Here is a 57671-nt window from a genome sequence, read left to right as displayed (position 1 = left end):
TGAAAGAGAAAAACGACCCAAATTTGCGGTTGTGATGCCGATAAGTGTCCAATTGCCGCTCTTGCAACCTCCTGGCTGCATCATAAACGCAAATTTCCGGCATAAAAGAGGGTCGAAACGTGCACGGTGCGCGCAACGCGCAGCACACGAGCGCTGGATTGCTGAACCTGCCTGGGGTTTCGCGCGCGGCGATGGCGGTGGGGCGGAAGTTCCTATGGCGCGTGGCCGATGCGAGGGCTTGGCAGGGCGCGCGGGTTCCTATAATGGGCAGACCATGAAACGAGGTTGAGAACAGCAAAGGAGCCCCTCATGACCGAGCGCATTGGAACCACCTGCGTGCAAGGCGGCTGGCGTCCCGGCGACGGCGAGCCCCGCCAGGTGCCCATCTATCAGAACACCACATGGAAGTATGACACGAGCGAGCACATGGGCCGCCTGTTCGATCTGGAGGAGGCTGGCTACTTCTACACGCGCCTGGCGAACCCCACCTGCGACGCGGTGGCCGCGAAGATCGCTGAGCTGGAGGGCGGCACGGCGGCCATGCTCACCTCGTCGGGCCAGGCGGCGAACTTCTTCGCGGTGTTCAACATCGCCGGCGCGGGCGATCATGTGGTGGCGTCGTCGGCCATCTACGGCGGCACCTACAACCTGCTCGCCCACACCATGCGCCGCATGGGGCTGGAATGCACCTTCGTGGACCCGCACTGCACCGACGAGGAACTGGCGGCGGCCTTCCGCCCGAACACGAAGTGCGTCTTCGGCGAGACCATCGCGAACCCGGCCCTTGCGGTGCTCGATATCGAGCGCTTCGCCGCGGCGGCCCATGCCCACGGCGTGCCGCTCATCGTGGATAACACCTTCCCCACGCCGGTGCTGTGCCGGCCCATCGAGTGGGGCGCCGATATCGTGACCCACTCCACCACCAAGTACATGGACGGCCACGGTGCTTCCGTGGGCGGCGTCATCGTGGATTCCGGCCGCTTCGACTGGACGGCCCGCGCCGACAAGTTCCCGGGCCTCACCGAGCCCGACGAGAGCTACCATGGCGTGGTGTACACCGAGCGCTTCGGCTTGGAAGGCGCCTACATCACCAAGGCGACGGCCCAGCTCATGCGCGATTTGGGATGCGCCCAGTCGCCGCAGAACGCCTTCCTCATCAACCTGGGCCTGGAGAGCCTGCATCTGCGCATGGCGCGCCATGCGGCCAACGGGCGTGCTGTGGCCGAACATTTGGCGGCCCACCCGAAGGTGGCCTGGGTGCGCCATCCCTCGCTCGCGGGTGATGCGGAAGAGGCGTTGGCGGCGAAGTACCTGCCCGAGGGGTCGTGCGGCGTGGTGAGCTTCGGCGTGGCCGGCGGCCGAGCTGCGGCCGAGACGTTCATGGCGAACCTGCGCCTGGCCCAGATTGCCACCCATGTGGCCGACGCGCGCACCTGCGTGCTGCATCCGGCCAACGCGACGCACCGCCAGATGAACGATGCCGAGCTTGAGGCCGCAGGTATCACGCCCGACCTCATCCGCTTGTCTTGCGGCATCGAGGACGCCGCCGACCTCATCGCCGACATCGACCAGGCCCTGGCCGCCGTCGAGTAGCTGCGGCGTCGCTGAAAGGAACAATCCATGCCCATTCGCATTCCCGATGCCCTGCCCGCCACCGCGGCGCTTGAGAGCGAGAACATCTTCGTCATGACGGAGCATCGCGCCATGCACCAGGACATTCGTCCGCTGCGGGTGCTGCTGCTGAACCTCATGCCCACCAAGATCACCACTGAGACGCAGATTCTGCGCAAGCTTTCCAACACGCCCATCCAGGTGGAGGTGGAGCTTCTGCAGACGGTGAGCCACGATGCGAAGAACACGGCCGCCGAGCACCTGGAGGCCTTCTACACCACCTTCGACGACGTGCGTGACCGGCACTTCGACGGCCTTATCATCACCGGGGCGCCGGTGGAGAAGCTCGACTTCGAGGAGGTGGACTACTGGCCCGAGCTCTGCGAGATTATGGAATGGTCGAAGACCCACGTGCATTCCACGTTCCACATCTGCTGGGGCGCCCAGGCCGGTATCTACTACCATTACGGGGTGCCGAAGCACGCGCTGTCCGAGAAGATGTTCGGCGTGTTTCCGCACACGCTGGCCAAGCGCACCTCGCCGCTCGTGCGCGGGTTCGACGACGAGTTCTGGGCGCCGCACTCGCGCTTCACCGAGGTGCGGGCCGCCGACATCGAGGCCCATCCCGACCTGGAGCTGATCGCCGTGTCCGACGAGGCCGGCGTGTACGTGGCGAAGTCCACCGACTCGCAGAACTTCTTCGTGTTCGGTCACCCCGAGTACGACCGCGAGACGCTTGCGGCCGAGTACGAGCGCGACGTGGCGCGCGGCATGGCCATGGCGTTGCCGGCCCACTATTACCCGGACGACGATCCGACGTGCGAGCCGGTTTCCACGTGGTTCTCGCATGCGCAGTTGCTGTACACCAACTGGCTGAACTACTATGTGTACCAGACGACTCCCTACGACATCAGCCGCGCCGGCGAGCGTGTGGGGGAGTAGGAGTCGAAAGCTCGAGCGAGGAAAAGGAGGGGTCGTGGCCATCGATCCGACGCGCGACCCACATGCGCGCATTGTGGTGAAGCCGCTGCCGAGCCAGGTGGCGGCCGCGAAGGCGAAGGCCTGCGCCGCTGGTGCAGGGGTCGTGGCCGGCGGTGCGCCCAGGGGCGTGGCCGGCGGTGCGCCCAGGGGCGTGGCCGGCGGTGCGCCCAGGGGCGTGGCTGGCGGCATCGGTGCCGAGGGCGCAGCCGACATCGCGGCGACCGCCGGTGCCGCGCCCGATCCCTTCCTGCGCGCGGCGAACGAGGACGACGACGGCTACGACCCCTATTCCGATCGCCCTGCTCCGTGCGAGCCCCTTTTCCAGGAAGACCCTTGGGCTTAAGACCCCCAACTCGCCTCGGGCTGCTCGGCGGTCTTTCCGCCGTATCGCCCGTCTTCGGTGTTTCGCCGCCTCTTTACGGAAATTGTGCAACCTGTCAAAATCACGCCTAACGAACGAGGCGTGGCGGCAGGAGAGGGATTATGGGCGAGAACACGGATAGCAACGCGGCGAAGGACGTCAAGGGGGCGAACGATCGGGCGCTGAACGAGGTGCCGCCTGTCAGTCCCGGGAAGAACCACGTGGTGCGCGGCATTGTGTTCGCGGCGCTCGGCGGCATCTGCTGGGGCTTCTCGGGCAACTGCGCCCAAATGCTCACGGCCGAGCTGGGCGTGCCGGTGCTGTGGATCACCGCGGTGCGCCTCACGGTGGCGGCCCTCATCTTCCTGACGATCTGCCTGGTGCGCGAGCCACGCAATCTTCTTGCCGCCCTGCGTGACGGGCGCAGTCTCGCCTACATCGCAGGCTTCGCCATTTTGGGCGTGCTGCTCACCCAGGTCAGCTATCTCTCGGCCATCGCCTACACCAACGCCGGCACGGGCACCGTGCTCGAGCGCACGGGACTCGTGCTCATCATGGGCTACGTGTGCCTGCGCACCCGTCGTCTGCCGCGTCCGCGTGAGGCCGCGGGGCTCGTGCTCGCCATCGGCGGCACGGTGCTTATCGCCACCCAGGGTGATCTGTCGCGGCTGGCCATCGCGCCGGCGGGACTCGGCTGGGGGCTCGTGTCGGCCGTGGCGCTGGCCTTCTACACGTTGATGCCGGGCAAGCCCCTGGCGAAATGGGGCAGCTTCATCGTGACGGGCCTGGCCATGGCCATGGGCGGCACCGTGTCCATGGTCGGCGTGCAGCCGTGGACCATGGGTGTGACGGTGACGCCTGCGGTGGTGGGGGTCATGGCGCTCATGGTGCTGGTGGGCACGTTTGCGGCCTACCTGTTCTACCTGCAGGGCATCGCCGATGCGGGTCCCGTGCGCGCCGGTCTCGTCGGCTGCGTGGAGCCGGTGTCGGCCACCATCATCTCGGCTCTCTGGCTCGGTACCACCGTCACACCGATGGACGTGCTCGGCTGCGCCATGATCGTGGTGATGGTGTTCCTCGTCACCGATCGGGGCGGGGAAGGAGATGCCGATCAGGCTGCGGAAGGCGGCAAAGGCGCTGCGCCCAGCCACTACGACGGCGCGCGTGGCAACGTGCCCGTGTTCCAGGGCCGGGCCAGCGAGCTTGGCTACTACGCGGCCCGAGTGGCTACGCGCGATGACATGCCCCGCCTGCAGGCGCTTCTGGCCGACGGGCGGCATACCATGGCGAAGCTAGGCGTGAAGGAGGGCACGAAGCGGTTCCCCTCGTCGCGCCGCCTTTTGCGTGCGGTGGATGCCGGCAGCGTGTACGTGGTGGTGAGCAATCCCTCGTGGATTGGCGTGGACGCGGGGGCGACGGCCGCGGATGCGCCCGAAGCGGACGAGACGGCGGCGCCGCAAACTGCGGCTGACGGAGCCGTACCGGCGCAGGGCTCGGATACCCCCGCCCTCGAACCTTCAGCCGAAAGCCGCATCATCGGCATGTTCGATGTGGATGTGGAAGGCGACGAAGCCTACGAGGAAGGCCGCGGCCTCACCTGGATCACCGAGGGTGACGGCAACTACGGCGCGCTGCACTGGGTGAACGTGGATCCGTCGGCGCGTCGGTGCGGCGTGGGTGCCTACATTTTGGGAACCGCCCAGCGCATCGCTCGCGATGCCGGCTGCCACAACCTGTGCTGCGACGTGTACGAGGCCAACGGCCCCATGCGCGACCTGCTCGCCCGCGAGGGATGGACCGTCGCCGGCACCATCGCCCTACGCGATTGGCACGGCCACGAGACCCACCGTCTCATCTACGAGAAGCTCTACTGGTAGGGCGTACCCCGTCAAGGCGCTTGCTCCGAGAGCGCGATCGCGCTGATCCTGTTCGGACTGCCCATGTTAAAGGGGGGCTAGCGAGCCGTTCTTTAGAAGAAGATCATGAACATGCCCAAGGCCAGACCGACCATGACGGCGAAGGCGGGCAGCTTGCTGCGGTAGATGAGGTAGCTCTCAGGCATGATCTCTCCGAACACCACGTACAGCATGGCGCCCGAGGCGAAGCCGAGCGACAGGGTGAGGCCCAAAGGTCCGATATCGCCGAGCCAGAAGCCGAGCCACGCGCCGAGTAGCGTTGGCAGGCCGCAGGCCGCCGTGATGAGCGTGGCACGCGCGCGCCCGGTGCCGCCGGAGATGAGCGGCACGGCCACGGCCATGCCCTCGGGAATGTTATGCAGGCCGATGAGCACGGCCATGATCATGCCGGTACCCCACATGAGGTTGTCGGACACGGCGAAGCTCGCGCCGATGGTCATGCCCTCGGGAATGTTGTGCAGGGCGATGGCGCAGGCCATGACGACGCCAGCCACGAACAGCGACAGCTTGGAATCGTTGTGACGCTTGTGCATGTTCAGGTGGTCGGCGTGCACCAGCTCGTCGATGTCGTCGTGGGTGTCGGGGTGCGCCGCGTCGGCGGTGTGCGACACCTCCTTCCGCGTCTTGCGGTCGATAAGGTGGTTCAGCAGGTACACCACGGCAACGCCCAGGGCCACGGCGAGGATGACCAGCAGCACGCCGTGCTCGTACACTTGGTTGGCGGCTTCTTCGGCCTCAGCGAGCAGGTCGAAGCACACCATGGCGGTCATGACGCCGCCGGCGAACGCCAGAAGCAGGCTGATGGTGCGGTTACTCTCGCTCTTGAACAGCGCGCCGATAAGGCCACCGAGTCCCGTGCCGCCGGCACCGGAGATGAGCGTGACCAACGTAATGAACGCGAACGGCGATAGAGCTTCCATAATCTGCAGGTTTCCTTACACCCCAGGGTTTCACACAGCGCCGCCTATTGTGCGCCAACCCCGGTGCGCAAAATGGCGCTGGCCGTGCAAACGTTAGTCGAAGGTAACATTTCCCACGGCAACGGCGCACCCACGAATGGTCCGCCGGCGAGGGGCTGAAGTCGCCAAGGGACACAATCGACGATAAGAAGCCCATTCCGAGGGTGCTCGATAAGGGAAGGTGGTTGGCCATGAACGAGAGGAAATCGGAGCGGAGAGGTCTTCTGCGGTGGATCGAACGCGAGAATACCAATGAGTTCTGGAGTGCGAGAAACCCATGGATTGTCATCGCGGCTGCTGCGACCGTGATCATTGTACTCTGCATGATCGCGATGTATTTCTGGGGTCTGCCTCGCGCGGTGGGAAATGCGACGGTAAATGTGGTCTTCTACGGCTATATGGCTGCGCTCTTTGCCTGTGAGGTGAAGGCTGGGCGCCGTGTTGCAGCTCTCGGCGTTGCGGTTATCGCGGTGCTCAACCTCCTCCTCTGGCGGGTGTGAGCCCTCAGAGGTTGTCGGTGTCCAGGCAGAGGGTGAAGGGGCCGCGGTTTACCAGCTCCACGTCCATCATGGCGCCGAAGATACCCGTGCCCACCTGCGGCACATCGCGCCGCGCGAGGGAGACGAAGTACTCGTAGAGCCGCTTTGCCTCGGCAGGCGCGGCAGCATCGGTGAACGAGGGGCGGTTACCCTTCTTGCAGTTGGCGAACAGGGTGAACTGGCTGACCACCAGCACCTCGCCCTCCACGTCGGCCAGGCTCAGGTTGGTTTTGCCGTTCTCGTCGTCGAACACGCGCATCTTGCGAATCTTCTCCCACAGCCGCTCCGCCTGCGCCTCGCCATCGCCGTGTCCCACGCCCAAAAGAATCAGGTACCCGCGCCCGATCTGCCCCACAACAGCATCATCGACGCTCACACTGGCTCTACTTACACATTGAACAACGGCTCGCATAATGCCTTCCTTTCTGGCTTAGCAATAATCTCGAAGGGAAATCTGTCATGTAGGCTGACTGCACGCCAAATACTAGGTAAGCTTCTCGATTAAGCGGTTAAGCTTTTTGTCGAAGGTGAGCACGGGCGTGCCCTCTATGACGGAGCGGGCCGCTAGGATGCAATCGGCGAAATCGAGGGAATTGTCTCGGTAAAGCTCAAGCGCGTAGCGCATGGCTTGCTCGTGCTCGCAGGCGATGTCGTCGAGAAGCGCTGTCACGGTGTTGGACACATCGACTCTGTCGAAACCGTAAACCGATCCACCCAGCACGTAAACGCATTCGGCCAAAAACTCAGGCGAGGTGCAAGCGCCTTCTTCCACATGCTGCCGCACGGTCTCGAATTGTTCTTCGACATCGGCAAGCAGGTAGCGAAGCAGGCAATTCGTATCAAGGAAGATCGACATACTTCGCCTCCAGCGCTTCCCGATAGGCCGCTTTCTCCGTCTCGCGCGATGCCGTCGGGCGCTTTCCCGCAAGCGCGCCGGCGGCCTTGAGCTTCCGGGGCGCGGGCTTTGGAACGGGGACAATCATGGCGCAAGGCCGGTTCCTTACGGTCACGACGAACTCGGCCCCCGTCTCGTCGACGCGCCGAATGACAGAAGAGAGATGTGCTTTCGCCTCTGCTAAAGCAATGCTTGCTGACATGGAAGTTCCTTTCCGAGCAAATTCCTGTCCACATTTTAAACCATACATGACTATCTGACTAGTTAGATAGTCATGTAAGAAACGGCCGTTGCCGAACGGTGAATACACCGGGCCAACACGTTTCAGGTCATCGAGGCAAGGAGCCTCTCATCGGGAAAGTTTTGACGATTGTGGGTATTCGGCGAGTAATTCCGTTGACATATACGCGCGTGCGGGTGAAAATGCAAAAGTTCGCTTTCAAAAGCCCCGTAAACGCATTGGCTTGAGGAAACGCATCCGCCGCGGGTTGTCCAGGCCCAAGGCACCGCGTGCTGGCGTAGGAAACCGGCGTCCGAGGGTCGTGCACTTTTGAAAACAAACACCTCTGGAAGACGGTTCCGCGCTTCCAGGCAGCGCGGCTGCACGCTGCGCGGCTCGGGAGAAGCGGAGGCTTCACCCGTCGGACAGAACCTGCAAGTTAATGGAGGAAACAGTGAAGACGTATCATGCAAAGCCCGGTGAGGTTGAGCGCGAGTGGGTCATCATCGACGCCGAGGACCAGGTTCTCGGCCGTGTGGCGACCCGTGCCGCTCAGATTCTGAAGGGCAAGCACAAGCCGCAGTACACGCCCCACGTGGACACGGGCGACTTTGTCATCATCATCAATGCTGACAAGATCAAGGTCACCGGTACCAAGGCTGCCACCAAGACCTACTACCGTCACAGCGGGTTCCCGGGTGGGCTCAAGCAGGAGACGTTCACCGAGGCCATGGCCAAGCACCCCGAGCGCGTGATCGAGCATGCCGTGAAGGGCATGTTGCCGAAGAACACGCTGGGCCGCGCGATGGGCAAGAAGCTGAAGGTGTACGTTGGCTCTGAGCATCCCCATGCGGCTCAGAAGCCCCGCAAGATTGAGTTGGAGGGTTAATCATGGCAGATGAGGCTTTGTACTACGGCACCGGCCGCCGCAAGAACGCGGTGGCGCGCGTCCGTCTCGTTCCCGGCACCGGCAAGGTGACCATCAACGGCCGCGACGGCCAGGAGTACTTCGGTCGTGAGGCGCTGTTCAACTACGCGATGACTCCCTTCAAGGTGACCGACACTGCCGGCCACTTCGACGTGAAGGCCCGCATCGACGGCGGTGGCGTGTCCGGCCAGGCCGGCGCCCTGCGTCACGGCATCTCCCGCGCGCTGCTGGAGGCTGGCGACTACCGCGCCGAGCTGAAGAAGGCCGGCTTCCTGACCCGCGACGCCCGTATGGTGGAGCGCAAGAAGTACGGTCTGAAGAAGGCCCGCAAGCGCCCGCAGTTCTCCAAGCGCTAAGCCGCAGCGAGATGCAGCCTGCAGAAAGCCCGCTCTTTGGAGCGGGCTTTTTTTTTTGTGGGTTGAGGGCGAGAAGTGGTGACGCATCGGCTCCTTCAGGAGGCTGAACAGCCAAAAGGAGCGTTGCAGCAACTTTGGTGGTCACAAAAGGCGGGATGTATAAGGGGTTTCAACCTCAAGGCGGGGGAATTGGCCAGAAACCGGGGATTTATATGGCTCTGACCGCTTGTTTGTGGCGATTACCCTGGTGTCGGATGTCCCGACCAGGCGAAACGTCGGCCAGCATATGGCAGCTTCGTTCGCAATCGCCCTAGAGTGCCCTCCGATTCTTATACATCGTAGTTTTTCTGACCAGAAATAACCAGACATGGTGAAAAGTTCGTAGACATCTCTGTATTTGTGGCCGCCGGCTTACATATCGTCGCGTTTGCGACCATCGCAGGGTGCTATTCCTCACCTATGGAATCATTGTTGTTGATTTGTTACAGGCGCGCACCTCTTTCGTCGTGCGCCCCTGGGGAATGTCTGCAACTGGTACACTGTGCCGCGCATTGTTTCCGAGTAGATGTTTCCCCTGGTAAAAGGTAAGGAACATCATCATAGATAGGAATGAGGCATGGCGCAGCAAGCGCAAGAGGCGCGTACCGACTGCTATGCGGCGGTGGACATCGGAGCTTCATCGGGGCGCGTAGTGGTGGGCTACGTGGAGGATGGTCTTATCCGTTTGGAAGAGGTGCATCGGTTCGACAACCGCCAGGTGCGTCGCAACGGCCACGACTGCTGGGATGTGGAACTGCTCTCTAGCGAGCTCGTGCGCGGGCTCGCCCGCTGTAAGGAGGAGGGTTTCGCGCCCAAATCGGTGGGCATCGACACCTGGGGCGTCGACTTCGTGCTGCTGGATGCCGGCGACAACCTGGTGGGCGACGCGGTAGCCTATCGCGATGCGCGCACCAACGGCATGTACGAGGTGGCCGACGCCATCATGGCGCCCGAGGAGCATTACCGCCGCTGCGGTCTGCAAAGGCAGCCTTTCAACACCATCTATCAGTTCCTGGCCCTGCAGCGCGAGCACCCCGAGCAGCTGGAGGCAGCCGATGCGTTCCTGATGATTCCCGACTACCTGAACTTCCTGCTCACAGGCGTGAAGGCTGTGGAATACACCAACGCGTCCACTACGGGGCTGTTGAACGCGGAAACCGGCGCCTGGGACGAGACGGTGATGGAGGCCTTCGGCATCCCGCGGCGGCTGTTCCCGAACGTGACCCACGCCGGCGCGTGCCTGGGTCCCGTGCGGCCCGAGGTGGCCCAGGCCATCGGGTACGACACCCGCGTGGTGTTGCCGGCCACCCACGACACCGGCAGTGCATATCTGGCCGTGCCCGCGTGCGAGCCGCCGGCGGTGTTCCTGTCGTCGGGCACATGGAGCCTGCTGGGCGTCGAGAACCGCAGCCCCATCTGCTCGGAAGGCGCCTTCCGAGCGAACTTCACCAACGAGGGCGGCTACCATTTCCGCTATCGGTTCCTGAAGAACATCATGGGCCTGTGGATGATCCAGTCCATCCGCCGCGAGCTGAACGGCATCACCTACGTGGTGGACGAGAAGGCCATCCGCAAGGGGCGTCTGCACCAGTACATGCGCGTGGAGGGCCTGGGGCACGAGATCGGTTTCCCCGACCTCATCAAAGCCGCCGACGAGGCCGAGGCCGCCGGGGTGGTGGCCTCTATCGTGAACGTGAACGACGACCGCTTTCTGGCGCCCGATTCCATGATCGAGGAGATCTGCGCGGCGTGCGAGGAATCGGGTCAGCCGGTGCCCGGGACGCTGGGCGAGCTGATGCTCTGCGTGTACGAGAGCTTGGTGCGCTGCTACCGCGATGCCGTGGCGGAGCTGGCGGCTCTGGCCGGTCACGAGTACGCTTCCATCAACATCGTCGGGGGCGGCTGTCGCGATGGCCATCTGAACCGCCGTACCGCCGAACTGTGCGGGCTGCCGGTGTACGCCGGCCCCGTGGAGGGCACGGCGCTGGGCAATCTTGCGGTGCAGATGCTCGCCGACGGCGTGTTCCCGCATTTGAAGGCCGTGCGCGCCGCCATTGCGGAATCCTTCGACGTGCAGAAGGTGGAGCCGTGATGCGATTCCCTGCATCCGACATGCTCGCGCGTGGCGGCTTGCGCTTGATCGGTGACAGAAAGTGATGTTGAAATGCAGAAAAGTCGAGATATATAGACAAAGGAGGACGCGAAAGAATGCGGAAAAGCCTATATAAGTCGAGAAATATGCAGGAACGTTCAGCGAATGTCTATATATCTCGACTTTTCTGCACGAACGAGTAGTTTCTTGGCACAGCAACCGAATTAATGGAGCCAACCCGACAGAACGAACCAAGCAACGGAAGCAACAGAAAGGAAGCCTGATGACTACTATGTACGATTTGGCCCGCGAGGAGTACGCCGCCCTCGGTATCGACACCGAGGCGGTGATGGCCAAGCTGGTGGAGAAGCCCATCTCGGTGCACTGCTGGCAGGGCGACGACGTGCTCGGCTTCGACCAGGAGGGCGGCCTTTCCGGCGGCATCCAGACCACGGGCAACTACCCGGGCCGCGCCCGCACCTTCGAGGAACTGACCGCAGACTTCGAGGCTGCCATGGCGCTGGTGCCCGGCGCCAAGCGCATCAACCTGCACGCCTCTTACGCCGTGTTCACTGACGAGAATCCCTGGGTCGACCGCGACGCGCTGGAGTTCAAGCACTTCGCGCCCTGGGTGGCGTGGGCCCGCGAACACGGCTTCGGCATCGACTTCAACCCCACCATCTTCGGCCATCCCATGATGAACAACGAGCTTTCGCTGTCCTCGCCCGATAAGGCCACGCGCGACTTCTGGATCCGCCACTGCAAGGCGTGCCGCAAGATCTCCCAGCAGATCGCCGAGGCGCTTGACGACGAGACGCTTTGCAACATTTGGATTCCCGACGGCCTGAAGGACGTGCCCGGCGACCGCTATGGCCTGCGCGAGCGTCTGCGCGACTCGCTCGACGAGATTTACGCTGAGAAGTACGATCGCGTGATCGACTCTTGCGAGTCGAAGGTGTTCGGCATCGGCCTGGAGTCGATGACTGTGGGCTCCAACGAGTTCTACCTGGCCTACGCCGCCACGCACCCCGGCGTGTACGACCTGCTGGACATGGGGCACTTCCATCCCACCGAGAACGTGGCCGACAAGCTGAGCGCGCTGTTGCTGTTCTTCGACAAGGTGCCGCTGCACGTGACGCGCGCCCTGCGCTGGGACTCCGACCACGTGGTGCTCTTCGACGACGCGGTGAAGGAGATGGCCATGGAGGTGGCCCACTGCCCCGGCGCTTGGGAGAAGGTTATCATCGGGCTCGATTTCTTCGACGCCTCCATCAACCGCGTGGGCGCCTGGGCCATCGGCACGCGCGCCATGGAGAAGTCGCTGCTGTACGCGCTGCTGCAGCCGGCCGCCCAGTTGAAGGAGATGCAGGATACCTACCGCTTCACCGAGAAGATGGCGCTGTCGGAGCAGGCGAAGAGCATGCCGTTCGGCGCTGTGTGGGACGAGTACTGCCGCCGCGCGGGCTGCCCGCTCGACGGCGAGGTGTACCCGATGGTGGCCGCCTACGAGGCGAAGGTGCTGCCCCAGCGCGTGTAATCTGTTCGCCCGGCGCGAGGTGCGGGGCGCATCCCCGTGCTCAAGCAATGGCTCGCTCGGCGGAACAGTCCACCGGACTGTTCCGTTCGTTGCGCAACCTGCGCGCGGGGACACGCCCCGCCCCTCGCGCCTGCGCAACCTGCGCGCGGGGACACACCCCGCCCCTCGCGCCTGCTCAACCATGGTTGGGCGGAAGAGCGCCTGGAAGCGTTTGGAGTGACGGGCGGCCTGAAGGCCGCCCCTACGAAAGAGTTCGGCGGGGTGCCACCTGGTCGCTTTTGATCTACCGGGAGCTGCCTCTTCGGTAGGGGCGGCCTTCAGGCCGCCCGATGGGAAGTCGCCAATGATAAGTAAGGAGTGAACATGGCATTTATCGATCAGGCACAGGATTTGTTCGCGAAGGGGGCCAGTGCGGCCCGCGGGGCGGTGTCGGGCGTGGCGGTGGAGCAGCTCGGCTTCGTGCGCGGTTTCGTGCGCCTGTGCGACGACGGCTGGGGCCAGGGCTGGCACGAGCGCAACGGCGGCAACCTCACTTACCGCATGCGCGACGAAGACGTGGCGGCCGCCCGTCCCTTCTTCAACCCCGAGCCCGGTCCGTGGACGCCCATGGGGGTGCAGGCGGCTGACCTGGGCGGGGCTTTCTTCCTGACCACCGGCTCGGGCCGCTACATGCGTAACGTGGCGGGCGACCCGGCCCACAACATCGGCATCGTGGAGATCAACCCCGAAGGCGACGCCTGGCGCATCGTGTGGGGCCTCACCGATGGCGGCAAGCCCACCTCCGAGTTCCCGAGCCACTTCATGTGCCACGCCGTGCGCATGCGCGCCACCGACGGCGCATCGCGGGTGCTCTATCACGCGCATCCCAACAACGTCATCGCCATGACCTTCGTGTTGCCGCTGGAATCGCGCGTCTTCACCCGGGCGCTGTGGAAGGCCATGACCGAGTGCGTGGTGGTGTTCCCGGCCGGCGTGGGCGTGGTGCCCTGGATGGTGCCGGGCGGCGCCGACATCGCGCGTGAGACGGCGGCCATGATGGAGACCTTCGACGCCGTCATCTGGGCGCAGCACGGCCTGTTCGCGGCCGGCCCCGATTTCGACACCACCTTCGGGCTCATGCACACCGTGGAGAAGGCCGCCGACATCTACGTGCGCGCCCGCGCCATCAACGGCGGCTCCGACGAGTTTTTGAACACTATCACCGACGAGGGTCTGCGCGCCATCGGCCGCGAGTTCGGCATCAAGGTGAACGAGGCCATGCTCGGCTTCCCCGTGGCTTTGGAAAACGATTAGGGACGGTTTGCGGGCGGGCTGAAGACCGCCCCTACGGGAACGAGTCTCGATGGGAACCACCTGCTGGATTGATGGGCGGGCTTCAGACCGCCCGCGCAAGGTAGCAACCAAGAAAGGTAACCAAGGGTTATGGCACTGTCACAAGAGAAAAAGGGAACCATTGCGGTCTCCCTCACCAACTTCCTTGACTCGGGCTGCATTGTGGCCTCGTCGGTGGCGCTGGCCGCATGGGCCATCGCCTTCAACTTCAGCAATGTGTGGGTGTCCATCTTGGGCGCTGTGGGCGCGAACGCCTTCGGCGCGGCGGTGGGCGCGCTCATCGGCGGCTTTCTGGCCGACCGCTTCGGGCGCAAGTTCATCTACACCTACAACCTGCTCGTGTACGCTACCGGCGTGTTCCTTATCATGTGCGCGGTGAACCTGCCTATGCTGTGCGTGGGCATCGTCATCTCGGGCCTGTCGGTGGGCGCCGGCGTGCCGTCGTCGTGGAGCTACATCTCGGAGATGTCGTCCTCCACGAGCCGCGCCTCGAACATCGGCATCAGCCAGTTCGCCTGGTCCTGCGGGCCGGCGGTCATCTTCCTCATCGCGCTGCTGTTCTCGTTCGTGTTCCCCACCTTCGGGGCGGACGGCGCGCTTCTGCCCGCGGGCACCTACGGGCCCTTCGACGGCCTGTTCGGCATGAGGCTGCTGTTCCTCATCCTGTTCGTGGTGGCGCTGGTGGCGTGGAACTTGCAGCGCAAGCTGGAGGAGTCGAAGGACTGGACGGAAAAGCAGCAGGCCGGCGCGCCGCGCGACACGTTCGTCCAGATGATGCGCCGTGCGCTTACGAACTCCGTGAACGTGAAGTCCATCGTGTTCCTGGTGGCGGTGTACCTGACCTGGAACATCGTGGCCGGCACCATGGGCCAGTTCATGCCCTACATGTACGCGGCGGCCGGGCATTTGGACGACACCACCATCTCGCTTCTGCAGGCGGTCATGTGGGTGCTCACGGCGGTGGGCTCGCTCGCCATCTTCTCGAAGTTCGGCGACAAGATTCCGCACCGCATTCTTTTCGCGGCCACGGCCGTGATGGCGCTCGCGGCCTGGGTGGTCATGGTGTTCTTCGGCATGCAGCTTAAGGCCGGCACGGCCGATAGCTGGGGTTGGCTTCTGTGGGTGTTCGTGGCGCTGTGGGGCATCTCGGCCGGCTTCTCGGCCCAGTGCTTCTACGCGCTGTGGTCTACGGAGCTGTTCCCCACGCTGTACCGCGGCGGCGTGCAAGGCATCATGTTCTTCCTGGTACGCGGCGTGCTCGGCATCTGGTCGCTTGTGGCAGTGGCGGGCCTCGGCGTGGAAACGCCCGCGGGCTTCGTGACAGCTGGCATCATCATGTGCGGCTTCCTTTTGGTGTCGCTCGTGGTGGGCGTGGTGTGGTGCCCCAACACCCAGGGCCGCACCTTAGACGAGATCACCGAGGAGCGCTACGGCAAGCATATCGACTAGCGCTGCTGCGCGATTGGCGGTTCTTTCTTCATCGATGGCCCCTGCTTCGGCGGGGGCCGTTTCCGTTTCTCTGCCTGCCGTTCCTCTTTTTCGCGTGCCGGAAACCTTCCCGACACAATGCGCCTTTAATTTGGTAAACGCCCGATCATCGGCGGAGAAGCGGGTGCGTCGTGGTATCTTATTCCGATCATCGGCCCGAGTGAGGAGCGAAGCCGTTATGTCGAAAGTGACCGATATCTACGGATCTATGGTGTTCAACGAGCACACGATGCAGGAGCGCCTGCCATCTGCCACCTACAAGCAGCTCATGCGCACCATCAAGGGCGGCGAGCCGCTCGACATCGACGTGGCCAACGTGGTGGCGCACGCCATGAAGGAGTGGGCCATCGAGAAGGGCGCCACGCACTTCACGCACTGGTTCCAGCCGCTGACGGGCATCACCTCCGAGAAGCACGACAGCTTCATCGACCCCACGCCCGACGGCCGCGCCATCATGACCTTCTCGGGCAAGGAGCTCATCCAGGGCGAGCCCGACGCCTCCAGCTTCCCCTCCGGCGGCCTGCGCGCCACCTTCGAGGCCCGCGGCTACACGGCGTGGGACCCCACCTCCTACGCCTTCATCAAGGACGAGGTGCTGTGCATTCCCACCGCCTTCTGCAGCTACACCGGCGAGGCGCTGGACAAGAAGACCCCGCTTCTGCGGTCCATGAAGGCCATCGAGCGCCAGGCAAAGCGCGTGCTGGCCCTGTTCGGCGAGACCGGCGAGCGCGTGACCACCACGCTCGGCGCCGAGCAGGAGTACTTCCTCATCTCCGAGAAGGACTACGAGCAGCGCCTCGACCTCATGCTCACCGGTCGCACGCTCTTCGGCTATTCCCCCTGCAAGGGCCAGGAATTGGAAGAGCACTACTTCGGTGCCATCCGCCCGTCGGTGAACGAGTTCATGAAGGAGCTCGACGACGAGCTGTGGGCGCTCGGCGTGTCGGCCCGCACGAAGCACAACGAGGTGGCCCCGGCCCAGCACGAGCTGGCGCCCATCTTCGCGGAAACGAACCGCGGCGTGGACGAGAACCTGCTCACCATGGAGAAGATGAAGCTTCTGGCCAGCCACTACGGCCTGGTGTGCCTGCAGCACGAGAAGCCCTTCGAGTTCATCAACGGCTCGGGCAAGCACAACAACTGGTCCATTTCCGCCGACGGCAAGAACCTGTTCGACCCGGGCGAGAACCCCATGCAGAACCTGCGCTTTCTGGTGTTCCTCACCTGCGTGATCGAGGCGGTGGACGAGTACCAGGAGCTTTTGCGCATGTCGGCCGCCAGCGCCGGCAACGACCATCGCCTGGGCGCCAACGAGGCCCCGCCGGCCATCGTGTCCATGTTCCTGGGCGATGAGCTGGGCGCCATCGTGGAAGCGCTCGTGGATGAGCACGACTACGCCTCGGCCGAGCGCGTGTCCATGGACCTCGGCGTGGACGTGCTGCCCAACTTCATCAAGGACAACACCGACCGCAATCGCACGAGCCCCTTCGCCTTCACCGGCAACAAGTTCGAGTTCCGCATGCCGGGTTCCGCCCAGAACCTGTCGGACGTGAACATGGTGCTGAACACGGCCATGGCGAAATCGCTCAAGGGTTTCGCCGACGCCATGGAGGGGAAGGCCGGCGACGAGTTCGAGGCGGCGGCCATCGACTACGTCAAGCGCGCTCTGCGCGATCACGAGCGCATCATCTTCAACGGCGACGGCTACGCTCACGAGTGGGAGGAAGAGGCCGCCCGCCGCGGATTGGCGAACCACCGCACCACGGCCGATGCGCTGCCCTGCCTGGTGGACCAGAAGTCCATCGAGCTGTTCGCCGAGTTCGGCGTGCTCACCGAGACCGAGGTGCGCAGCCGCTACGAGGTGAAGCTGGAGAAGTATAACAAGATCATGAACATCGAGTGTCGGGTGATGAAGCGCCTGGTGCGCCGCGACTACCTGCCGGCCATCAACCGCTACGCGGCCAAGCTGGCCCACGGCATCACGGCTATCAAGGAGGTGCTGCCCGACGGCGACACCTCGTTCATGGAGGAGAAGCTGCGCCGGCTCGTGGCCGGGGCCGCCGAGATCAACATCCAGCTGGAGAAGCTGAACGAGCTGCATCATGCCTCCCGCGAGGTGGCCGACCAGCAGGAGCGCGCGAACATGAACGCCCACGAGATCGTGCCGGTGATGGATGCGCTGCGCCAAGCGGTGGACGAGATGGAGATCATCGTCGAGCGCGAGGCGTGGCCCGTGCCCACCTACAACGAGATTCTGTTCTATGCGTAGTTAGGAGGGGAAGCCCCCCCCTAACTACGCCTGACGCTGCGGCTCCGACAGGCACCTGCCTCTGCACCTCAAAGCTTGCCTTCGCGTAACGAAGTACGCTCAGCCGCTTTTCGGCACAGATGCAGGTACCTGTCGGACCCTCGCTGATTTCCTTGGGCGCATCCCTGGGATAAAAAAGAAATTAATATATAGAATGGGCCCGCAATTGCGGGTCCCTTCGTTCTCGTGAGGTCGGAGGAGTGTCTTTGCTCCATCTTCGGGTTATTTCGTAGGGGCGGCCTTCAGGCCGCCCGCGGCTGGATGACGCTTGTGTTGCGGGCGGGCTAAAGCCCGCCCCTACGGTCAGTACGGGCGCTGTCGGACGGGCTGAGGGCCGCCCCTGCGGTTAACTCGGGCCGTCATACGTACGGGGTATGATTTCCGATACCTTGATCGAAGCCCGCAATGCGGGCCCTTCGGGTGCTTGGCGACTCTTTGGGGCGCCTGTGCCGGCTTACACGCCTTGGCGGAGACTGGCAGCTACGGCGTGGAGGACGTCGTTGCGCTGGGTGTTGGCTACCAGGCTGGCCAGCGGGGCGGCGGCCAGGGGCATGTTCTGGTCGCACAGCAGCACAAGCGCCTTGCCCACCACTTCCATCACGTCGTCCAGCGGGGCCAGGGGCACACCGGCGGTGCGCAGGCAGGCCGTGGGATCCCATTCGTTGCCCGGTACCTGGTTGCCCATCTCGCCGATGAGGTCGTTGCGCTCGCGCAGGGCCGCCTCGCCCATGGGGCTGGCCTCGGGCACGCGCAGGTAGCAGGCCAAAGCCTCGGTCAGTCGTCCGGTCTGCCAGTAGGCGAAGGCCAGGCGATAGAACACGTAGGAGATGTCGTTACCCGTTACGGCCACGCGCAGGGCGTCCTTCGCCACGTCGATGATGCGGTCGTAGTGCTCGCCCTCGGCGTAGCAGGTGATCAGGTCGTTGAAGGCCGGGGCGCTGGTGGGGGCCAGGCTGATGCACACGCGGGCCTGGGCCTCGGCGGCGTCCAGATCGCCCATGTCGCGGTAGATGCGCGCCAGCGACGAGCGCGCCGCCTGCCCGATGTCGGATACGCGCTGATAGCGCACGGTCGGATCGCTTTCCACCACGCTGGTCAGGTAGCGAGCGAACACGTTCTCGCAGTACAGCGGCTTTACCGTCACGCCCTTCTCGCGCAGGGCGCGCACGGCTTCGTTCTCCTCGTCCGTCTTGGTGGTTTCCGCCACAATGTCCTCAAGCTGGGCCACGGCCAGCAGCAGCGAGTCGTCCTTTTCCTCCATGATGGCGCGGTAGCGGGCGCCCAAATCGGCGTCCTGCTCGCTCATCACGTCCAGATCGCGCACGGTGTCGGCGTGCAGCAGGGCGCGCAAGTCGTCGGGCAGAGGGCGGTCGTCCTCGGCCACGGGGGTGCGCACCACCTGCAGGTTCGTCGGCAGCGGGTCCACCGACTGCAGGGTGCCGTCGGCGCCCAGGTTGATGGCGTGGCTCTGCAGGTGCAGCAGGTCGAACAGCGTGCCGGGGTCGCATTCGGTGTCGGGGGCGCTGAAGCGGCCGTCGCGGATAGCGGCCATGGTGCCCATGGTGAAGGGGATGCGGCCGAACTCCAGCGACAACACGGTATCGCCGGCGATGGAGCCTTCCTTCCCGTTCACGATGACGCGGGTGACCCCCACCGAGGTGCCGAAGGACGCCGCGGCGATGAGGGCCCCCAGACGCAAGGCGTAGGCGGCCGCCGCAGCCGGACGGTTGGCGGCGATGTCGATCCACTGGTTCGTGGCGGCATCGTAGCGCGACTTGGGGAACACGTCGGGGCCGGGCAGCGACACGTCGGCGACGATGGTGCCGGTGCTGGCATCGCACACGAAGCGATATTCCAGGCGGAAAGGCAGCACCATGGCCTCGCAGGCCGTGGCCAGGCGCGTGGAGAGATCCCAGTTGCCGCCGCGGGCGCCTGTGGTGCCGTACTGGGTGTTCAGCTTGTTGTCACGATCGGCCGCAGTTAAGTAGTCGTTGGCGTCGTTGGCGATGGAGCGCAGCACCTGCCAGTCGGCCTGGCTGCACTGGGCCTCGGTGCAGGTGCTGGCGGCCACGGCGCCGTTGCCGTCTTCCAGTACCTTCGAGATGAGGGCCAGCCGGTCGAGCACCGACTCGATGCGCAGGATGGTGGCGCGGTTGCCGGCGTTAATGGTACTGTCGTCGAACACGGCCCAGAACAGGTCGGTGGTGTTCAGGCGGCGCAGTTCTACCGGATGCTCCACGGCGATGGCGCGCAGGCTGGGCGCCTCGGCGTCGGACAGCAGGCGCGCGGCATAAGCCTCGAAGCCCGAGGCGGGATGCACGGCGTCGGCCATGGACACGCGGAACAGCAGGCCGTCCACGGCGTCGGGCAGCGGAGCCGAGGTGAACTCGGCCAGCACGTCGCGGGTGGTGCGGTCACTGGTATCGCCGGCGGTCGCGGGGCTGGCGGCCGCGTCGCCCTCGGCGCCGCTGCCGTTGTTCTTCTTACGGAAAAAGTCAAACACGCTGGGCTCCTTCCCATGGGGAAGTCGTAAAAGTCAAGTCGTATCATTGTCCCACATTGCCCGCGCTTTTACAGGTGCGGAAGGGGAGAAATTGCCAGACCGCCACAGGTTGCTGGGAATATGCGGCCCCTGTTGACTCAAAAAGGGGATTGTCAACAGATAATCTATGTAAAAAGGTCATGAATACAGGCAAGCTGTCCGCCCCTATTGGCTGGAGAGCTTGTAGCCCAGGCCCCACACGGTTTGCAGGTAGGCGTCGGTGCCGGAGGGCTTCAGTTTGCGGCGCAAGTTAGACACGTGCACGCTGACGGTGGAGTCTTCGACGGAATAGGGCTCGCCCCAGGCCAACTCGAACAGCTCCTGCTTGGTGAACACCTTCGAGGGCCGTGCCATCAGCAGTTCCAGGATGTTGAACTCGGTGCGGGTGAGTGGAATTTCGCTGCCGGCCACGGCGAATGTGCGCCCGTCGGGATCGAGTTCCCACGTGCGGAAGCGCAGCGGCTGATGCGTCGCCGCGGGCAGGGTGCCGTCGCCGGTCGACCGGGGGTTGCGGGCGGTATTGCGGTCGCGCAGGGCGCGGTGGCGCAGCTGCACTTCGATGCGCGCCGACAGTTCGTTCAGGTCGAAGGGCTTCGTCAGGTAGTCGTCGGCACCCAGCTTCAGCAGCATGGTCTTGTCAGCCGGGGTGATGCGCGCCGAGATGACGATGATGGGCAGCTCGGCATTGGCGCGGCGGATGGCGGCCACGATGTCCTCGCCGGTGGTTCCCGGCAGCATGAGGTCGCAGATGACCAGGTCGGGGCTGCGAAGTTGCAGCTGCAGCAGGCCCTCGGTACCGGAAAACGCTTGGCGGCAGCGACGCCCCTGCCGTTCCAAATGGGCGCAGACCACCTCGTTGATGGAGGGGTCGTCTTCGATGATGAGTATGTCCAGCGGCTCTGCCACAGGCTCAGGATAATACGCCCGCGCGCGAGCGCCTTCCATCTTCAAACTTTCTTAACTCTTCGCCAGAAGTTCCTTAAATTTCGCCGTGCACACTGGGAGGCGCTTGAAATGCGGTATATCTGATGCGAGAGGAGCAACGTATGAATCGAGCGGGCGAGAGGAGCGCATCGTGTATGCGATAGAAACGCGCGGACTGACCAAGGTGTACGGCGGCCGTCGCGTGGTGGACGACTTCGCCATGACGGTGCAGCCGGGCGACATCTACGGGTTCGTGGGGAAAAACGGCGCCGGTAAGTCTACGGTTATGAAGATGATCTGCGGCGATGTGGCACCCACGACCGGCGAGGTGGTACTGTTCGGGCGCGAGGCCGCCGGCGCTGCGCCGACGGGTGGTGCGGCGTTCCGCGCCGATGGGGAAGGGACGCGCCGCATTGGCGTGCTCATCGAGCAACCGGGGCTTCTGCCGGGGCTTTCGGCCTATCGCAACCTCATGGTGAAGGCGCTGGCCTGGGGCATTGTGGACGCGCCGGCCCGCTGCGAGGAGGCGCTGCGCCTGGTGGGGCTTACTGGCGTGGGCTCGCGCAAGGTGCGTGGGTTCTCGCTCGGCATGAAGCAACGGCTGGGGTTGGCCTTGGCGCTTTTGGGCAATCCCGATGTGCTGCTGCTGGACGAGCCCTTCAATGGGCTCGACCCCGAGGCCACGCGCGCCATGCGCAACCTTATTATGCGTTTGAATCAGAGCTTGGGCATCACCGTGGTGGTCAGCTCCCACGTGCTGGACCAGCTGGACCGCATGGCCACGCGCTACGGTGTGATTGCCGAGGGGCGACTGGTGCGCCAGATGAGCGTCGCCGACGTGGCGGCTGAATGCGGCAGCAGCCTGCGCGTGCGCACGACCGACACTGCTTGCGCTTTGGCCCTTCTGCAAGAGGCGTTCCCCCTGTTGGCGTTTCGGGCTGAGCCCGATGGCTCGCTGGCGATTTCAGGCGACTACGATGCCGCGGCGGTGGCCCAGGTGTTGCGTGATGGCGGCCAAGTGGTGCTGGAGTTTACCCAGGACCATCGCGACATCGAGGACTACTTCGTCGAGCTGATGGAAGGGGGCGCATCCCATGTTTAACCTGCTGAAATCCGATATGTACCGGCTCGTGCACGGCAAGATGCTCTGGGTGGCCACGGCGGTGCTGGCAGGGTGCATCGTGCTGTGCGCGGCGATGATGCACTGGGTGTCCGACCCGCAGTTCCTCTGCGATGCGGCGAAAATGAGCGCCACGGTGACGGTGACCGAGGCCGATGAGCTGGATGTCGCGGCCGACGAGGCCGCTCGCGAGATGGCCGAGGCCACGGCGGAAGAACGCGAGCGTGCCATGGGTGCTGCGAGCGGGGCGGGCGAAGAGGGCGGTGTGGCCGATGGCGCCGCTGACGGCGACGGCGGCAGCGCCGGCTTCGAGGCGCTGCTGGAATTCGAGGACCCGTCGAGTTTGTCCGCCGCCGACTTCGAGGAGACCTCGCGCGAGATGCGCACCATTGACGCCCCTACGTTTATGTTCGGCGACATGCTCGTAAGCGGGGGATTTCTCGGCGCGCTCGTGGCCGTGGTGGTGGCGCTGCTGATCGCGAGCGACTTCTCCACGAAGTTCGTGCGGAACCTGCCCATGGACCGGCGCGGGCGCGTGGCTTACTACGGAGGTCGCCTGGTGCTCGTGGCCGTGGTGGCCCTGTACTTCCTCGCGGTGGGATGCGTGCTCAGCCTGGTGGCGTTCCTGGCGGCCGGGTTCACGTTCGCCGCGCTTGACGGGGCGGCCGAGCTGCTGGTGTTCCTCGGTTTAAGCTGGCTGTGCCTTGTCGCCTACGGCTGCATGACGGCGGTGCTCGTGTGGCTCACGCGCAGCGCTGGGGCGGGCGTCGCCTTCGCGCTTGTGGTGGCCACGGGCATTGCAGGTACCATGGCAGGAAGCTTGCTGCAGAATTTCGGCATGGCCGTGCCGGCGTTGGCGGCCGTGCAGCCCTGGCTGCTGTCCACGTGCATGAACCACGACCTGGCGTTGCCGGCGGCTTCCCTTCTGCTTCCTGCGGAGGGGGCGGCATGGGCCATTCCCGTGGGTGCCCAGGTTGCCATAGTCGGTGCGTTTTGGGTGGCGGCGTGCACGGCGCTGGCGCTTGCGGTGCTGCGCCGGCGGGATGTGTAGTCAGCTGGAAAACATGCTGCGGGAAAGACGGGGAAGGACGAGGTTATGACGTTGGCGGTGTGCTTCGGGGGCTTGGCACTGTGTGCGTTTGCCGTGCTGCTGCTCTACGGCCGCGAGCTCAGGCGCATGGCGGCGTGGCTGCGCATGCGCGATGAACGGTCGAACGGCCGCCTGACTACCGAGATGCCCGGACCGGGTTTCGCCGCCATGGCCCGGGCCGTGAACGAGGCGCTGGATGCGGCGGATGTCGAGCGTCAGCAGGCGGCGGCCGAGCACCGGCAATTTCAACGTGACCTGGCGAGCCTGTCCCACGACATCCGCACGCCGCTCATGGGGGCGTCGGGCTACGTGGCGCTGGCCACCGACGAGCCCGACGCCGTGCGGCGCGCCCATTACCTGGAAGCCGCCCGCACGCGCCTGGCTGATATGGAGGGGCTGCTGAACGCCCTGTTCGCCTACGCCCGGGCCAACGACCCCGATGCCGAACTTGACTTGCGGCCCGTGGTGGTGCTGCCGGCGCTTGCCGGGGTGCTGGCGGGACAGTTCCCGGCTTTCGAGGAGCGCGGTTGGGAGCCGGCGGTGCGTTTCGCCGACGAGGCCTTCACGGTGGAGGCCGATGCGGAGGCCCTCGTGCGCATGTTCGAGAACCTGGTGAGCAACGCCCTGCGCTACGGCACCTCCGCGCCGGCGATCGTGCAGGAGGGTCGGACGGTCGTTTTCTCCAACACCGTTACCGACCCCGAAGCCCTGGATGCGAGTCGCCTGTTCCAGCGCTTCTACCGCGCTGACGTCGCCCGCGCCCGGGGCGGCGCGGGTTTGGGGCTCGCCGTAGTGTCCAGCCTCGCCACCGCCCAGGGCATCGAAGTTGCCGCCTCCCTGGAGGGCGATGTGCTGGCCATTACCTTGGAGTTCCCCGCCGCGCTGTGATCGTGGTTTGCTGCTTTCGGCAAAGTTCTTGCTTGGAACCAGAAGACTGCTTGCCGGGCTGCTACAGCTGCACGTCGTCGATGAGGTTGATGAGCTCTTGCTGGCTGTGGATGTTCAGTTTGCGATAGATGTGGCGGATGTGGGTTTTCGCCGTGCCCTCGGAGATGTACAGCTGCTGCTGGATGTAGGACGACTTGTAGCCCCGGGCCAGGTAGTACATCACCTCGTTCTCGCGGCGTGAGAGTAGGTAGGTATTGGCCACCACTTCGCAACGCTCGCGGAAACGGCCGCGGTGCCCGGCGTCTTCGGTTTCCAACGCGCCGGCTGCTCCTACGGGAACGGCATCGGCGAAGATGGAGCGCGACAGGTCGATGCGGGAAGGGCGGGCAGGCGGGGCGGAGCTGCCGGCGCATGCCGCATCGGAGGACTCGGCCGCAGTGCTCGCTTCGGTGTCTGCCTCAACGGGGGCGATCTCGCTGGCGGGCGTCTCGCAGGCTCTGCTCGTCTCATCTGTGCGGCTCACGTTGCCGGCGAGGCTGTCGACCTGCTGCCCCGTGTCCGCCGTTGCGGTCTCCGCACCGGCCGCCGAGCCGTCCTCGATGACCACGAACAGGGGCGGTCGCGTGGTGGGATTGGTGGTGGCATGCGGCGCGCCGACCATAACGATGGAGGCCATCTCGCGCTCATCGGGCAGCATGGCGTAGGCCATCATCATGGCCACGATGATCACCAGCACAGTGCCCACTTCCCCGAAGGCCGCCGGAGCGGCCATGCGCTCGGCGAACATCGGCAGCAGCGATCCGCCGAGCGCGGCCAGGGCCATCACGCCTCGGCCCAAGCCGAACACGAAAATGGGGGAGAGCCTGAAGCGCTGGGCCAGCTCGGCGAAGAATATCCACATCAGCGCTTCGAAGGACATGTAGCCCACCAGCACAACGGACGTGCTCCAAATGGTGTCGTCTGTGGCCGAGAAGGGAATGAACACGGCCGTTACGGCGATGAACGGAATAAGTGGCCGGAAGAAGGTGTGCCAACGCTCGTCGCCGCCCAAGGCCAGGAAGGTCACCATGATGAGCAAGGTGGCGCCGCATGCCGTCATGAACAGCATTGCCTGATCTTCGAAGGCGGTGCCGGGCAGGATATGCTCGATGGAGGTTTGGCGCATAATTCCCAGGGCCACTCCCAGCAGGAACACCGGCAGCCCGAAGCGCAGCACGAACCGCGAGTGATTGATGGGCAGCGGGCGGAACAGCAGAATGCGGTTATCGAAATCGAGGCTCACGTGACGGCGCAACAGCATGAGCAGCGCGAACTCCGCCAACGGGATGCAGGCGCTGGTCACTCCTCCGAAGGGGAAGGGGATCTGGTGCAGCACCAGGCCATAGACGCCGAAACCGATGGCCATGGACAGCGCCCCGTTGATGATAATAGAGGCCGAATCGAGTCGTGCGAAGGTGATGCCCCAGGCAATGAGCAGCATCGACGATCCGGCACCGGTGAGTGCGCCGGAAACCATTTGCAGTATGTTGACGTTCAGCCCGGCATCAGGAGGCAGCAGCAAGAGCACCGTGCCTGCGGTTCCCAGGAGCGCCGCGCCGAGAAGGGCCCCCGTAGAATGGAAGAATCGGATAAGCCGGGTGTCGAGGACGCTGGCCAACAGCAGCAAAAGCCCGTACACCAGAATGGAAACGAAATACACCGACGACAGATTATCGGTAAGGGGGCCGGCCTCCACGGCCGCGGCGCCGAAGATGCCGCTTTTGTCGAACATCGAGCTGTAGATCCAGGCCTGATGCAGGCCGTAGCCCAAGCAGGCCAGGCTTAGCTCTCCGAAGGAGGTTCCCTCTTTGAAGTCGAAATTGATGGTAATGCGCGGCACATGAAAGCCCATCGTTCCCCCTTGTTGCGCCGGTCCCCTGCTCAGCTCTCGTGTGTTAACAGCGAGCCAGCGGATTATAAAATCCTGTTGGAGCGTGGTCAAGATTCCGCATCCACTGCTCCTGCCCCCTTGGGCGGGGGAGGGCCGCTGGTCGACGGCCCTCCCCCGAAGGCAACCTATTTGGTCACCGTGATCACCACGTTGTCGTAGCGATCGAGAACGGTCGAGCCATCGCCCTTCGAGGGGGCGGTGTAGGCATCGCTCACGTTCTGGGACGTGGCGGCGTAAGCGCCCTCCGCGTCCTTGTAGGCTTGCGCCTCGCCCGTGGCGTATACGCTCACGGTGGCGTTGTAGCCATTGGCGGCGAGATAATCAGCCACCGACTGGACGTCGTAGTTGTGAATGGCGTCCAGGCCGTTCTGGTTCTCGCTGGAGATGACGCCCTCGGAAAGGACGACATCGGCGGTGCTGCCCGCCGGCACGAACATCAGGTCGGAGTGCACGTCGCCCCCCACGGCGGTCTCATCGACCACCATGAAGACCTCGTAGGCACCCAGGCCCTGCGATCCGTCCGACACGCTGTCGTCGTGCACATAGTAGTACCCATAGGCCGGGACAGCGATAAGGGCCGCACACAGGCAGGCCAAGCCCAAAATGGCAAGAACTTTCTTGCCGAATGCTGCGTTGGTCATAAGTGCTCCCTTGCTTGAAGTTTGCCCCGCAGATTCGCAACGCAGGTTCATTATGGCGGGCGCGCGCGAAAGGTCAAGGGAAAAGGGCCTGGTACGCGCGGGAATCATCCTGGGTACGAGGTGAAATCATCCCGGGATGATGATGTCGTTTCGCGCTGTTTCCCCCAAAGAACGCCCTGACCGTATGAGCCGCCGCGTTTTCCGCTTTCTAAAATGAATGGCGAAGAGGATAGATCTGAGGAAGGAGGCCCTGTGGCTTACCGAAACACCAGCGAGGCGCCCGACGCCCTTCAACTGCTGCTGGTCGAGGACGAGTTCGACCCTTTGGCGGTGGACGACTCCGAAATCGATCAGGAATGGATGGACGACGATAACCCCTACGACACCATCGACTACCCCACGATGCGCAACATGCCTGAGACGGTGCACCACGATCCAGTGTACTCGCCGGCGCGCCAGGGGAGCGCCCGGGCGGCCCTGCAGGCGCTGTTCGTGCGCAATCCCAATCGCCGTCCGGTGCTGCTGAACATCATCGGCCTCGCTGAGGGCGGTTGCCCCTCCAGCGAGATCGCCGAGCAGGTGGAAACATGGCAGCGCGACAACTGGTCGGTGTACGCCCCCATGACGCTGTGCCGCATGCTGGAGCGTGCCGGCGGCCTGACGCTGGAGATGCCGCCAACCGCCGAGGAGCAGGAGATCGCTGCGGAAGGCGTGGCCTATCTGGAGATCAAGGAGCGCGTGGATCCGATCTGGCGTGCTACCGATGAGGCCGTGGCTCTGCGCGCGGAGTACCTGAGCGGTGCCCCGTTCCGGGCTATCGTGCTGGATTCCGACGAGTTCCGCTATGCCGCGGTGTACGAGCTGGTGATGGACGCGCTCGCCGAGGCCCCGCGCACGTTGCCGGCTATCGAGGAGGTGACCGACGCGTTGGAGATCACGAAGTCGCCGCGTCGCTTCGGACAGCATTTCGTGGACATTTTGGAGGCGACCGACTGCGTGATTTGGGGCAACGGCGCCTGGAACTTGACCGATTTGGGACGGGCGATGCTCGTCGAGTTGAAAAGCGCTAAGGAGGCCTAAGACCCATGGCAGCTATTGAGGAAGCAACTGTCGCCGAGGAAGTAGACCTCGTTGCGCTGATGAACGCCCGCGCCCGCTCCTATGGCATGCTGGCCCGCTTGTTCAGGGAAGAGGTGGACGGCGCCGTGCTGCGCGAGCTGCAGCAGATGCGCTTTCCCCAGGCCACGGGCAATGCGGCGGCCGATGAGGGCTATCACCAGATGTACGACTATCTGAAGCGTGCTTGGGACGATTCGGTGACCGAGCTGGCCATCGACTACGTGAGCACGTTCATCGGCCACGGGGTGAACGGCTACTCGGCCGCGTATCCCTATGAGAGCGTGTACACCTCCGAGCGCCGTCTGCTGATGCAGGAGGCGCGCGCCGAGGTGCTGGCAACGCTGCGCGAGAACGAGCTGAAGCGCGGGGCGTGGAACGAGGCCGAGGACCATATCGCGTTGGAGTTGGAGTTCATGCAGCGCATGGCCTTGCGCGCGGCCGAGGCGCTGGCCGACGACGCCGAGGATGAGGCGGTGGCCTACCTGCGCACGTCGTGCGATTTTTTGGAGAATCACCTGTTAAATTGGGTGCCCATGCTGGTTGCCGATATGCGCCTGCATGCGCGCACCTTGTTCTACCAAGGTCTCGCCCAGCTGACGTTGGGCACCTTGCAGGAGGACGAGGCGGTGCTACACGAGCTTCTGGACTCCGTGGAGGTTTAGAGCCCCTTTTCAGTCAACCCTTTTCTTTCCCCTCCCTTTCTGTCGACCCCGCTTCCCCCTTACGCGGGGTCGACGCATATCTCGATGCGGAAATCGGGTGAGGGGAGGCGGCCCTTCTCGATAGCGCCGAGCTGCTTTGAATGTGCGATTATGCAGCGCGCGGAGCGGAAACTGCTTGGGAATTAACGGGTAGCGTACCCCGAAACTACGATATCCGTCGATTTGAAAGCAGAAGGAAGGGGGAAAGGGGCGAAAAACTACGATACCCGTCATTTCCCAAGCAATTGGAGCGCGAGTCGTGGGAATGTTCCAGGGCTGACGGCGAGAAGACGAGGGGGCGGGGGCCTCGACGTAGGTCGCTTGAAGCGCAAAAGAAAAGCCCCAAAGGGGCTTTTCGTGCAAGGGGGGGGGGCTCCGCGCCGGTTGGCTGGCAATCGCAGGGAGGGCGGCTAGGCGATGTCGGTGTCGGCGAGGAGGGTCTGGCCGCTTTGGGTGAGGGGGGCCGCCGCGCCGGCTTCCTCGATGAAGCAGGTGGGACGCACAGCGGCCACGCGCCGGCCCCCTTCCATACGCACGCGGGTCACCTGCATCTTCGTACGCTCGGCCAATTCCAAGTCGGCGGTGCTGAAGGTGGAGAACATCAGCGTGTCGGACGCCTTGCCGACACCGGCGGCGAAGGCGCGGCGGTCGGCCTCGCGCACGCGGGTGCGATCGTCGTCGGTGGACACCACTTCGAAAGCATCACGGGCGGGCATGAACCCGTCCACGCATCCAGCCGCGTATACGGCGCGGTAGTTGCAGCCGCACAGCTGCTCGTAGGAGCTGAGGCGCAGGGCGCGCGGGTTGGCGTCGTGCGTCGGGCTGAATTGGCTGGCGCGTGCGAGGGCGTACAGCGCGGTGGCATCTTCATCGCCGGCGATAGCCTGGGCCAGCGCGTCGAACTCGCGCAGGTCCTGGGCGCCGATGGCCGCCAGCAGCCCGTGGCCACGGCGTGCGCTCTGCTGGGCGATCATCGCGCGGCCGGCATCGTAGCGCTCGGCCAGGCGTTCGGCGCGGGGGAAGGGTTCGGGGTCGCCCGCCGCTCGGGCCTTGCTGGCGGCATCCAGAGCCTCCAGCACGCCGGCGTCGTGTTCGTCGCACCAGGCGAGCAGGAATTTCCATCCGTCGGAATAGGTGAGATAGTTGCCGTAGCCCACCCAGGCGCGCCAGGCGAACAAGTCGTCGGGGTCGGCCAGCAGGTTCAGGGCGGTGTAGGCCATGAGCGCGCGGGCGCGTGCGGTTTCGCGTGGGTCGCCGCCCAGACGTTCGAAGCCCAGCGACGATACGGTAAACCCGCGTTTGGAAAGCATCTGGGAAAGGGCGGTGGCCCAGGTTTTGTTCGGAGCTACCACGCAGATGCCGGCGAGGGGCGCATCGGGGGCTTTGGCTGCGAGATCCATCAGGTAGCGGGTTAGGCCGTTGAACTCGTCTTCGGGGGCGTTCCATTTTACTGTGGAGAGAGGGCGGCCCTTGCCCACGCGCTGGGCGGCGACGGCTGCGTCGCAGTCGCCCGCCTGGGCCACGGCGTCGCAGAACGCGGTGACAGCGGGATTGCCGAAGGCGGCGCTCAGGGCGAATGTCGTCACATCGCGGCGCAAGCGGTCGAAATCGGTGAAGCCGGCTGCGTTGGGGCAGCTGGTGGCTGCCGCGATGGTCTCGCCGGGGTTGCCGGCCACGATCAGCTGGTCGCGCGCGAGCAGGCAGAGGCAGGTCTGCTGAGCGGCCGACAGGTTCTGGAAATCGTCGGCCAGCACGAGCGAGAAGGCCTGGCGTGCCGAAGACCCTTCTTCGCTTTGCAGATAGCGGCCGCATACGTAGGCCACTTCGTCGGCCAGCATGGCGTTGGTGGCGTGCAGCAGTCGATGGGCCAGGTCGAGCGTCTGCTGCTCGTCGCCTGGCACCACCCAGTCTTCCTCGGGGGCCAGGGCGCACCACTGCCGATTGAAGTGGTTCAGCACGGCGCGCAGGCGACGTACCGGCGTCCCCAGGGTTTTCATGTCCTCGAGGAAGAAGTTGTACTCGAAGGGGGCCAGCACGCGGGGCGCGCGACCCGTGGCTGCCTGCGCCTGGGGCGTTGCCAGCACGGCCAGGCAAGCTTCCTGGGCGCTGGCCACGGTCACGCGGGCCGCGAGGGCCGCAGCGTCGTCTGCGCCGCGTGCGGCCAGCAGGGCCGCCAGACGCTGGCGGGCGATGCGGGCGGCTTCGGCGGTGGTGGTGGCCAGCAGGATGTCTTCGGGCGCGCAGCCGTTAGCCAGGGCATGGGCTGCGCGACGCAGCAGGGCCTCGGTTTTGCCGGAGCGCACGGGGCCCGTTACTTTGGCGATGCGGCCGTCGAAGGCCGCGATGGCGGCGAAGGTGTCGGTCATAACAGCCCCCTTTACTCGGCTAAGACGCCGGCGGCGGCGTTGAAGTCGCGCGTGGTGCCGTCGGCGTAGTGCACGGTCCACTGGTCGAAGGCGATGGGGAAGTCGGGGTCGGGCAGGGCGTATTTCTTCTGAATGTCCTCGCCCAGATGCATTTCCTCGGCGATGCGCTCGGCCACAATCTGCTCGGCCGTCTTCTGAAGCTCGCCGCGCTCGGCGGCTTCCAGATCGCGGGCAATGCGGGTCTGTACCACCAGGTTCGCCGCTTCCTCGGCTTCACGCTTGGCCTCTTGGGCAGCAGCTACCAGGGCGGGGGACGCCATGAAGGCGGCATCTGCGGCCTCTTCCGCGGCCGCACGCTGGGCGGCTTCCTGTTCGGCGGCGGCGCGGGCGGCTTCCTCTTCGGCCAGCTTGCGCGCTGCCAGCGCCGCCATGCCCGCGGCGTATTGCTGCTGGTAGGAGGCCTCGGAGGGCAGCGTCACGGATACGACGCCGCTGCCGAGGCGCCCCTCGTTCAGGGCGGTGCGCACGCGCGACACCCACACGCTGTCGGCCGGATTAATGCCGCAGGTGGAATCGAGGCGCAGACGCACCGTCAGGCGCCCGCCCTGCAAGCTTATGGCCAGCCAGGTGAACATCAGCTCGTCGCGCTTCTCCTCGCGCTGGCGGCGGTTGAAGATCTTCATCTGGTTCTCCACGGCGTGCACTTGGTTCAGCAGCCAGTGCTCGATGTAGTCGTTCCACAGCTCGTCGGCGCCTTCCGCGGTGCTGTCCAGATATTCTCGCGCCCCTACGCGCACCGTCATCACCAACGTGTTCTCCACTTCCCCGGAAGCCGTCGCGTGCGTGCGTACCACCGGCGTTCCCAAGTAAGAGTAGCAGCGGTCGATTTCCAGACGCAGGTCGTGGGTAACGAGCCGCTCGTCCAAATCCAGCATAAGCGCCATAGAGGGATGGGGTTTTGCCATCGGGTTCTCCTTTCTATCCTCTTCGTTTTCCAGTATAGAAAGGCCTCAAGCAGGGAAATCATCCCGTCAAGATGAGCAAGGGGGATGATTCGACGACTCACAATCCCCCTCCTCTTATGATTGCGAAACAGATCGGCTCCGTATCATTTCGCTTCGTTGGGCAGCAAAGCATCGGTGGTGTGCCGGACGATCGCGGTCGTTCCGTTCCCCTCCATGGTTCCCGGGGCCGATCCGGTCGCCACCGGCGCTTTGCTGGAAATCAAGCAAGTAAGAGAGAGGAGGACCCATGGCTAAACTTTCACTGACTCGTCGCAGTTTCCTGAAGGCGGCTGCCGTGACGGGCGCTGCGAGCACGTTGAGCTTCGCCGCCGTGCCGTCGGCGGCTCTGGCCGAGGGCGTCGACGAATCAGCTGGCGAGGTCAAGCGCATCCGTTCCTGCTGCCGCGCATGCGGCAAGTGCGAATGCGGTGTGTGGGTCACCGTGCAGGACAACAAGGTCATCAAGGTGGAAGGTGACGAGTCCAATGCGCACAGCCGCGGGCATTGCTGCGCGAAGTCGCAGGCGTCTATGCTGGCGCTGTATCACCCCGACCGCCTGCGCTACACCATGAAGCGCACCAATCCCAAGGGCGAGGACGATCCGGGTTGGGTGCGCGTGAACTTCGCCGAGGCCATGGACGAGATCGGTGCCAAGTTCAACGAGCTGATCGAGAAGTACGGCGGCAAGTCGATCTTTTCTATGGGCGGCACGTCTCGCGTGTGGGCCCAGCCGCCCTACGGCACCTTGAAGTCGGTGTTCGGCACCCATAACTTCCATTCCGCCTACGAGATCTGCAAGGGTCCGCGTCACTTCGGCGGCGTTCTGACCGACGAGAAGGGCTCGCCGTGGATGGAGGTGGAGCAGGGCCCCATCGTGTACGTGCAGTGGGGTACCGCGTCGGAGTATTCGAACTACGACTCCACGAACCGTACCGTGGTTGACTGCTCGCAGCGCGCCTACAAGCACATTCTGGTCGACCCGCGCATGAGCCCGCTCGGCAAGGAGGCCGACCTGTGGCTGCCCATCCGCGTCGGCACCGACCTATGCTTGTCGCTGGGCTGGCTGAAGTGGATCGTGGACAACGACGCCTACGACAAGAACTTCGTGAAGCGCTGGTCCAACGGCCCCTTCCTGTACAACCCCGAGGCCGACGGCAAGACCTACAAGGGCTACTTCCTGGAGATGAACGGCGGCATTCACATGACCAGCCGCTTGCTCACCGAGGCCGATCTGGACCGCGAGTGGGTGTCGCAGTGGTGGGAGCCGGCGCCGGAGCAGTACTCCTACCGCCGCTTCATCTGCTGGGACGCGGCCAACGAGAAGCCGACCTACTGGGACGCCGAGGCCTGCCAGTGGGAGGGCGAGAAGCACAAGATCCCGACCACCGGCACCTGGATCGAGCACCCCTACAAGCCCATCATCGCCGATGCCTGGCTGCCCGACCCCTCCAAGTTCGCCGACCCGGCCGACCCGGCCTACGACGCCTACTGGACGGGCGCGGACAACGCCAAGGGCGCGAAGAGCAACCCCAAGGGCCTGCCGAAGGACCCAGAGCTGTGGCCCGACGGTGTGCAGGTGAAGCTGGCCGATGGCCGCATGATCGAGGCCAAGTCGGTGTGGCAGGAGTGGGAGCACAACCTGGAGGAGTACACGCTCGACTACGTGTCCCAGGTGACCGAGGTGCCCGCCGATAAGATCGAGGAGGCCGTGCGCATCTACACCACGCGCCTGAACCCGCTTCACGGCAACGGCGGCATTCACTACCAGCTGGCTCCCGATCAGACGGGCCACGCGGTGCAGAATACCCGCGCCCTGCAGCTGATCGCCTGCCTGACCGGCAACTCCGACGAGCCGGCCGGCAACCGCGGCTCCTCCAAGGCCCAGGTAGACGGCTGCTGCGGCCGCGCCAACATGATCGTGAGCGACCACGATCCGGTGGACTGGGGCATTCGCGAGGGCATCGGCTCCATGGAGCTGGGCGACACCCCGCGCGACCTGACCATCGAGCAGCAGATCCCGCTGATCCAGAACTTCGTGAAGTACCTGCAGGACGAGAACTCGCCGCTGATGGAGCGCTACGGCAACCACATCCCCACCGATGAGGAGGCCCGCATCATCGCCATGCGCAAGGGCGGCGACTACAAGGGTTCCCGCGCCTTTCCCGGCGTGAAGACGCCCTTCGAGGCCAACGAGGATCAGATTTCCGCCGAGCGCTTCCCGCTGCTGCGTTTCTGGAACTCCTGGACCGACGCCAGCTCTATCTGGGACGCCATCCGCGAGGTGAATTCGCCCTACAAGCTGTACGGCGGTATCTGCATGTCTGGCGACTTCATGAACCAGTCGAACCTGCTGGAGGCGTGGGACGCGCTGACGCAGCTGGACTTCTGGGTGGACATCAACCTGTGGTCCTGCCCGAACAACGGCACCGCCGACTACGTCTTCCCCTGCACTCACTGGCTGGAGACTAACACCGGTCGTGTGTCCCAGGGCGCCGGCGGCATTTTCGGCGCGGGCCAGCGCTGCGTGGAGCCCATTGGCGATGTGGTGTTCGACCCCACCTTCGTGGTGTGCCTGCACAAGTCCATGGGCGTGCCGTTCAACGACCGCGACCCCGAGTACGACGAGTGGCTGAACCTGGACTACCACGACTTCGTGCAGGCCGGCGGTACCGTGGGCTACGACGAGCAGGAGTACCGCGTGCTGAAGGACGCCACCGACTGGTGGAAGACCGAGGAGTTCCCCGAGGGTCCCGATTTCCCGCAGTACGCGGCGAAGTTCCAGGAAGAGGGCTGGTTCGACTGCCGCAAGTGGCACCCCGAGCGCTGGGGCACCTACCGTCGCTGGGAGATGGGCTACCGTCGCCAGCAGGCCGGCTACAACCTGTACGCCGCCGTGGATGAGAAGTGCGCCTTCGGCACCCCCACCGGCAAGGTGGAGATCTGGTCGACCATCTGCGAGTCCTACATCGGCGACGAGACGAAGACCTTCGCCGAGGTGTGCTCGCCCGATCGTGCGGCCTACGCCGGCGACATTCCCGATATCGACAAGTTCCCGCACTGGTTCGAGCCGAAGAACTCCCGCGTTCAGGCGCCCGAGTGGTACGACGCCAATCTGGTGGACGGCGCCAGCTACAACAGCGACAACTACCTGAACAAGCCCTACCACCTTATCGAGGGCGTGGGCACCGGCCAGGCCACCGACAACGGCACTACCGACAACCTGGAAGCCTACAAGCAGGCCGTGAAGGAGAACCCGGAGGCCACTTTCATCTGCACCTCCGGCGCCCGTCAGCCTGTGTACTTCCACTCCGAGCACCGTCAGCTGCCCTGGTGCCGCGAGCTGTGGCCGTCGCCGCGTTTCGAGATGAACCCGAACGACGCCGCGCGCCTGGGCATCGAGCAGGGCGACTGGGTGTGGGTGCGCACTCCGTGGGGCGCCATCCGCGAGGTGGCCGACCTGTACTACGGCATCAAGGAAGGCACCACCAACGCCAACCACGCCTGGTGGTATCCCGAGATGGATCACGCCGCCCACGGCTTCGAGCTGGTCGGCATCAACTGTACCATGGACAAGTATGCCCAGTGCTGGATCTGCGGCGCCTCGCAGCTGCGCGGCAACCCGATGGTGGTGTACAAGGCTACCGAGGAGAACTCGCCGTTCGGCAACCCGGTGCCGTGCGATCCGTGGGGCAACGAGGCCATCACGAACGCCAACGACCCGCGTCTGAAGGAATGGCTGGCCAACGACCCGCGTCTGGACGACTCGAAGGTGGAGCTCACCTACGCGAGTGCCGATGCCAAGGGCCTGCAGACCATCAGCCTCGTGAAGGAATAGAAAGGAGGAAGCAATGGCGAATTACGCGATCATCACCGATTTGAACCGCTGCACGGGATGCCTCGCCTGCACCGTGGCGTGCAAGGCCATCAACGGCGTGGACGTGGGCAACTTCTGGATCAAGACCCTGCGCGTGGGGCCTCACCCCATCGAGGGCGGCAGCGGCACCTACCCGGATGTGGAGATGTACTTCCTCCCGGTGCAGTGCCAGCATTGCTCGAATCCCGAGTGTGTGCGCGTGTGCCCCACCGAGGCTTCGCACGTGGCCGAGGACGGCACCATTCAGATTGACAAGGACAAGTGCATCGGCTGCCAGTTCTGCGCCATGGCCTGCCCCTACGGCGTGCGTTACCTGAACCAGACCGAGCGCGTCGTGGAGAAGTGCACCTTGTGCGAGCAGCGCACCAGCCAAGGTGAGCTGCCCCAGTGTGTGGCCCAGTGCGGCGCCCGCGCCCGCTTCTTCGGCGATCTGGACAACGGCGTCGAGAACTTCGAGGGCCCGGCGCATCCCGACAGCCCGGGCTGCCAGTACGACGACATGACCAAGACGCGCGTGAAGCTGAAGGACTACGTCGAGGCCTTCACCGAGAACGATATTCACCACCTCACCGACAAGGGCAACGAGCCGAAGCTGATGTACTTGTTGCGCGAGGGCCGAAAGTGGAGGGAGTAACCACGCATGGAAATCCAATGGCCTTTGATTCTCTTCACCTTCTTTAACTGCCTGGCCAGCGGCGTCTTTCTCGTACAGGGCATTCTGACCCTGGCGGGACGCGGTAAGGCCATGCAGCTGGCTTCCTGCGCCAGCGCCATCGTGGCTCTGGCCGTGGGCGGCCTGGCGGTGTTCTTCCATCTGCAGCACCCGCTGCGCATGCTGAACGGCTTCGGCCACATTACCTCGGGCATCACCATCGAGCTGATCGCCGTGATTGTGTTCGCCCTGGCTGTGGTGCTGTATTTCCTGATGATGCGCCGTTCCGAGGAGGGCGTCGCCCCCAAATGGTGCGCCGTGATGGCCATCGTGGTGTCGGTGGCGCTGCCCTTCGCGACGGGCGAAAGCTACCTGATGGCCGCCATTCCCGTGTGGGACACCCTGCTGTTGCCGGTCTACTACATTGTGACCACGGTGCTGCTGGGTGGTTTCGGCGCGCTGGTCATCGCTGCGGCGGTGAAGTGCGACGATGCCGTGAAGCTGTCGGCTACGGTGGCCCTGGTGGGCGCAGTGGTCTGCGCGGTGGTTTCGCTGGCTTACGCGGTGATGATCTCCGGCATGGGCGGCCACTACACCGAGATGGAGTACTACTTCGATCCCACTCTGCCCGATGTGGCCATGCGCCAGGCCGAGCAGGTGACCGCCGCTATCATGGCGGGCGAGCATGCTCTGGCCTTCTGGCTAGGCGTGATGGGCATCGGCTGCGTGGCGCCGGCGGTGCTGGCCGCGCTGGTGATGGTGGGCAAGATTCCCGCCGAGCGCGTGCTGGTGGTGGCCGCCATCGGCCTGGTGTGCGCCGTGGCGGGCACGCTCGTGTGGCGCGTGCTGCTGTACGAAGTGGCTGTGAACGCGCTGATTCAGTTCCAGTGGGCGCTGAACTAACGTAAACGTGGGGGGACGCGCCGTCTCTGGTCGGTCGGTGCGTCTTCCCCAAGAAGCATGATGGCGAAGCGGGCTGTTCTAATGGCAAGCCCCGCAGGCAACGCAAAAGCCCGCTTCGTTTAATGCCGATGGGGCGAATTGCTTTCAAAATGACGGGTAGCGTACCCCGAAACTACGCTACCCGTCATTTTGAAAGCACGGGAGACGAAAAATCGCGCCGGAAACTACGCTACCCGTGATTTTGAAAGCAATTCGCGGGTTTGGGGCGCGACTGTTGGCGCGACTGGGATGGTTGCCTCTCTTCGAGCTTTTTCTCCGAAAGCGCTCGAAGAGGAGCGAACTCTCAGAGGATTCTTGAAGAGGAGGAATCAATGTCAAAGGAGATGAAAGAGGTGGGTGCGCCGGCTTCCACGGTTGCCCCCGAAGCGGCAGCCGGGGCAGCCCCTGAGATGGCGGCTGAAGTTGCTTTCGTCGCGGAAGCGGCCGAAGCCAAACGTGAGCCACACGGCGGCATTACGCGGCGCGGCCTGCTCATCGGCGTGGGTTCCACGGTGGCCCTGATGGGCTTGGGCGGTTTGCGCTATGCGGGCCATAATCCGCTGAACAGACCGCCGGGAGGTGCGGACGAGGCCCATTTGGTGAGCGCGTGTATTCGCTGCGAGCGCTGCTATGAGGCGTGCCCGCGCCAGGCTATCGTGCCAGCGAAGATCGAGGACGGCTTGCTGGGCATGCGCAGCCCCATGCTCGATTTCAACACGGGGAATTACTGCGACTTCTGCTCCGAGGAAAACGGCGGCGTGCCGCTGTGCGTGGAAGTGTGTCCCACGGAGGCTCTGGCCCTGCCGGCGGATGCCGTCGTGGGCGATCCCGAGACGGCCGAGACCGGCAATGTGATCATCGGCACGGCGCAGATCGACCCGCGCACCTGCCTGGCCTATCGCCTCACCGGGTGCCGCGACTGCTATGACGCCTGCAAATACGGTGCCATCGAGCTTCAGGACGAGGGAGGCGCCAACCCCATTCCCTATGTCGTGGAGGACAAGTGCAACGGCTGTGGCGCCTGCCAGGCCGTGTGCCTGTCGTTGTCGTCGGGTTCCATCAAGTCGACCGAGCGTGCCATTGTGGTGCGTCCCGTTGAGGTTTAGGGGGATTCATGGCTGAGAAGACCAAAGAAAAGAAGTTGAGGACCCGCACCTTGCGCACGGCGGTGGGCGCCGTGGTGTTCGTGGGGCTTTCCGCTGGCCTGGTGGCCGGAGTGAGTGCGGGCACGTTGTCGGGTTTCGGCTGGGATACGTTCTCGCTGCTGTGCCCGTTGGGCGCGCTGGGAACCATGATTGCCACGAAGACCATGATTCCGCGCGCGGTGGTGTCGCTGCTGATTGTGGCGGCGCTGGTGCTGCTGTTCGGTCGCGCCTTCTGCTCGTGGGTGTGTCCCACTATGCTCATCGATCGCGTGCGCGACTTCTTCCGCTCGCCGGCCAAGCGCCGAGCGCTGGCGGAGCAGAAGAACACGGCGATCAAAGCGGTGTCCAAGCAGGAGCTTGAGGGGTTGAAGGCAGCTAAGGCCGGCCATACTTGCGGGGCTTGCGGGAAATGCCAGCCCGTGCACCACGGCAAGTTGGATTCGCGTCATGCGGTGCTGGGCGGCGCCCTGCTTTCCACGGCTGTGTTCGGGTTCCCGGTGTTCTGCCTGGTGTGCCCGGTGGGTCTCACCTTCGCCACCGTGTTGGTGGTGTGGCGTGCCTTCGCTCACGGCGATGCCACTATCGGGTTGGTGCTCATTCCGGTTCTGCTTATCGTGGAGTTGGTGGTGCTGCGCAAATGGTGCAGCAACTTCTGCCCGCTGTCGGCTCTGATGAACCTGGTGGGTCGTTTCTCGCGCACCTTCGTGCCCGTTATAAACGACGAGAAGTGCCTGGAGACCGCTCATGCCACTTCGTGCAGTCGCTGCGCCGAGGCGTGCGAGGCCGACATCAACATTCGCCATCCGGAATTCGGCCTGCGCACCATGGCCGACTGCACGCGCTGCCGCAACTGCGTGGACGCGTGTCCCGCGAAGGCCATTACCATGCCGGTATTCGTGGGCAAGAAGGCGGGAAAGACGGTGGTGGAGATTCCCGAGCCCGTCATGGACGATTTGGAGCCGAAGCTGGACTAGGGGCTGGTCGGCTTTCGGGCTCCAGTACCCGCGACCGCCGCCCGCTGCGCGCTTTTCCCTCTGCGAGCGCGGCAAAAGAAGTAGAGGGGATGACGCACGCATTTCGGTACGTCTCCGGCATCGCTGCTGCTGAAGTGGAATCTACTTCTTACCAGCCGCGTTCTCCGAGGGGCGCGCAGAGGTCGGCGGTCGCGGGTACCGGAGCCCGGCGGTAAAGCATCCTGTGCCATCCTGAGCGAAGCGCGAAGTCGAAGGATCTTGGGAAGGTGCGGGAAAGGTTTGTCCAAGTTGTAAGACGGCGGGATTTTGGGAGAGGTTCCGCCGGCTTTGAAGAGGAGCAACTATGGTTGAGAGAATTGATGCGGCGGCGCACCGTCATGTGGGTGCCGCCTTCCAAGCCGTGGACAGCGCGGCGGTACGTGTGCATCGCGAACGTTGCGCGAAAGTGCGCAATCGCAATGTGGATTGCCTGAAGTGCGCTGCGGCCTGCACGTCGGGATGCATTTGCCTCGAAGATGGCGAACTGATCATCGACGCGGACCGATGCGTGGGCTGCGGCACTTGTGCCACCGTGTGCCCCACGTGCGCTTTGGAGGCGCTGAACCCGAGCGATGCCGAGTTGAAGGCCGCGTGTCTGCGCGCGGCGCGTGCGTCGCGCGGCGGGCGCACAGTGGTCGTCGCCTGCCATCCGGCGCGAGAGGCGCTGGGCGATGCGGCGGGTGGCGACGCGGTGGTGCCGGTGGTGTGTGCGGGGCGGGTGGACGAGTCGCTGCTGGTAACATTAGCCGCCGAGGGGGTGCAGCAGGCGACGGTGCTCTGCGGCCCGTGCGAACGGTGCGCGCAGCGGCATGGCCGCGATACGGCCGAGTTGGTGGCGGAAACAGCGCGCCGCCTGCTGGGCGCGTGGGGTGGTGATCTCGACATCGTCGTTGCCGATTGCCCGTCCGATTCGGCGCTCCTCGATGCAGTCGTCAACGAGGCGGTGGGCTGCGCGCCGGCCGCTTTGATGCAAGCCGCTGCGACGGACGGCGAGGTGCCGTCGTATTCCGCGACCGAAAGATTGCCCCATGTTATGAAAGACGGCACGTTGCCGCACTTCCTTCCCGATCGGCGCGAGCGACTGCTTGACGCGTTGGCCCAGCTGGGATCGCCTGCCGAGGGCGTGCTGGAAAGCCGGCTGTGGGGCGCAGTGGTCATCGATGGGGCGCGGTGCGTGTCGTGCCGTATGTGCGCCACCTTCTGCCCGACGGGGGCCATCGTGAAGTTCGACGACGCCGACGGCACCCTGGGAGTGACCCATGCGCCTGGCGATTGCGTGAAATGCGGCAGCTGCCAAGACATCTGTCCGGCTGGTGCGATCGCGTTGCTCGACGAGGTGCCCCTTCGGTGGCTGGCCGAGGGGCAACGACACCGCTATGCCATGACGCCACGCGCGGTGAGCTTGGCGGACAACCCGCACCAGATTCTCGATACGTTCCGCCAAACGTTCAACGGTGATATTTTCGAGAGGTAGAACGCCGCTTTCTCCCTGTGTAACCGGCGGCTGACCTGCCCTGCCCCCTGGACTCTATCCTCTTCAACGTCCAGGGGGCTCTTTTACGCCAGGGGCAGTTTCAGGGTGAAGGTGGTGCCGGTAGCGGGGGTGCTCGCGGCGGTGAGGATGCCCTTGTGGGCGCGAGCGATGTCCTGGGCGATGGCGAGCCCCAGGCCGTAGCCGCCGGGGGTACTCGGGGTCGCCAACGAGGCGGCCTCGGCGCTGCCGCTGCTGTTCGGCGTTTCCGCTGCTCGCGTGCGCGCCTTATCGGCGCGGTAGAAGCGGTCGAACAGGTGGGGCAGATCGGCGGCGTCGATGGGCGTTCCGGTGTTGTTCACGGTTAGCACCGCGGCATGTTCGGCGGCGCCAAGGCGCACGGTCACGCGACCGCCGGGATCGGTGTACTTGCAGGCGTTGTCCAGCAGGGCCGCTACCAGCCGCTGCAGCCGCCGCGTGTCGCCGCGCACTGCGATGTTCTCGGCCACGGCGGTTTCCCAGGCGATGTCCTTCTCGAAGGCCACCGACTCGAAGGTGAGCGCCTCGCCTTCCACCAGGCGGCTGAAGTCGATGGCGTCCACGGTGTCGCGCTGGGTGCCCGCCGGCGCGGGACGGGCCAGATCCAGCATGTCGGTGACGAGGGCCTGCATGCGCTCGGCTTCCATCTGAGTGCTCTCGATCCACTGCCCCTGGCTGGCGATGGTCTCATCGCCGCGCTGGCGCAGGATGGCGTTGTTGGCCAGAATCACCGTCAACGGGGTTTTCAGCTCGTGAGACGCATCGGCGATGAACTGCTGCTGCTGCGACCACGCCCGCTGCACGGGCCCCAAAGCCCAGCGGGAGAACAGCACGTTCAGCGCCAGCAGCAGGGCCAGGGCCCCCAGGCCCACGCCGGCGAGCGCCCAGGCCAGCGACTGCCACGCATTGGCCTCGGCGGCATCGGCGAACGCCACCACCAGGCCGGGCCCCATGGCGTGCTTGGCGTACAGTAGGCCGCATTCGGGCAGGTAGCCGTAGGGGTCTTCCGTATGGCGCAGCGTGGCAATCGCCTCGGCCAGCACATCCATGCTCACTGAGGCACTCGACTGGTCGGCGATATGCGCCACGGTGCCGTTCTCGTCGTAGTACACGGCCACGGGCAGCGCCGCATCTCGGCGCCCGTGGGGGCCGCCGATCTCCGGCGGCGCGAACGACTCCTCGTTCTCGGCGGCCTCGGCGGCATCCTCTTCCCGATCGGCCCCGCCAATGGTGCGCTGCGATTCGAGGGTGCGACCAGGGTCGGCGTTGTTTCCGAGGCCGGGGTCGCCCTCCGGCGAAAGCGGCCCATGGTTGGGCACTAGCTGAGGCTGCACTGCCGCCCGCTCGGCGGTCTGTATCAACGTGCGGTAGATCTCGTCGGTGTCGCCGCGGTAGCTCACATAGCACACGGTGGCGAACGAGGAGGTCAGCACCAAGGCGGCCAGGCCCATGTTCACGGCGATGAACTTCAGGCGCAGCTTGCGCAGCAGGGGCGAGGCGCCCGGGTCGGCATCCGGGGGCACTCCCAGAGTCCTGCGGAGACGGTGCGCCGCGTGGGCGAGAAACGAGGCTCCCATAGATGGCTAGGCGCCCTTCCGCGCGTTGCTTTTCGCCGATGGCTCGGTGTCGGGGCCTTCCACGAACCGGTAGCCCACCGAGCGGATGGTCTCGATGCGCGCCGTGGATCCCAGGTGGTCCATCTTCTTCCGCAGAAACGAGATGTAGGCCTCGGCGTTGTTGCCGCTGGCGGTGGAGTCGGGGCCCCAGGCGCGGGCGATGAGGGCGTCCTTCGACACCACGGCGCCCGGCGAGCCCAGCAGGATGCGGGCGATGGCGAATTCCTTCTGGCTGAGGCTGATGGTGGCATCGCCGCAGGAAAGATCGAGGCTTTCCAGATCGAGCGTCAGGTCGCCCGCGGTGATGGTCTCGAACACCACGTCGCCCTGGCGCCGCGTGAGGGCGCGCAGGTGCGCCATCAGCTCGGCGGGCGAGAAGGGCTTGGTCATGTAGTCGTCGGCGCCGGAATCCAACCCAGCGATCTTGTCGGCGGTAGCGTCGCGGGCTGTCAGCAGCAGGATGGGGGTGCTCACGTGTTCGCGGCGCAGGCTCTGGGCCACGGTGAAGCCGTCGGCTTTGGGCAGCATCACGTCCAAGATGATGACGTCGTAAATGCCCGCGGTGCCGTAATCGATGCCTGCTTGCCCATCGTGCACCATGTCCACCGTGTAGCCGTTGTCCTCCAGAATGCGCGATAGCGCCTCGGCTAGGCGGACGTCGTCTTCAACAACCAGAATATGCACGGCGCGCTCCTTTGCGACCTCGAATTATGCTGGGGCCATTGTACCGCGACGCCTGAAGGCAACCTGAAAGGAAATCGGGTGCTTCAGTGAGTTTTCAGGGTCAATGCCTATGATGGCCGCCGTCAAAAAATGGAGATGTGGCTTGGCGGTGGCGTTTCGCGCCCGCCATGAGGGCCGCACAGCACGGGAAGAGACATGATGGCGTACAACAGCGTATTCAAGCGCGTCGAGAAGAAGTACCGTATAACGCCTGCCCAGCGGTGGGCGGTAGAGCAGGCCGCCGGCCACGAGGGCGCCATGGCTGTGGATGCTTACGGGCGCACGCGCATCACCAGCTTGTATCTGGACACGCCTGAGCGCGCCGCCATCGCCCGTTCGGTGGAGAAGCCCCTGTACAAAGAGAAGCTGCGTCTGCGGGCCTATGGCGAGCGGCCCGGCCTGGCGCTGCTGGCCGCTTTCGGTGCGGCGCCTCTGCGACGCGACCGCGGGGAACTGCCCTTGGCCGACGACGAGGTGCGGGCGCGAGTGCGCGCCGCCTGCGTGGTTGCGGGCATGGAGGCGGCGGCCTTCCCCGTGTTCTTCGGCATTAAGAAGAAGTTCAAGGGCATTGTGTACAAGCGGCGCTTGGCGTTGAGCCTGCCGGCGGTCCTGGCGTTCGTAAGCGGCTTGTCCTACGAGCTGGCCTGTACGCGCTGGCCCTTGGCCGACGCGAACCAGGCGGCGGCTGGGTTGGCGCCGGCGACGCGCCAGATCGCCCGCGAGCTGACCGCGGCCATGGACCGCTGGCTGCCGTTGGTTCCCTCTATGGGCATTGCCTGCGATCGTGAGGCGTGGGGGCTGCGCCCGGGGGCGGAGGCGGCGTTCGACGCGGATTTGCGCTTGACGTTCGACGATCGCTTGCAGTATCTGGATTGCCACGAGGCGGATGCGCCTTGGACGCCCATCATCGACGGAGCCGAGTCCATCATGGAGGTCAAGAGCGCCGGCCCGTATCCGCCTTGGCTCGTGCGTGCGCTTTCGGCTAGCGAGGTGTACCCGACTTCGTTCACCAAGTACGGCAATGCGTATCTCATGGCCTCTGCGCACAGAACCGAGCCGATTTTGGTCACAAGATCGACTTTTGTGCACATGCGCCCTGATCGGAGCCCGAGTGAATATCGTCATTCGATAAATAGAGGCAAAATGGCTCGCTCAATGTAGGGCGGGAGGCGCATAAGGCCGCTTTTTGGACACAAAAGTCGAATTTCTGACCATTTTCTTAGCGAAAACGTGCAACAAGGAAGGATTGCTATGCTCGAATCAACGTTTAGTTCGGTGTTCGGATCGGCCGACTCCCTGGTAGGGGCGGTTTCTGCGGCCGATTTCCTGCTGTGCTGCCTTTTCTCGGTGGTGCTGGGAATGGCCTGTGCGGCGGTGTATATGTTTCGCCACAACTACTCGAAGAACTTCGTGGTGACTCTGGCTCTGCTGCCGCTGATCGTGCAGATGGTCATCACGCTGGTAAACGGGAATCTGGGAGCGGGCATCGCCGTTATGGGCGTGTTCAACCTGGTGCGCTTCCGCTCCATTCCCGGGTCGGCGAAGGACATCGGCAGCGTGTTTCTGGCCATGGCCGTGGGTCTGGCTACGGGTATGGGCTTTTTGGTGCTGGCCGTGGTGTTCACCGTGGTGGTGGCGGTGGTGAATCTGCTGTTCGTGCTGACGCCCTTCGGCAAGCCCCGCGAGCCGGGCAAGACGCTGCGCATCACCATTCCCGAGGACTTGGAATACGACGGCGTGTTCGATGAGGTGTTGGAGCGCTACACCGCCGAGTCCGAGCTGACGGAAGTGACCACCACGAACATGGGCAGCCTGTTCCAGCTGACCTATCAGCTGCGTCTGCGGGCGCCGGGGCTGGAGAAGGCGATGATCGATGAGCTGCGCTGTCTGAACGGCAACCTGAAGATATCGCTGGGAATGACCCCTCAAGGACGCGAGACGCTGTAGCGCTGTGTCGGGGAACCGCCTCGAGAGGTTTTCCCGAATAGAATGAAAATGCAAACACTATTGGGAGGATTTGAATGATGAAGATGCAGAGTTTGGAAGCGGTGGCGCAGCGGCGTCGTCGGTGGGCGCGCGGGGCGGCAACGTCGGCGCTGGTGGCAACGCTGGCGCTTACGGGCTGCACGGGCGGCACCTATGAGTCGGGCGATGAATCCGCGACGGGCGGTGATGGTGCGGCCGAGAACGCGACGACCGAGACGATCGACTGGGATGCGCTCATCGATATCGATGGGATGGACTTCGAATACACCGATCGCGACAAGGACGCCTCCTACGATGCGGCTGCGGCTACGGCCATCACGTTGAACGGGGCTGGCGCCTCGGTGCAGGGCGACGGCGCGACGGCCGACGGGTCCACGGTGACTATCTCCGCGGCGGGCACCTATGTGGTGTCGGGCGAGTTGACGGACGGATCGCTGGTGGTGAACGCTACCGACCAAGATAAGGTGCAGGTGGTACTGGCCGGCGCGACCATTCGCAATGCCGCCGGGCCGGCGCTGGAGGTGCAGCGGGCCGACAAGGTGTTCGTCACCTTGGCCGACGGCACGCAGAACACCCTGGCCGACGGTGCGCAGTATGCTCTGGCCGAGGGCGAGGACGAGCCGAACGCGGCGCTGTTCTCCAAGGACGACCTGACCATCAACGGCACCGGTGCGCTGACGGTGGAGGGCAACTATCGCCACGGCGTGAACTCCAAGGACGACCTGGTTATCACGGGCGGTACCGTTACTGTGACCGCCGTGGAAGATGGCCTGCGCGGCAAGGACTGCGTGAAGATCGCTGACGGAGCCTTTGCTGTGACGGCGGGCGGCGACGGCGTGAAGTCGAGCAACGACGAGGATCCCACGCGCGGTTTCGTGTCCATCGATGGCGGCACGTTCGCGCTGGACGTGCAGGATGACGGCGTGCAGGCGGCCACGTATCTGCGCATTACCGGCGGCTCGGGTGCGGTGACGGCGGCTGACCATGCGCTGCGCTCCGAGGTGGAGGCGGCCATGACCGGGGGCAGCTTCACCGTGGAAGCGGGTGGCAAGGGCATGAATCCCGAGACGCGCTTCACCATGGACGGCGGCGAGCTGACGGTGACGGGCTGCGACGAGGGCATCGAAGCTGAGAAAGTGATCATCAACGACGGCACGTTGAGCATCGTGGCAAGCGACGACGGCATCAACGCCGCTGTGGCCGAGCGCTCCGATGAGACGGCTGATGCTGCGGCTGCGGACGGTTCGTCTGGCGCGGATGCGGATGCCGCGGGGGCTGCGGGTACCGAAGATGCCGCTGACGGCGATGCCACTGGCGAGGCGCCTGCCGAGTCCCAAGGCGACAAGGGCGACCGCGGCGTGCGGGGCGGCGATGCCGCGTCTGGTGACAACTTCCAGCCCCCCGCGGGCGAGGACGGCCAAATGCCCGAGCCGCCCGAGGGCTTCGACGGTGCCCAGGACGGCGAGCGTCCCGAGCTTCCCGAAGATCTCGACCCTCAGAACATGCCCCAGGACGGCGAGCGCCCCGAGCTGCCCGAAGGCATGGAAGAGGGGCAGATGCCCCAGCGTCCCGAAGGCGATGAGGGCTTTGGCGGCGCGCCCGACCAGGGCGGCCGCGGGGGCGCGGGCGGTCCGATGGGAGCTAATGCCAGCGAGGACTGCCTTATCCAGATCAACGGCGGCGCGGTGACCATCCAGGCCGGAGGCGACGCGGTTGACTCCAACGGGTATGTTGAGGTGACCGGCGGAGTGCTGCTGGGTGCTAGTTCCGGCAATGGCGACAGCGCGCTCGATTACGAGTACGGCGCCTCTGTTACGGGCGGCACGGTGCTGCTGGCCGGCTCGGCGGGCATGGCGGAGTCCTTCACCGAGGGCGCTCAGCCCTTCGCGCTGGTCATGGTTCAAGGGTCGGCAGGCTCTACGGTGGCGGTGGCCGACGCCGCGGGAGCGACCGTGATCGACTACACGACGCCCGTTGCCTTCCAGTGCGTGCTCGTGTCGGCATCGCAGTTCGCCGAGGGCGATGCCGGCGTGGTGACCGTTGACGGCACGGCCACCGATTTCACGGCTTCCGCCACGCCGAGCAACACCTGGGGCGCCGGTGGCATGGGCGGCCGCGGCGGCGCAGGCGGCATGAAGGGCGATGGAACTCAGGGCGAGCAGCCGGGTTCCGGCGATGCGCAGGCGCCGAACGCCCCGGGCGGCGATGCGCAGGACGGCCGCGGATCCGGTGGCCGCCAGCGCGGTCAGGACGCGGCGTCTCAGGGCGGAACGGCCCAGGAAGCGGCGAGCCGCGAGTCTGCGTCCGAGTCAGGCGGTCCGAGGGCTGAACTGACGGCTTAGAGCGACCTGCGGCTGCCGCAACCCCGTGAATTGGCTTCGTTTGGACGGTTTTGTTACGGAAGCAGCGCCCCGACCCTGCATCATGCGGGGTCGGGGCGCTGTTTTCCCAGGTCGGTTCCTGCTGGTGTGGCTCCCTTCCCGCCTCTTGGTCACAAAACTGCGATTTCCAAGCCAAAAGAACGCCCTTGCGCTACACTTTTTCTAGCAGAACGCGGCGGGCGTCCCTTGGCGGGCGTCCCGTATCTACGCTGCCTGCGGCCGTGCCTCTCCGGTTCCGCCGCGATGAACGGTTCGGACGCGAGGCAAGGAAGGTTATGCGCGATTCGTCTCTGGCGCCGCTTCTGGCGGTATTCTACGGCTGCGGGTTTCTGGCCGGCTTCAACGAAAATCTGGTGAATATGGCTCTGGTGGCCATCATGGGCGACTTCTCGGTGGACGCCGTAACGGCTCAGTGGCTGGTCACGGGCTATATGATTGCCGTGACCGTGGTGGTTACCTGCATGGCCTACCTGTATCGACGACTGACCATGCGCGCCCTGTTCTTCATGGCTGCGGGACTGAGCATCGTCGGTTCGTTGGGCGGTCTGATCGCCCCCGATTTCGCGGTGCTGCTGGCGGCTCGTCTGGTGCAGGCGCTGGGCACCGGCGTGTTCATTCCGCTGATGATGAACGTCATCGTCGATCGCGTGCCCCACGAGCGCATGGGCACGTACCTGGCCATCGGCTCGGCCATGATCACCGTGGGGCCGGCGACTGCTCCCATTGTGACAGGCTTCATGGTAAGCGGCCTGGGTTGGCGCAGCGTGTTTCTGGTGCCGTTGGCGGCGGCGCTGCTGCTGACGGCAGCCGGCGCCTTCGTGGTGCGCGACAGGCGCGAGCCTACCCGCGGGGGCTTCGACGTTGTCTCGGCGCTGCTGGTGGCGGTGGGCGTCACCCTGTTGTCGCTGGGGCTTTCCGAGATTGCCCTGCATCCGCCCGTGGGCGCGGCGGCCCTGGGCGGCGCGGCGCTGGCGCTGGGCTGGTTCGCGCGCCGCCAGCTGCATCTGGCGCGGCCCCTGGTGTCTATGGAACCGCTGCGCCATGGCTCGTTCTGGCCGGCGGCTGTTCTGGTGATGATCACCATGACCACCTATTTCTCGCTGTCGGTGATGGCCCCGCTGTACTTCGAGGAAGCGGCGGGGCTTTCGGCTTCCGCGGCCGGCGTGCTGATGGTGGCCCCTGTGCTGGCGAATGCCACGGCGGCGGTGCTGGCGGGTCGCGCGCTCGATCGTCGTGGCGAATGGCCGCTGCTGCCTGCGGGCCTTGGTATTGCCGTGGCGGGCTTGGCGGTCACCATCGCCGGGGCCCTGGCTGCGTCGGTGGCGGTTGCCACGGCGGGCATCTTCTTCGGTTATCTGGGTACGGGCATGGTGCTGTCGCCGGCGCAGACGGCTGGATTGCGCCGGCTGCCCGACGAGCTGAACGCGCACGGCGTGTCGCTGATGTCCATGGCCGTGCAGCTGTCGGCCTGCTTGGGGCCGGCCGCCTACATCGGCGTGATGAGCGCCGCGTCGGTGACGGCTACCGCCGCCGGTGCGCCAGCGGCCCAGGCCAGTGCCGAGGGTTTTGCTGCGGCCATGGCTGTTTCGGCTGCGGTGGCCTTCATCGGATTCGCAAGCGCGGTGGTGTACGCCCGCCGCATGGCACGACGGTAGGCGCCCAGGCGGGGCGGTGGGCGCCGACGCGGGTTCGCGAATCGCACATGCCGGGTGGATTTCAGCGGCGCAGCCGGTCGCTGCGCCATGCGATGGTTTTGCGGGGTGGGGAAGCGCTGCTTCGTTGCTCTACCGTGTTGGAGTACAATGGCAGCGGTCCGAGTGTTTCGGACCAATCTCTTGAAGCTGGCTGACGAAAAAGGACGACGGGATGGCTGATATTCGCACGACCGAAGTGGAAGACTTGCTGAAGGTGCTGGCGGCGCTCGATGACCCCGACGCCGTGTTCGCGCTTCTGGAAGACTTGTTCACGGTGCGCGAGATTCGCGAGACGTCTCAGCGTCTCATGGTGGCGCGCCTGCTGTCGGCAGGGAAGTCCTATGCGACCATCGAGGCGGAAACGGGGGCTTCGGCTACCACCATCGCCCGCGTTTCCAAGTGCCTCAGCTATGGCGCCGGCGGCTACGAGCGCGCTTTGAAGATTCTGGCCGAGGAGGGCTGAGTCCCGCGACGGGGCCTGCACATTGCGGCTACCGGTCTGCTCTCGGCAGTGCTCGTGGCGACTGGCTGCTTGAAGGCAAAAAGAGAGGCGGCCCGGGGAAGGCCGCCTTGTCAGGGGTTCGAGAACGGATTGGGGAGATCTCGTCCTCGCGGAAGCCAGGTGGATTGGGGAGTCCCGGCTTCCAAAGAGAGAAGAAGGAAAGGAAAGGGAAGGAGGATTTCAGCTCTTTTCCGTTTCGCTGATGGCAGTATAGGCTGCTCGGTCCGACTGCGGGGCTTTGCGAGGTCGTTAGTTACCATCGCGTAAATAACCGTCCATCTTCCCGTGATAATTCGTCAGCGGTTGCCCGCATGACGGGGCCGGGGAAGGATGCTCGGCGCCCGCGCTCTCCAATTATGAAGAAAATGTAAACCTGGGTGAACAATCTTGCCCGCGTAAATAAGTTACCCTATTATAACTTTCGTCGGAAGGTACGGAGCGCGAAAGCCTGAAGCGCCGAAGCGATTCCGAACTTGCGACACCTCCTCTCTTCTTGTTTTACCGAGTGGCGAAGCTTCTCCTCGTCTCGCTGTCGCCACAACACGAAGCCCGCGGATCCCCCCTCCCGCGGGCCTTCGTGTGTCTTGAAAGACCGTTGATGCTCACCAGTGGGTTCTGGGAGAGAGCCGGTAGACGAACGTCCTCTCCATCTTTTCCTTGATGAGCAGGCCGTGCTCCTCTAGTTCCAGCAGGTCTTGCCGGGCGGTCGCGTAGGCGACTTTGTTGGCTTCGGCGTAATCCTTGATGAGCGCATAGCTTTGCGGCGACTTGCGCAGGGCGATGAGGAGGCCCTTTTGGCGGAAGTTGAGCCAGGGGGTCTCCTCTATTTTGACGCGCACCCGCGCCTCTTCGTTTTCGGCTCCTTCAAGGCGTCCGAGGAGGTCTCTCGCCCCTGCAAGAAGAATCTTCACCTGGCCGGCATACAGCCACGTGCTGTCCAGCCCCTGGTCGTGGGTGTTGTTCGCCTCCTTCACATGAAGTTCCGAGAATCCGTCGGTGCCTGCCGAGTCTTTGCTCGAAAGGGGGATGCAAGCGAGTGCCGGTATTCCCGACCGTTCTCCCAGGACGATTCTCATGAGATATTCGGTGAGGGCATTGCAGGAGGGCCAGGGAGAAAGATCCCAGAGAGCGTCCGCCATAACTATGCTGGCGAAGATGACGTCACGCGGCTCGGTTGCTCTGTTGGCCATGGCGAGGCACGACCGGTAGGAATTCTCGACAAAGTTTGCGTCGTTGACACGATCGATGTCGTAGTACTGGGTGTCGAAGTGCAGGGACCGAATGGGTCGTACATCTTCGGCGCCGTGAACCAAAGCGGCATTGATATCGTCTGCCAGAAGCATCGAGTAGTTTTTCTTCGCCAGGGTGGGCACTTTGGCGAGCAGGCTCCGTGCGTTCTGCACAATGAGCTCGTACTTGCTGCGTGGCTTCCGGTGCCCAAGCCACAGCTCTCGAATGACCTCGTCGGTAAGGGGGATGCCGTCGCGGCGAGCGACCGATCCCATCTCTTCGATGACATTCTCGGCGATAACGGGGTTGAAGAATCCCTTGGCGCTGACGTGAAGATTGAGGTAGGAGCGGGGAGCGAGAAGCGATGACAGATCGAAAAGGTCCTTCTCGATGCTCTTTGGCGTATAGCTCCAACATAGGTCTTTTCCCACGTTGACGAACCAGGGCCTTATTTCGTTCGATTCCCCCATGCAGCGTTTGAGGAGGGAGAAGGCGTCCCATAGTTTGCTCGGGCTTATGCCTGCGGGCATATCCATGGCGCAGAACTCTCCGTAGGTGATGGGCTCGTCGACGATGGCCTGCCAAAGCGCCTCGAATTCAGGGGAGAAAACAATTTCGAGGAAGCGTGCGTCGTCTTCTGCCAAAGCGGACCCCTTTCCGAGGAAACAAAAACTGATGCTCGGATATTTATTTCTATTATATGGCTCACTCCGTCACGGAAAACTCCAAGGTGAGGATTGTTTTGCCTTATATCAGTTTTCGATTTTTAACTATTGGAAAATCAAGCATTGCGCTGGTGGAGGGGTATTTCCTATAAAAACGTCAAAGCTGCGCCGAGACGGGACGCCGTCTTCAGGGCATGGCTTCTGCGCCAAGTGCAATGACGCAGGCGTTATGGGGTGAAGGGGTTCCGGACGTTCTTAACCCCCTGTCGGAGGGATTGGCAATCCCTGGAGAATTCAACAAGAAAGGGTCCAAGATGTCCCAAGGCACAAAGAGGTATGCGTATCTCGCTCTTGCCTCCATCTGCATTATGCAGGTTATCTGGGTCGGCATCGGATGGAACAGCCTCTCGCTGTACGCAGCGCCGATTACCGAGGAGTGGGGTATTTCTCGTGCGGCTTTCATGCTCACCATCACCTTGGTGGCCGCATGCAACACTATCGTGAGTATGTTTTTCTACGGCCAGCTAGCGGAGAAGCTCGGTTTGCGGAAACTCATTATTGTCGGCGGCGTTCTCTGCACGGCTGGACTGGCGGTCTTCTCGTTTGCCGAGGGTATTCCGCTTCTCTATTTGGCTGGCGTGCTTTTCGGCACGGGTTGCGCGCTCTTGAACAACAATGCCGTTAATGCCGTGTGCAATGCGTGGTTCCAGAAGAATACTGGAACCTACATGTCCATCGCCTCCACATTCGGCTCGGTGGCGGGCATCGTTGCCGCCACCGCCGTGGCCGCCCTGATCCTTGTTACGGGATGGCGCCCCTCGCTGCTGGTTATTGCAGCTATTAGCGTGGTTGGCATGGTTGTCTGCTTTATCCTGTACAAGGGTTCGCCCGATCAGCTTGGCGTTGCCCCCATGGGTGCCGACGAAGCTGGGTCGCAGGGAGGCGCGGCCTCCGCTGCAGAAGAGACCGGTCCGTCCTACTCGGAGATGCTCAAGACGGGCAAGTTCTGGGCGCTCGCCATCGTGATGCTCATTGTCGGCGTGGTGGGATATGCGATTCTCGCAAATATCCCGCTGCTCGTGGGGGACTTCGGCTTCCCGGAGTTGTCTGGCACGGCGCTTTCGGTGGCCCTTGCGGCCTCGGCAATTTGCCTGATCCCCTTTGGACGCGTGCTCGACAAGCTGGGCAGCCGCGTTATGATCGCCATCTGCTTTGCGTTCCTTATCGTGGCCATGGTTATTATGATGATCGGCGCTGTGAGCCTGCCCATGGTCTATGTCGTGGCCGCCTTGGTGGGCGCTGCCTACGATATGTGCATGACTGCTCCGGGTATCGCGGTCATGGATGCTTTCGGGCGCAAGGATTACGCGAAGAAGATGGGTACGCTCTGCGGTTTCTGCTACGCGGGCGTGGCTCTCGGCCCCACAGTTATGAACGTCTTTTTCGATCTGGGCGGCGGATCCTACACGACGGCGTTCATCGCCTTCATCGTGCTGGCGGTTATCGGCATCGTTGCTATCTTCCCGCTGACCAATCGGGCCAAGGTCCAGTAGGGAATAAGAGGCTGCTGCATTCTCGCCTTGGATATTTGACCTTGAAACGGGCGCGGCCTCTTGACTCGAATGCATTATTCAACACGCTCTTTAGGAGGAGACATGCTCTTTACCGAAGAACAACTGCTCTTGCAGCAAACGGCACGTGAGTTCGCAGAGAACGAGATCCGTCCTCGCATCGCCGATATCATCGAGAACGAGGGGTTCATTCCGGGCGATATCTATCGTCGTATGGGTGAACTGGGCTTCTTCGGCCTGATGGTCAAGAAGGAGTACGGCGGAAGCGATATGGGCATGACCGAGGTGTGCATCGTGACGGAGGAGCTTTCCAAGGTTGCTCCCACACTCGGACTTATTCTCATGTGCGTCGCTCCGGGACTGCCGGGCATTCAGGACGTTCCGGCTATTCGCGACAAGTATCTGGCGGGCTGCCTGTCTGGCGAACTCGTCTTCGACGGCGCTGTAACGGCTCCTGAGGGTCATACGAATATGGCCGAATGGCAGGTTATGGCAAAGAAGGTGGACGGGGGCTACCTTCTCAACGGCACCAAGCTTTTTGTAACGAACGCGGCTGCTGTTGACGTTCACCAGGTTTACGCTCTTGACGAAGACCGTCATATGCGCATTTTCACGATTCCCGGGGATGCGCCCGGCTTCAACCACGATGCTCATGAGATCAAATTCGGCATGAAGGGCTCTGGCGGCGGCACCTGTGTGTACAAGGACGTCTTCTGCCCCGATGATATGGTCCTCGATGGCGAAGTAGGCGAAGGTGAGTTCTACAACAATATCTGGCTTGTCTGCTCGGCCATCTCGCTGGGTGCCATGGAGGGGGCCTTCGATCAGGCTGTCGCCTACGCCAAGACCCGCACCTTCGACTTCAAGCCAGTGGCTTCCATTCAGGCCCAGGCCCAGCGCATCGCCAAGATGAAGTGCGCCATTCTGGCGTGTCGCTCGCTTGTCTTCGACGCCGCCGATGATTACAGCCATGCCGAGACCCTGTCCGATGCTTATCTGAAGTCGCAAGCGGCAAAGGCGTATGTGCCCACGGTTGCTTTCGACGTCACCCGTGAGTGCATGAAGCTTCACGGCGGTTTGGGTTACAGCGACGTGCACGTTTACCACTACTTCGCCGACGCCGTGGCTGGCGCCATCATGGACCAGACCACCGAGTTTCTGCTCGAGAGCATCGCGCACATGATCGACCTCGCCGATGAGCTGTACTAAGAAAGGGGATCTACGATGATTTTCACTGAAGAGCAAGAGCTTTTCCGCCAGTCTGTCCGCGAATTTGCCGAAAACGAGCTGGCTCCGCTGGTTCCTGAGATTCTGGAAACCAACACCTATCCCCCCGAGCTTCTTAAGAAAGCTGCCGAGCTGGGCATTCTCGGCGCCAATTATCCCGAGGAGTGGGGCGGTCTCGGCCTAGGTCAGGTTGAGGTCTGCATTATCTTCGAAGAGATATGCAAAGTGTGTCCGGGCTTCGGCCTCTCGATTGAGATCCTGCTTGTGTCCGCCTCCCATTTCGTGGATGCGCCCATTCGCGATAAGTACCTGCCGGCGCTGCTGGCTGGCGAGACGGCTCTTGGCTCGGGCGCCACACCCCCGACGGGCCAGGCAAATGGCACCGAGTCGAAGTTGTTCTTCACCAAGACCGACGGTGGTTATATTGCGAACGGCACGCGGCTGTACGCTACCAACCACATCGGCGACGTGGTGTATTGCTATGGCCCGGACGAGGAGGGCAACACGCGCTATGCTTTCTTCGAGAAGGGCATGGAGGGGTTCGAGGTGCTCCCCAACGATAAGAAGATCGGCATGGCCGGCAACAATGGCGGCACCATGGTGTTCAAAGATGTCTTTGTGCCCGAGGAGATGACCGGCGTGACGGGCGTGGGCTCGGGAGATGTTTACTACCAGGTGTACGACGGTTGCGCCGCCGAGGCCCTGGGCTGCGCCAAGGGCCTCTACGAGAAGGCGCTTGAATGGTGCAAGACCCGCACCCACAACTTCAAGCCGCTGACGTCTATGACGGCCGTATCGCACAAGCTGGCCGAACTGGAGATGAGCATTATCGCCGCCGAGGCGCTGATCTACGACTGCGCCATGCTCAACGACGAGTACTATCGCAATCACGATGAGGAGGTTGGCGAGCGCTGGCGCAAGACGGCGGAGGCCACTAAGGTCGTCGCCTCTGAAATGCTCGTGCCCGTGGCTTACGAATGCATGAAGCTGTTCGGCGGCATCGGCTACCATGATCCGAATATTTGGCACTACATGGGCGATCAGCTGAACTACACCCACATGGACATCACTAACGAGATCCACTACGGCTCCATGGCCGCACTGATGGGTCTGTAGGAATTCGAGGGTGCAGGAGGGGCGGACGCGTCTAGCGGCGTGGTGGTCCGCCCCTTTTGCGGGCTGCTTAGGTGGGCTCGACCCAATCTAAGAAAGAAAGGAGAAAGACGATGCCGAACGTCGTTGCCTGCTACAAGTGGGTTATGGACGAGGCGGACGTGAAGATTGCTTCCGACCTTTCCGTGGACACGTCTCGCGCCAAGATGAAGATTTCCGACTACGATCGCAATGCTATCCAGGCGGGCGTCGAGGCGGCCGCGGCTCTGGGCGGGTCGCTTATCGGATTGAGCTACGGGGACGATCGGGTGGGAAAGTCCGTTAAGGATGCCCTCTCGCGGGGACTTGACGAGTTGGTCTGGGTCAACGATTCCGATGCCGGCACGGCCGATTCGGCCCGTAGCGCTGCAGTGCTCGCCGCGGCCGTCGGGGAAATGAGTGACGTGGCGCTGGTGATCTGCGCCGACGGTTCCTCTGATCAGTTCTCGCGCCAAACTGCGCCGCGTATGGGCGCCCTTATGGGATGGCCTGTCGTCACGGCAGTGTCGGGCGTCAGCTTCGAGGACGGCAAGCTGGTGGCCGAACGCCAGGCCGACGCCGGCATCGAGGTCGTCGAGGTTGCCCTGCCCGCCGTGATCGCCGTGCTGCCGGAGGCGGCCGAGGCCCCTATTCCGGGCCTGCGGCAGATCATGCAAGCCTCCAAGAAGCCCAGCCGGGAGATTTCCGCAGCCGAGCTCGCGGGGGCGCAAGCGCCCCTGGCATCGGTAGTCGAAGAGCGAGGCTACGCCATGGACCGCAAGAACGTCCAGTGGGACGCGGCGGACGAGGGGTGGCTCGACAATCTGACTGAAGCGCTGCGCAAGGAAGGGGTGCTGTAATGACCAAGGTGTACATTTTCGCCGAGAGCGCCGCCGCTGCCGCGGAGCTCGCGACCTGGGCCCGCCGGAGCGGAGCAGCCTCGTCCATCCTCGCCGTCGGCGATGCCGGCGATCTGGCGGGTGCTGGGGCTGATGAGGTGATCGTGCTCAAAGGGGGTTCCGAGCGCCCCGAGGATTATGCCATCGCCATCGCCGCCATTGTCGGAGAGGATGCCGGCGGGTTGCTGCTCGCCTCTTCAACGGTCGCCGGCCGGGAGGTGGCCGCGAACGTGGCCGGCCGCCTCGGATGCGCCATGGTGTCGGATGCCTCGTCTCTGGAGTTGCGTGGGACCTTCTTGCGCGCCGAGCGCACCGTGCTCGGAGGCGCCGTGGTGGACGTGTGCGAGGCGCCTCTGCCGTGCGTGGCTACTGTCGCCCCCGGCATCGTAGAGCCCGAGCCGGCGCCTCAGGAGAGCGCCGTGGAAGAACGCGTTGTCGAGGTTGACGGGCGCATTGTCCGTCGTTCTCTGAGCCCCTTCCCCGTGGGAGATGTTGACCTGGAGAAGGCATCGGTCGTCGTCTGCGTGGGCATGGGCATCGATGGGCCCGAGGACGTAGCCATGGCCCAGAAGCTGGCCGACGGTTTGGGCGGTGCTGTCGGGTGCACGCGCGACGTGGCCGAGGGGCGTAAGTTGCTGCCCAAAGATCGCTACATTGGCATCACGGGCGCCATCGTCAAGCCTGAGCTCTATCTGTCCATGGGCGTGTCCGGTCAGTTGCAACACGTTTACGGCATGAGGGACTCTAAGGTTGTCGTGGCCGTGGATTCCAACAAGGATGCCCCTATTTTTCGCGCAGCCGACTATGGTGTGGTGGGAGACCTCCACGAGGTTGTGCCCCAGATCATCGCGGCTGTCGGAGCGCATTAGGAGTGGATGGCCCGACGGCGGGCGAACGCCCCCTCACGTAACAAGAAAGGAAAAGGAGGGCCTGCATGGCCGACATTGAACCAGATTTCGACATCATCGTCGTCGGCTCCGGTTGCGCCGGCGCCGTGGCGGCCTACGTGGCCGCGAGCGCGGG

Annotated in this window: 46 protein-coding genes; 33 read left to right on the top strand and 13 right to left on the bottom strand. The window is 64.1% G+C overall.

The features are described 5' to 3' along the window. The first annotated feature begins 309 nt into the window (after positions 1-309). From VIN30_RS00230 to VIN30_RS00215, 4 genes are all read left to right on the top strand, one after another. Positions 310-1593 carry an O-acetylhomoserine aminocarboxypropyltransferase/cysteine synthase family protein gene (locus tag VIN30_RS00230; protein WP_338208309.1) on the top strand — a complete coding sequence of 428 codons (1284 nt, stop codon included), beginning with the start codon at positions 310-312 and terminating at the stop codon, positions 1591-1593. A gap of 27 nt (positions 1594-1620) precedes the next feature. After that, complete coding sequence (gene metA / locus VIN30_RS00225; RefSeq protein ID WP_338208307.1) at positions 1621-2553, top strand: homoserine O-acetyltransferase MetA; 933 nt, start codon at positions 1621-1623, stop codon at positions 2551-2553. A 34-nt stretch (positions 2554-2587) separates the two neighbouring features. Beyond that, positions 2588-2935 carry a hypothetical protein gene (locus VIN30_RS00220; protein ID WP_338208305.1) on the top strand — a complete coding sequence of 116 codons (348 nt, stop codon included), beginning with the start codon at positions 2588-2590 and terminating at the stop codon, positions 2933-2935. Between the two features lie 140 nt (positions 2936-3075). After that, complete coding sequence (locus VIN30_RS00215; RefSeq protein ID WP_338208303.1) at positions 3076-4830, top strand: GNAT family N-acetyltransferase; 1755 nt, start codon at positions 3076-3078, stop codon at positions 4828-4830. 92 nt (positions 4831-4922) lie between these two features. Here the strand turns inward: VIN30_RS00215 and VIN30_RS00210 are convergent, their stop codons facing one another. Beyond that, complete coding sequence (locus VIN30_RS00210) at positions 4923-5789, bottom strand: ZIP family metal transporter (RefSeq protein ID WP_338208301.1); 867 nt, start codon at positions 5787-5789, stop codon at positions 4923-4925. 230 nt (positions 5790-6019) lie between these two features. Here VIN30_RS00210 and VIN30_RS00205 point away from each other — a divergent pair, with 230 nt between their 5' ends. Then, complete coding sequence (locus VIN30_RS00205; RefSeq protein ID WP_338208299.1) at positions 6020-6328, top strand: hypothetical protein; 309 nt, start codon at positions 6020-6022, stop codon at positions 6326-6328. 4 nt (positions 6329-6332) lie between these two features. On the opposite strand, the gene dtd is transcribed toward VIN30_RS00205, so the two are convergent. The 3 genes from dtd to VIN30_RS00190 form a co-directional block, all read right to left on the bottom strand. Further along, positions 6333-6779, bottom strand: a complete 447-nt coding sequence (gene dtd, locus VIN30_RS00200; protein WP_338208297.1) for a D-aminoacyl-tRNA deacylase — start codon at positions 6777-6779, stop codon at positions 6333-6335. A gap of 72 nt (positions 6780-6851) precedes the next feature. Next, a complete protein-coding gene (locus VIN30_RS00195; protein ID WP_338208295.1) occupies positions 6852-7223 on the bottom strand; it encodes a PIN domain-containing protein in 372 nt (123 codons plus the stop codon). Further along, complete coding sequence (locus VIN30_RS00190) at positions 7207-7464, bottom strand: type II toxin-antitoxin system Phd/YefM family antitoxin (RefSeq protein ID WP_326426279.1); 258 nt, start codon at positions 7462-7464, stop codon at positions 7207-7209. Before VIN30_RS00190 ends, VIN30_RS00195 begins: the two co-directional genes overlap by 17 nt. Before the next feature lie 472 nt (positions 7465-7936). Here VIN30_RS00190 and rplM point away from each other — a divergent pair, with 472 nt between their 5' ends. From rplM to VIN30_RS00155, 7 genes are all read left to right on the top strand, one after another. Then, positions 7937-8371, top strand: a complete 435-nt coding sequence (gene rplM / locus VIN30_RS00185) for a 50S ribosomal protein L13 (protein ID WP_394355802.1) — start codon at positions 7937-7939, stop codon at positions 8369-8371. A 2-nt stretch (positions 8372-8373) separates the two neighbouring features. After that, positions 8374-8766 carry a 30S ribosomal protein S9 gene (rpsI, locus tag VIN30_RS00180; RefSeq protein WP_326426283.1) on the top strand — a complete coding sequence of 131 codons (393 nt, stop codon included), beginning with the start codon at positions 8374-8376 and terminating at the stop codon, positions 8764-8766. Between the two features lie 616 nt (positions 8767-9382). After that, entirely contained in the window at positions 9383-10897 is a 1515-nt protein-coding gene (locus tag VIN30_RS00175; protein ID WP_326426297.1) for a rhamnulokinase, read from the top strand. A 283-nt stretch (positions 10898-11180) separates the two neighbouring features. After that, entirely contained in the window at positions 11181-12434 is a 1254-nt protein-coding gene (locus VIN30_RS00170) for an L-rhamnose isomerase (RefSeq protein WP_326426298.1), read from the top strand. 363 nt (positions 12435-12797) lie between these two features. Beyond that, entirely contained in the window at positions 12798-13727 is a 930-nt protein-coding gene (gene rhaD, locus VIN30_RS00165; protein WP_326426300.1) for a rhamnulose-1-phosphate aldolase, read from the top strand. Positions 13728-13856: 129 nt separating this feature from the next. Continuing rightward, on the top strand, positions 13857-15215 hold the full coding sequence (locus VIN30_RS00160; RefSeq protein WP_338208290.1) for an MFS transporter: 1359 nt from the start codon (positions 13857-13859) through the stop codon (positions 15213-15215). Positions 15216-15432: 217 nt separating this feature from the next. After that, on the top strand, positions 15433-17523 hold the full coding sequence (locus VIN30_RS00155) for a glutamine synthetase III family protein (RefSeq protein WP_338208288.1): 2091 nt from the start codon (positions 15433-15435) through the stop codon (positions 17521-17523). Between the two features lie 493 nt (positions 17524-18016). On the opposite strand, the gene VIN30_RS00150 is transcribed toward VIN30_RS00155, so the two are convergent. Together VIN30_RS00150 and VIN30_RS00145 are read right to left on the bottom strand one after the other, a co-directional pair. Then, positions 18017-20065, bottom strand: a complete 2049-nt coding sequence (locus tag VIN30_RS00150) for a tetratricopeptide repeat protein (RefSeq protein WP_338208286.1) — start codon at positions 20063-20065, stop codon at positions 18017-18019. A 204-nt stretch (positions 20066-20269) separates the two neighbouring features. Beyond that, positions 20270-21049, bottom strand: coding sequence for a response regulator transcription factor (locus VIN30_RS00145; RefSeq protein WP_338208284.1), 780 nt, complete (start codon positions 21047-21049; stop codon positions 20270-20272). 130 nt (positions 21050-21179) lie between these two features. On the opposite strand from VIN30_RS00145, the gene VIN30_RS00140 reads away from it, so the two are divergent. From VIN30_RS00140 to VIN30_RS00130, 3 genes are read left to right on the top strand one after another with little or no spacing between them, the layout of a single operon-like run. After that, complete coding sequence (locus tag VIN30_RS00140) at positions 21180-22130, top strand: ATP-binding cassette domain-containing protein (protein WP_338208282.1); 951 nt, start codon at positions 21180-21182, stop codon at positions 22128-22130. Beyond that, positions 22123-23199, top strand: coding sequence for a hypothetical protein (locus tag VIN30_RS00135; protein ID WP_338208280.1), 1077 nt, complete (start codon positions 22123-22125; stop codon positions 23197-23199). The genes VIN30_RS00140 and VIN30_RS00135 overlap by 8 nt, the downstream gene beginning before the upstream one ends. 45 nt (positions 23200-23244) lie before the next feature. After that, positions 23245-24126, top strand: coding sequence for a sensor histidine kinase (locus VIN30_RS00130; RefSeq protein WP_326426314.1), 882 nt, complete (start codon positions 23245-23247; stop codon positions 24124-24126). A 61-nt stretch (positions 24127-24187) separates the two neighbouring features. Here VIN30_RS00130 and VIN30_RS00125 read toward each other — a convergent pair whose 3' ends face one another. After that, positions 24188-26017 carry a LuxR C-terminal-related transcriptional regulator gene (locus VIN30_RS00125; protein ID WP_338208277.1) on the bottom strand — a complete coding sequence of 610 codons (1830 nt, stop codon included), beginning with the start codon at positions 26015-26017 and terminating at the stop codon, positions 24188-24190. 164 nt (positions 26018-26181) lie between these two features. Beyond that, entirely contained in the window at positions 26182-26697 is a 516-nt protein-coding gene (locus tag VIN30_RS00120; RefSeq protein ID WP_326426319.1) for a hypothetical protein, read from the bottom strand. Positions 26698-26949: 252 nt separating this feature from the next. Between VIN30_RS00120 and VIN30_RS00115 the strand changes: the two genes are divergently transcribed. Then, positions 26950-27777, top strand: coding sequence for a hypothetical protein (locus VIN30_RS00115; protein WP_338208275.1), 828 nt, complete (start codon positions 26950-26952; stop codon positions 27775-27777). A 5-nt stretch (positions 27778-27782) separates the two neighbouring features. Next, entirely contained in the window at positions 27783-28478 is a 696-nt protein-coding gene (locus VIN30_RS00110) for a TorD/DmsD family molecular chaperone (RefSeq protein ID WP_326426323.1), read from the top strand. A gap of 449 nt (positions 28479-28927) precedes the next feature. On the opposite strand, the gene VIN30_RS00105 is transcribed toward VIN30_RS00110, so the two are convergent. Both VIN30_RS00105 and VIN30_RS00100 read right to left on the bottom strand, forming a co-directional pair. After that, positions 28928-30883 carry a UvrD-helicase domain-containing protein gene (locus VIN30_RS00105; RefSeq protein ID WP_338208272.1) on the bottom strand — a complete coding sequence of 652 codons (1956 nt, stop codon included), beginning with the start codon at positions 30881-30883 and terminating at the stop codon, positions 28928-28930. An 11-nt stretch (positions 30884-30894) separates the two neighbouring features. Then, positions 30895-31848 (bottom strand): hypothetical protein, encoded by a 954-nt coding sequence (locus tag VIN30_RS00100; protein ID WP_338208270.1) that lies wholly within the window; start codon positions 31846-31848, stop codon positions 30895-30897. Between the two features lie 286 nt (positions 31849-32134). Between VIN30_RS00100 and VIN30_RS00095 the strand changes: the two genes are divergently transcribed. The 6 genes from VIN30_RS00095 to VIN30_RS00070 all read left to right on the top strand — a co-directional run bounded on the left by VIN30_RS00095 (position 32135) and on the right by VIN30_RS00070 (position 40987). Further along, a complete protein-coding gene (locus VIN30_RS00095; RefSeq protein WP_338208267.1) occupies positions 32135-35722 on the top strand; it encodes a molybdopterin dinucleotide binding domain-containing protein in 3588 nt (1195 codons plus the stop codon). A 13-nt stretch (positions 35723-35735) separates the two neighbouring features. Further along, positions 35736-36395 (top strand): 4Fe-4S dicluster domain-containing protein, encoded by a 660-nt coding sequence (locus VIN30_RS00090; RefSeq protein WP_338208265.1) that lies wholly within the window; start codon positions 35736-35738, stop codon positions 36393-36395. Positions 36396-36401: 6 nt separating this feature from the next. Further along, positions 36402-37316, top strand: a complete 915-nt coding sequence (locus VIN30_RS00085; RefSeq protein ID WP_338208263.1) for a dimethyl sulfoxide reductase anchor subunit family protein — start codon at positions 36402-36404, stop codon at positions 37314-37316. Positions 37317-37687: 371 nt separating this feature from the next. Continuing rightward, on the top strand, positions 37688-38461 hold the full coding sequence (locus tag VIN30_RS00080) for a 4Fe-4S dicluster domain-containing protein (RefSeq protein WP_338208261.1): 774 nt from the start codon (positions 37688-37690) through the stop codon (positions 38459-38461). Between the two features lie 8 nt (positions 38462-38469). Then, entirely contained in the window at positions 38470-39474 is a 1005-nt protein-coding gene (locus tag VIN30_RS00075; RefSeq protein ID WP_338208259.1) for a 4Fe-4S binding protein, read from the top strand. Between the two features lie 343 nt (positions 39475-39817). Then, on the top strand, positions 39818-40987 hold the full coding sequence (locus tag VIN30_RS00070) for a 4Fe-4S binding protein (RefSeq protein ID WP_338208257.1): 1170 nt from the start codon (positions 39818-39820) through the stop codon (positions 40985-40987). Positions 40988-41070: 83 nt separating this feature from the next. Here VIN30_RS00070 and VIN30_RS00065 read toward each other — a convergent pair whose 3' ends face one another. After that, positions 41071-42546, bottom strand: a complete 1476-nt coding sequence (locus VIN30_RS00065) for a sensor histidine kinase (RefSeq protein WP_338208255.1) — start codon at positions 42544-42546, stop codon at positions 41071-41073. Between the two features lie 60 nt (positions 42547-42606). After that, entirely contained in the window at positions 42607-43323 is a 717-nt protein-coding gene (locus VIN30_RS00060; RefSeq protein ID WP_326426341.1) for a response regulator transcription factor, read from the bottom strand. A gap of 195 nt (positions 43324-43518) precedes the next feature. Between VIN30_RS00060 and VIN30_RS00055 the strand changes: the two genes are divergently transcribed. The 5 genes from VIN30_RS00055 (at position 43519) to VIN30_RS00035 (ending at position 49886) form a co-directional block, all read left to right on the top strand. After that, on the top strand, positions 43519-44523 hold the full coding sequence (locus VIN30_RS00055; protein WP_338208251.1) for a VTC domain-containing protein: 1005 nt from the start codon (positions 43519-43521) through the stop codon (positions 44521-44523). Positions 44524-44613: 90 nt separating this feature from the next. Beyond that, a complete protein-coding gene (locus VIN30_RS00050; protein ID WP_338208250.1) occupies positions 44614-45309 on the top strand; it encodes a DUF4956 domain-containing protein in 696 nt (231 codons plus the stop codon). Between the two features lie 74 nt (positions 45310-45383). Then, positions 45384-47690: a carbohydrate-binding domain-containing protein gene (locus tag VIN30_RS00045; protein ID WP_338208248.1), complete on the top strand. Its 2307-nt coding sequence runs from the start codon at positions 45384-45386 to the stop codon at positions 47688-47690. Between the two features lie 314 nt (positions 47691-48004). Continuing rightward, positions 48005-49384, top strand: a complete 1380-nt coding sequence (locus VIN30_RS00040) for an MFS transporter (RefSeq protein ID WP_338208246.1) — start codon at positions 48005-48007, stop codon at positions 49382-49384. A gap of 211 nt (positions 49385-49595) precedes the next feature. Further along, positions 49596-49886: a YerC/YecD family TrpR-related protein gene (locus tag VIN30_RS00035; RefSeq protein WP_338208245.1), complete on the top strand. Its 291-nt coding sequence runs from the start codon at positions 49596-49598 to the stop codon at positions 49884-49886. 641 nt (positions 49887-50527) lie between these two features. Here VIN30_RS00035 and VIN30_RS00030 read toward each other — a convergent pair. After that, positions 50528-51799, bottom strand: coding sequence for a hypothetical protein (locus tag VIN30_RS00030; protein ID WP_338208243.1), 1272 nt, complete (start codon positions 51797-51799; stop codon positions 50528-50530). A gap of 335 nt (positions 51800-52134) precedes the next feature. Here VIN30_RS00030 and VIN30_RS00025 point away from each other — a divergent pair, with 335 nt between their 5' ends. From VIN30_RS00025 to VIN30_RS00005, 5 genes are all read left to right on the top strand, one after another. Beyond that, positions 52135-53373, top strand: a complete 1239-nt coding sequence (locus tag VIN30_RS00025) for an MFS transporter (protein WP_338208241.1) — start codon at positions 52135-52137, stop codon at positions 53371-53373. A 102-nt stretch (positions 53374-53475) separates the two neighbouring features. Then, positions 53476-54600: an acyl-CoA dehydrogenase family protein gene (locus VIN30_RS00020; RefSeq protein WP_338208239.1), complete on the top strand. Its 1125-nt coding sequence runs from the start codon at positions 53476-53478 to the stop codon at positions 54598-54600. A 15-nt stretch (positions 54601-54615) separates the two neighbouring features. Next, entirely contained in the window at positions 54616-55734 is a 1119-nt protein-coding gene (locus VIN30_RS00015) for an acyl-CoA dehydrogenase family protein (RefSeq protein WP_338208237.1), read from the top strand. Positions 55735-55844: 110 nt separating this feature from the next. After that, positions 55845-56609, top strand: coding sequence for an electron transfer flavoprotein subunit beta/FixA family protein (locus VIN30_RS00010; protein WP_338208235.1), 765 nt, complete (start codon positions 55845-55847; stop codon positions 56607-56609). Next, complete coding sequence (locus tag VIN30_RS00005; RefSeq protein ID WP_338208234.1) at positions 56609-57517, top strand: electron transfer flavoprotein subunit alpha/FixB family protein; 909 nt, start codon at positions 56609-56611, stop codon at positions 57515-57517. Before VIN30_RS00010 ends, VIN30_RS00005 begins: the two co-directional genes overlap by 1 nt. Positions 57518-57671 lie beyond the last annotated feature (154 nt).

The organism is Adlercreutzia wanghongyangiae (genome assembly GCF_035989245.1).
Taxonomy (GTDB): domain Bacteria; phylum Actinomycetota; class Coriobacteriia; order Coriobacteriales; family Eggerthellaceae; genus Adlercreutzia; species Adlercreutzia wanghongyangiae.
The sequence above is the reverse complement of the archived record's forward strand: the minus strand, read 5'-3'. Positions and strand labels throughout refer to the sequence as shown.

Excerpts from the sequence above, each read along its gene's own strand:
- rhaD (WP_326426300.1), top strand. The coding sequence starts at position 12,798 with ATGGCATTTATCGATCAGGCACAGGATTTGTTCGCGAAGGGGGCCAGT.
- VIN30_RS00105 (WP_338208272.1), bottom strand. The coding sequence starts at position 30,883 with ATGACCGACACCTTCGCCGCCATCGCGGCCTTCGACGGCCGCATCGCC.
- VIN30_RS00045 (WP_338208248.1), top strand. The coding sequence starts at position 45,384 with ATGATGAAGATGCAGAGTTTGGAAGCGGTGGCGCAGCGGCGTCGTCGG.
- VIN30_RS00055 (WP_338208251.1), top strand. The coding sequence starts at position 43,519 with ATGATGGCGTACAACAGCGTATTCAAGCGCGTCGAGAAGAAGTACCGT.
- VIN30_RS00070 (WP_338208257.1), top strand. The coding sequence starts at position 39,818 with ATGGTTGAGAGAATTGATGCGGCGGCGCACCGTCATGTGGGTGCCGCC.
- VIN30_RS00090 (WP_338208265.1), top strand. The coding sequence starts at position 35,736 with ATGGCGAATTACGCGATCATCACCGATTTGAACCGCTGCACGGGATGC.
- VIN30_RS00110 (WP_326426323.1), top strand. The coding sequence starts at position 27,783 with ATGGCAGCTATTGAGGAAGCAACTGTCGCCGAGGAAGTAGACCTCGTT.
- metA (WP_338208307.1), top strand. The coding sequence starts at position 1,621 with ATGCCCATTCGCATTCCCGATGCCCTGCCCGCCACCGCGGCGCTTGAG.
- VIN30_RS00100 (WP_338208270.1), bottom strand. The coding sequence starts at position 31,848 with ATGGCAAAACCCCATCCCTCTATGGCGCTTATGCTGGATTTGGACGAG.
- VIN30_RS00155 (WP_338208288.1), top strand. The coding sequence starts at position 15,433 with ATGTCGAAAGTGACCGATATCTACGGATCTATGGTGTTCAACGAGCAC.
- VIN30_RS00230 (WP_338208309.1), top strand. The coding sequence starts at position 310 with ATGACCGAGCGCATTGGAACCACCTGCGTGCAAGGCGGCTGGCGTCCC.
- VIN30_RS00005 (WP_338208234.1), top strand. The coding sequence starts at position 56,609 with ATGACCAAGGTGTACATTTTCGCCGAGAGCGCCGCCGCTGCCGCGGAG.
- VIN30_RS00075 (WP_338208259.1), top strand. The coding sequence starts at position 38,470 with ATGGCTGAGAAGACCAAAGAAAAGAAGTTGAGGACCCGCACCTTGCGC.
- VIN30_RS00135 (WP_338208280.1), top strand. The coding sequence starts at position 22,123 with ATGTTTAACCTGCTGAAATCCGATATGTACCGGCTCGTGCACGGCAAG.
- VIN30_RS00120 (WP_326426319.1), bottom strand. The coding sequence starts at position 26,697 with ATGACCAACGCAGCATTCGGCAAGAAAGTTCTTGCCATTTTGGGCTTG.
- VIN30_RS00205 (WP_338208299.1), top strand. The coding sequence starts at position 6,020 with ATGAACGAGAGGAAATCGGAGCGGAGAGGTCTTCTGCGGTGGATCGAA.
- VIN30_RS00095 (WP_338208267.1), top strand. The coding sequence starts at position 32,135 with ATGGCTAAACTTTCACTGACTCGTCGCAGTTTCCTGAAGGCGGCTGCC.
- VIN30_RS00010 (WP_338208235.1), top strand. The coding sequence starts at position 55,845 with ATGCCGAACGTCGTTGCCTGCTACAAGTGGGTTATGGACGAGGCGGAC.
- VIN30_RS00050 (WP_338208250.1), top strand. The coding sequence starts at position 44,614 with ATGCTCGAATCAACGTTTAGTTCGGTGTTCGGATCGGCCGACTCCCTG.
- rpsI (WP_326426283.1), top strand. The coding sequence starts at position 8,374 with ATGGCAGATGAGGCTTTGTACTACGGCACCGGCCGCCGCAAGAACGCG.
- VIN30_RS00130 (WP_326426314.1), top strand. The coding sequence starts at position 23,245 with ATGACGTTGGCGGTGTGCTTCGGGGGCTTGGCACTGTGTGCGTTTGCC.
- VIN30_RS00145 (WP_338208284.1), bottom strand. The coding sequence starts at position 21,049 with ATGGAAGGCGCTCGCGCGCGGGCGTATTATCCTGAGCCTGTGGCAGAG.
- VIN30_RS00025 (WP_338208241.1), top strand. The coding sequence starts at position 52,135 with ATGTCCCAAGGCACAAAGAGGTATGCGTATCTCGCTCTTGCCTCCATC.
- VIN30_RS00160 (WP_338208290.1), top strand. The coding sequence starts at position 13,857 with ATGGCACTGTCACAAGAGAAAAAGGGAACCATTGCGGTCTCCCTCACC.
- VIN30_RS00080 (WP_338208261.1), top strand. The coding sequence starts at position 37,688 with ATGTCAAAGGAGATGAAAGAGGTGGGTGCGCCGGCTTCCACGGTTGCC.
- VIN30_RS00015 (WP_338208237.1), top strand. The coding sequence starts at position 54,616 with ATGATTTTCACTGAAGAGCAAGAGCTTTTCCGCCAGTCTGTCCGCGAA.
- VIN30_RS00085 (WP_338208263.1), top strand. The coding sequence starts at position 36,402 with ATGGAAATCCAATGGCCTTTGATTCTCTTCACCTTCTTTAACTGCCTG.
- VIN30_RS00210 (WP_338208301.1), bottom strand. The coding sequence starts at position 5,789 with ATGGAAGCTCTATCGCCGTTCGCGTTCATTACGTTGGTCACGCTCATC.
- VIN30_RS00040 (WP_338208246.1), top strand. The coding sequence starts at position 48,005 with ATGCGCGATTCGTCTCTGGCGCCGCTTCTGGCGGTATTCTACGGCTGC.
- VIN30_RS00020 (WP_338208239.1), top strand. The coding sequence starts at position 53,476 with ATGCTCTTTACCGAAGAACAACTGCTCTTGCAGCAAACGGCACGTGAG.
- VIN30_RS00215 (WP_338208303.1), top strand. The coding sequence starts at position 3,076 with ATGGGCGAGAACACGGATAGCAACGCGGCGAAGGACGTCAAGGGGGCG.
- VIN30_RS00035 (WP_338208245.1), top strand. The coding sequence starts at position 49,596 with ATGGCTGATATTCGCACGACCGAAGTGGAAGACTTGCTGAAGGTGCTG.
- VIN30_RS00195 (WP_338208295.1), bottom strand. The coding sequence starts at position 7,223 with ATGTCGATCTTCCTTGATACGAATTGCCTGCTTCGCTACCTGCTTGCC.
- VIN30_RS00170 (WP_326426298.1), top strand. The coding sequence starts at position 11,181 with ATGACTACTATGTACGATTTGGCCCGCGAGGAGTACGCCGCCCTCGGT.
- VIN30_RS00190 (WP_326426279.1), bottom strand. The coding sequence starts at position 7,464 with ATGTCAGCAAGCATTGCTTTAGCAGAGGCGAAAGCACATCTCTCTTCT.
- dtd (WP_338208297.1), bottom strand. The coding sequence starts at position 6,779 with ATGCGAGCCGTTGTTCAATGTGTAAGTAGAGCCAGTGTGAGCGTCGAT.
- VIN30_RS00175 (WP_326426297.1), top strand. The coding sequence starts at position 9,383 with ATGGCGCAGCAAGCGCAAGAGGCGCGTACCGACTGCTATGCGGCGGTG.
- VIN30_RS00125 (WP_338208277.1), bottom strand. The coding sequence starts at position 26,017 with ATGGGCTTTCATGTGCCGCGCATTACCATCAATTTCGACTTCAAAGAG.